At 62.6% G+C, this 57,671-nt stretch carries 51 protein-coding genes, 2 tRNA genes and 4 pseudogenes (1 of these 57 running past the window's edge); 18 read left to right on the plus strand and 39 right to left on the minus strand.

Going from position 1 to position 57,671, the window contains the following annotated elements:
* Positions 1–228 precede the first annotated feature (228 nt).
* From E3T50_RS08460 to E3T50_RS08470, 3 genes are all read right to left on the minus strand, one after another.
* Positions 229–621, minus strand: a complete 393-nt coding sequence (locus E3T50_RS08460; RefSeq protein ID WP_104082774.1) for a hypothetical protein — start codon at positions 619–621, stop codon at positions 229–231.
* Positions 618–2,540, minus strand: coding sequence for an ATP-binding protein (locus tag E3T50_RS08465; protein ID WP_158251184.1), 1,923 nt, complete (start codon positions 2,538–2,540; stop codon positions 618–620). The genes E3T50_RS08460 and E3T50_RS08465 overlap by 4 nt, the downstream gene beginning before the upstream one ends.
* Before the next feature lie 568 nt (positions 2,541–3,108).
* Positions 3,109–3,312 (minus strand): hypothetical protein, encoded by a 204-nt coding sequence (locus E3T50_RS08470; RefSeq protein WP_233193068.1) that lies wholly within the window; start codon positions 3,310–3,312, stop codon positions 3,109–3,111.
* Positions 3,313–4,006: 694 nt separating this feature from the next.
* Between E3T50_RS08470 and E3T50_RS16955 the strand changes: the two are divergent.
* The 5 genes and pseudogenes from E3T50_RS16955 (at position 4,007) to E3T50_RS08500 (ending at position 9,057) form a co-directional block, all read left to right on the plus strand.
* Positions 4,007–4,714: pseudogene (locus tag E3T50_RS16955) on the plus strand (S8 family peptidase).
* Entirely contained in the window at positions 4,711–5,550 is an 840-nt protein-coding gene (locus E3T50_RS08485) for a hypothetical protein (protein WP_104082778.1), read from the plus strand. Before E3T50_RS16955 ends, E3T50_RS08485 begins: the two are co-directional and overlap by 4 nt.
* A complete protein-coding gene (locus E3T50_RS08490; RefSeq protein ID WP_134551452.1) occupies positions 5,550–6,182 on the plus strand; it encodes a hypothetical protein in 633 nt (210 codons plus the stop codon). Before E3T50_RS08485 ends, E3T50_RS08490 begins: the two co-directional genes overlap by 1 nt.
* A 524-nt stretch (positions 6,183–6,706) precedes the next feature.
* Positions 6,707–7,279 (plus strand): annotated as a pseudogene (locus E3T50_RS08495) (recombinase family protein); the annotation flags it as partial.
* A gap of 278 nt (positions 7,280–7,557) precedes the next feature.
* Positions 7,558–9,057: a glycosyltransferase family 39 protein gene (locus E3T50_RS08500; RefSeq protein WP_134551454.1), complete on the plus strand. Its 1,500-nt coding sequence runs from the start codon at positions 7,558–7,560 to the stop codon at positions 9,055–9,057.
* On the opposite strand, the gene E3T50_RS08505 is transcribed toward E3T50_RS08500, so the two are convergent.
* The 4 genes from E3T50_RS08505 to E3T50_RS08520 form a co-directional block, all read right to left on the minus strand.
* Complete coding sequence (locus E3T50_RS08505; protein ID WP_166784249.1) at positions 9,040–10,176, minus strand: acyltransferase family protein; 1,137 nt, start codon at positions 10,174–10,176, stop codon at positions 9,040–9,042. The two genes, E3T50_RS08500 and E3T50_RS08505, sit on opposite strands and share 18 nt — an antisense overlap.
* 107 nt (positions 10,177–10,283) lie before the next feature.
* A complete protein-coding gene (locus E3T50_RS08510) occupies positions 10,284–13,058 on the minus strand; it encodes an ABC transporter permease family protein (protein ID WP_134551456.1) in 2,775 nt (924 codons plus the stop codon).
* Positions 13,055–13,741, minus strand: a complete 687-nt coding sequence (locus tag E3T50_RS08515; RefSeq protein ID WP_104134115.1) for an ABC transporter ATP-binding protein — start codon at positions 13,739–13,741, stop codon at positions 13,055–13,057. Before E3T50_RS08515 ends, E3T50_RS08510 begins: the two co-directional genes overlap by 4 nt.
* A 35-nt stretch (positions 13,742–13,776) precedes the next feature.
* The gene (locus E3T50_RS08520) at positions 13,777–14,379 is read right to left on the minus strand and encodes a PadR family transcriptional regulator (protein ID WP_134551457.1); all 603 of its coding nucleotides are present in this window, start codon (positions 14,377–14,379) and stop codon (positions 13,777–13,779) included.
* A 614-nt stretch (positions 14,380–14,993) separates the two neighbouring features.
* On the opposite strand from E3T50_RS08520, the gene E3T50_RS08525 reads away from it, so the two are divergent.
* The gene (locus E3T50_RS08525; RefSeq protein ID WP_134551458.1) at positions 14,994–16,424 is read left to right on the plus strand and encodes a hypothetical protein; all 1,431 of its coding nucleotides are present in this window, start codon (positions 14,994–14,996) and stop codon (positions 16,422–16,424) included.
* A gap of 87 nt (positions 16,425–16,511) precedes the next feature.
* On the opposite strand, the gene E3T50_RS08530 is transcribed toward E3T50_RS08525, so the two are convergent.
* The 5 genes and pseudogenes from E3T50_RS08530 to E3T50_RS16610 form a co-directional block, all read right to left on the minus strand.
* Positions 16,512–17,087: a recombinase family protein gene (locus E3T50_RS08530; RefSeq protein ID WP_134551459.1), complete on the minus strand. Its 576-nt coding sequence runs from the start codon at positions 17,085–17,087 to the stop codon at positions 16,512–16,514.
* Positions 17,088–17,163: 76 nt separating this feature from the next.
* Positions 17,164–17,547, minus strand: a pseudogene (locus E3T50_RS08535) (transposase); the annotation flags it as partial.
* 643 nt (positions 17,548–18,190) lie between these two features.
* Complete coding sequence (locus E3T50_RS08540) at positions 18,191–18,853, minus strand: phosphonatase-like hydrolase (protein WP_134551461.1); 663 nt, start codon at positions 18,851–18,853, stop codon at positions 18,191–18,193.
* 31 nt (positions 18,854–18,884) lie between these two features.
* Entirely contained in the window at positions 18,885–19,433 is a 549-nt protein-coding gene (locus E3T50_RS08545) for a GntR family transcriptional regulator (protein ID WP_241982087.1), read from the minus strand.
* A gap of 30 nt (positions 19,434–19,463) precedes the next feature.
* Positions 19,464–19,667, minus strand: a pseudogene (locus tag E3T50_RS16610) (winged helix-turn-helix domain-containing protein); the annotation flags it as partial.
* A gap of 146 nt (positions 19,668–19,813) precedes the next feature.
* Here E3T50_RS16610 and E3T50_RS08550 point away from each other — a divergent pair.
* From E3T50_RS08550 to E3T50_RS08575, 6 genes are read left to right on the plus strand one after another with little or no spacing between them, the layout of a single operon-like run.
* A complete protein-coding gene (locus E3T50_RS08550; protein WP_198416606.1) occupies positions 19,814–21,016 on the plus strand; it encodes a TIGR03364 family FAD-dependent oxidoreductase in 1,203 nt (400 codons plus the stop codon).
* Between the two features lie 53 nt (positions 21,017–21,069).
* The gene (locus E3T50_RS08555) at positions 21,070–22,164 is read left to right on the plus strand and encodes an extracellular solute-binding protein (protein ID WP_166784250.1); all 1,095 of its coding nucleotides are present in this window, start codon (positions 21,070–21,072) and stop codon (positions 22,162–22,164) included.
* Positions 22,164–23,081: an ABC transporter permease subunit gene (locus E3T50_RS08560; RefSeq protein WP_134551464.1), complete on the plus strand. Its 918-nt coding sequence runs from the start codon at positions 22,164–22,166 to the stop codon at positions 23,079–23,081. Before E3T50_RS08555 ends, E3T50_RS08560 begins: the two co-directional genes overlap by 1 nt.
* A gap of 8 nt (positions 23,082–23,089) precedes the next feature.
* Positions 23,090–23,935, plus strand: a complete 846-nt coding sequence (locus E3T50_RS08565; RefSeq protein WP_166784251.1) for an ABC transporter permease — start codon at positions 23,090–23,092, stop codon at positions 23,933–23,935.
* Positions 23,936–23,937: 2 nt separating this feature from the next.
* Positions 23,938–25,044 (plus strand): ABC transporter ATP-binding protein, encoded by a 1,107-nt coding sequence (locus E3T50_RS16615; RefSeq protein WP_134551466.1) that lies wholly within the window; start codon positions 23,938–23,940, stop codon positions 25,042–25,044.
* The gene (locus tag E3T50_RS08575) at positions 25,037–25,861 is read left to right on the plus strand and encodes an alkaline phosphatase family protein (protein WP_134551467.1); all 825 of its coding nucleotides are present in this window, start codon (positions 25,037–25,039) and stop codon (positions 25,859–25,861) included. Before E3T50_RS16615 ends, E3T50_RS08575 begins: the two co-directional genes overlap by 8 nt.
* 1,332 nt (positions 25,862–27,193) lie before the next feature.
* On the opposite strand, the gene E3T50_RS08580 is transcribed toward E3T50_RS08575, so the two are convergent.
* The 13 genes from E3T50_RS08580 to E3T50_RS08645 all read right to left on the minus strand — a co-directional run bounded on the left by E3T50_RS08580 (position 27,194) and on the right by E3T50_RS08645 (position 39,962).
* Positions 27,194–27,469: a hypothetical protein gene (locus E3T50_RS08580; RefSeq protein WP_134551468.1), complete on the minus strand. Its 276-nt coding sequence runs from the start codon at positions 27,467–27,469 to the stop codon at positions 27,194–27,196.
* A 614-nt stretch (positions 27,470–28,083) separates the two neighbouring features.
* Positions 28,084–28,506 (minus strand): hypothetical protein, encoded by a 423-nt coding sequence (locus tag E3T50_RS08585; RefSeq protein ID WP_134551469.1) that lies wholly within the window; start codon positions 28,504–28,506, stop codon positions 28,084–28,086.
* 174 nt (positions 28,507–28,680) lie between these two features.
* The gene (locus E3T50_RS08590) at positions 28,681–29,379 is read right to left on the minus strand and encodes a DUF6998 domain-containing protein (protein WP_198416605.1); all 699 of its coding nucleotides are present in this window, start codon (positions 29,377–29,379) and stop codon (positions 28,681–28,683) included.
* 557 nt (positions 29,380–29,936) lie between these two features.
* Positions 29,937–30,299 (minus strand): hypothetical protein, encoded by a 363-nt coding sequence (locus E3T50_RS08595; RefSeq protein WP_134551470.1) that lies wholly within the window; start codon positions 30,297–30,299, stop codon positions 29,937–29,939.
* A gap of 164 nt (positions 30,300–30,463) precedes the next feature.
* Entirely contained in the window at positions 30,464–31,126 is a 663-nt protein-coding gene (locus E3T50_RS08600; protein ID WP_134551471.1) for a hypothetical protein, read from the minus strand.
* Between the two features lie 425 nt (positions 31,127–31,551).
* Entirely contained in the window at positions 31,552–31,794 is a 243-nt protein-coding gene (locus E3T50_RS08605; RefSeq protein WP_134551472.1) for a glutaredoxin family protein, read from the minus strand.
* Positions 31,795–32,050: 256 nt separating this feature from the next.
* Positions 32,051–33,115 carry a hypothetical protein gene (locus E3T50_RS08610; RefSeq protein ID WP_166784252.1) on the minus strand — a complete coding sequence of 355 codons (1,065 nt, stop codon included), beginning with the start codon at positions 33,113–33,115 and terminating at the stop codon, positions 32,051–32,053.
* Positions 33,116–33,119: 4 nt separating this feature from the next.
* Positions 33,120–34,595, minus strand: coding sequence for an ATP/GTP-binding protein (locus E3T50_RS08620; protein ID WP_134551474.1), 1,476 nt, complete (start codon positions 34,593–34,595; stop codon positions 33,120–33,122).
* Complete coding sequence (locus E3T50_RS08625; protein WP_134551475.1) at positions 34,592–36,262, minus strand: hypothetical protein; 1,671 nt, start codon at positions 36,260–36,262, stop codon at positions 34,592–34,594. The genes E3T50_RS08620 and E3T50_RS08625 overlap by 4 nt, the downstream gene beginning before the upstream one ends.
* Positions 36,259–37,713 carry a hypothetical protein gene (locus E3T50_RS08630; RefSeq protein WP_134551476.1) on the minus strand — a complete coding sequence of 485 codons (1,455 nt, stop codon included), beginning with the start codon at positions 37,711–37,713 and terminating at the stop codon, positions 36,259–36,261. Before E3T50_RS08630 ends, E3T50_RS08625 begins: the two co-directional genes overlap by 4 nt.
* 11 nt (positions 37,714–37,724) lie before the next feature.
* Entirely contained in the window at positions 37,725–38,420 is a 696-nt protein-coding gene (locus tag E3T50_RS08635) for a hypothetical protein (RefSeq protein ID WP_134551477.1), read from the minus strand.
* Between the two features lie 8 nt (positions 38,421–38,428).
* Positions 38,429–38,758: a pilin gene (locus tag E3T50_RS08640; RefSeq protein WP_233200523.1), complete on the minus strand. Its 330-nt coding sequence runs from the start codon at positions 38,756–38,758 to the stop codon at positions 38,429–38,431.
* Positions 38,759–38,777: 19 nt separating this feature from the next.
* Complete coding sequence (locus tag E3T50_RS08645) at positions 38,778–39,962, minus strand: hypothetical protein (protein WP_241982216.1); 1,185 nt, start codon at positions 39,960–39,962, stop codon at positions 38,778–38,780.
* Between the two features lie 615 nt (positions 39,963–40,577).
* Here E3T50_RS08645 and E3T50_RS16205 point away from each other — a divergent pair.
* Positions 40,578–41,513, plus strand: a complete 936-nt coding sequence (locus E3T50_RS16205; RefSeq protein WP_166784253.1) for a DNA-processing protein DprA — start codon at positions 40,578–40,580, stop codon at positions 41,511–41,513.
* 27 nt (positions 41,514–41,540) lie between these two features.
* Here the strand turns inward: E3T50_RS16205 and E3T50_RS08655 are convergent, their stop codons facing one another.
* The 7 genes from E3T50_RS08655 to E3T50_RS08680 all read right to left on the minus strand — a co-directional run bounded on the left by E3T50_RS08655 (position 41,541) and on the right by E3T50_RS08680 (position 47,020).
* Positions 41,541–43,460, minus strand: coding sequence for a type IV secretory system conjugative DNA transfer family protein (locus E3T50_RS08655; RefSeq protein ID WP_134551479.1), 1,920 nt, complete (start codon positions 43,458–43,460; stop codon positions 41,541–41,543).
* Complete coding sequence (locus E3T50_RS08660; protein WP_134551480.1) at positions 43,457–44,197, minus strand: hypothetical protein; 741 nt, start codon at positions 44,195–44,197, stop codon at positions 43,457–43,459. The genes E3T50_RS08655 and E3T50_RS08660 overlap by 4 nt, the downstream gene beginning before the upstream one ends.
* Positions 44,198–44,382: 185 nt before the next feature.
* A complete protein-coding gene (locus E3T50_RS16210) occupies positions 44,383–44,643 on the minus strand; it encodes a hypothetical protein (RefSeq protein WP_166784254.1) in 261 nt (86 codons plus the stop codon).
* A 331-nt stretch (positions 44,644–44,974) separates the two neighbouring features.
* On the minus strand, positions 44,975–45,358 hold the full coding sequence (locus E3T50_RS08665) for a hypothetical protein (RefSeq protein ID WP_134551481.1): 384 nt from the start codon (positions 45,356–45,358) through the stop codon (positions 44,975–44,977).
* A gap of 60 nt (positions 45,359–45,418) precedes the next feature.
* Positions 45,419–45,781, minus strand: coding sequence for a single-stranded DNA-binding protein (locus E3T50_RS08670; RefSeq protein ID WP_134551482.1), 363 nt, complete (start codon positions 45,779–45,781; stop codon positions 45,419–45,421).
* A 437-nt stretch (positions 45,782–46,218) separates the two neighbouring features.
* Positions 46,219–46,647 carry a hypothetical protein gene (locus tag E3T50_RS08675; protein WP_166784255.1) on the minus strand — a complete coding sequence of 143 codons (429 nt, stop codon included), beginning with the start codon at positions 46,645–46,647 and terminating at the stop codon, positions 46,219–46,221.
* A gap of 163 nt (positions 46,648–46,810) precedes the next feature.
* Positions 46,811–47,020 (minus strand): helix-turn-helix transcriptional regulator, encoded by a 210-nt coding sequence (locus tag E3T50_RS08680; RefSeq protein WP_233200524.1) that lies wholly within the window; start codon positions 47,018–47,020, stop codon positions 46,811–46,813.
* A gap of 104 nt (positions 47,021–47,124) precedes the next feature.
* Between E3T50_RS08680 and E3T50_RS08685 the strand changes: the two genes are divergently transcribed.
* From E3T50_RS08685 to E3T50_RS08695, 3 genes are all read left to right on the plus strand, one after another.
* The gene (locus E3T50_RS08685) at positions 47,125–47,724 is read left to right on the plus strand and encodes a helix-turn-helix domain-containing protein (protein ID WP_134551484.1); all 600 of its coding nucleotides are present in this window, start codon (positions 47,125–47,127) and stop codon (positions 47,722–47,724) included.
* A 78-nt stretch (positions 47,725–47,802) separates the two neighbouring features.
* Positions 47,803–48,375 (plus strand): hypothetical protein, encoded by a 573-nt coding sequence (locus tag E3T50_RS08690; protein ID WP_134551485.1) that lies wholly within the window; start codon positions 47,803–47,805, stop codon positions 48,373–48,375.
* A 99-nt stretch (positions 48,376–48,474) separates the two neighbouring features.
* Positions 48,475–49,605, plus strand: coding sequence for a tyrosine-type recombinase/integrase (locus E3T50_RS08695; protein ID WP_134551486.1), 1,131 nt, complete (start codon positions 48,475–48,477; stop codon positions 49,603–49,605).
* Positions 49,606–49,645: 40 nt separating this feature from the next.
* Here the strand turns inward: E3T50_RS08695 and E3T50_RS08700 are convergent.
* From E3T50_RS08700 to serS, 5 genes are all read right to left on the minus strand, one after another.
* Positions 49,646–49,736: transfer RNA gene (locus E3T50_RS08700), tRNA-Ser, on the minus strand.
* A gap of 103 nt (positions 49,737–49,839) precedes the next feature.
* Positions 49,840–51,105, minus strand: a complete 1,266-nt coding sequence (locus tag E3T50_RS08705; protein WP_134551487.1) for an LCP family protein — start codon at positions 51,103–51,105, stop codon at positions 49,840–49,842.
* 112 nt (positions 51,106–51,217) lie between these two features.
* Positions 51,218–51,302 (minus strand) — tRNA-Ser (locus E3T50_RS08710).
* A 119-nt stretch (positions 51,303–51,421) separates the two neighbouring features.
* Positions 51,422–52,237: an HAD family hydrolase gene (locus tag E3T50_RS08715; RefSeq protein ID WP_134551488.1), complete on the minus strand. Its 816-nt coding sequence runs from the start codon at positions 52,235–52,237 to the stop codon at positions 51,422–51,424.
* Positions 52,234–53,514, minus strand: coding sequence for a serine--tRNA ligase (gene serS / locus E3T50_RS08720; protein WP_134551489.1), 1,281 nt, complete (start codon positions 53,512–53,514; stop codon positions 52,234–52,236). The genes E3T50_RS08715 and serS overlap by 4 nt, the downstream gene beginning before the upstream one ends.
* A gap of 63 nt (positions 53,515–53,577) precedes the next feature.
* On the opposite strand from serS, the gene E3T50_RS08725 reads away from it, so the two are divergent.
* Entirely contained in the window at positions 53,578–54,564 is a 987-nt protein-coding gene (locus E3T50_RS08725; RefSeq protein WP_134551490.1) for a diacylglycerol/lipid kinase family protein, read from the plus strand.
* A gap of 78 nt (positions 54,565–54,642) precedes the next feature.
* Here E3T50_RS08725 and E3T50_RS08730 read toward each other — a convergent pair whose 3' ends face one another.
* Both E3T50_RS08730 and pheA read right to left on the minus strand, forming a co-directional pair.
* Positions 54,643–55,113: a hypothetical protein gene (locus tag E3T50_RS08730; protein ID WP_134551491.1), complete on the minus strand. Its 471-nt coding sequence runs from the start codon at positions 55,111–55,113 to the stop codon at positions 54,643–54,645.
* Positions 55,110–56,066, minus strand: coding sequence for a prephenate dehydratase (pheA, locus tag E3T50_RS08735; protein WP_134551492.1), 957 nt, complete (start codon positions 56,064–56,066; stop codon positions 55,110–55,112). The genes E3T50_RS08730 and pheA overlap by 4 nt, the downstream gene beginning before the upstream one ends.
* A gap of 35 nt (positions 56,067–56,101) precedes the next feature.
* Between pheA and pgm the strand changes: the two genes are divergently transcribed.
* On the plus strand, positions 56,102–57,671 hold the 5' portion of the coding sequence (gene pgm / locus E3T50_RS08740; RefSeq protein ID WP_134458831.1) for a phosphoglucomutase (alpha-D-glucose-1,6-bisphosphate-dependent). It continues 47 nt past the right edge of the window; the window shows 1,570 of its 1,617 coding nt (coding positions 1–1,570); it begins with the start codon at positions 56,102–56,104; the stop codon falls past the right edge of the window.

Genomic DNA, 57,671 nt, shown 5'->3' on the forward strand with positions numbered 1-57,671 from the left:
CTCTAGCCGGCGCGCCTCACGCTCGCGCCTTCCGCATCCCGGACTAACCCGACATCACACCTTTGTGCGGGGTCGTTCGCTTGATGGATAGCCTGTCTAATAGACACGCGCTGATAATGTCGATTATGTCAAGTTCTTGATTTCCTCACAGTTGGGTCGAACCTGCCTGGTCGGCCGAGCTCTCCCTCACGGCGAAAGCATCTCTCAGCCCCAAAATCAAGCTGAGATTCACCTGTTGCTTTCTCGTCCTGACAGATACAGCTGGGCCAACGCGATCCAGTCTTCTGGTGTAACTTCAGGCGCCCAGATTGCGAGGTATTCGCGGGGCGTGAGCCCACTCGGCGTCATTTCGATACCGTCACGATAGGTGGCAAAAGGAGAACTGGATCGACTGACGCGGAACAAAACGTCGCGAAACCGATTCTTCCCCAGTGCGAACGTCGGGAATTCCGAGACGCTCGCGCAACGCCAGGCTCGCCAGGCTTTCCCGAACGCAAATTCAAAGTCCATGATCGATGGGTTGAACTCGACAACGCCCTCCGCTGCAAGAGCTCCAAAGAATCCATTGGCTACAAGAAGGAGTTGTTGGTTGCGGGTAGTGGCCGAAGCCCCCGGATTCACGCTGCCACATCCGCCACCGTCGCAACGGCCAAAAGAAGATCTCGCTCGGCACCGAGGGCCAAAAGAGCCTCCGCCACAGACGGGTGCCCGAAACATGGGACTAGTTTCCTCTTCACGTCAGACTCCTTCTCGCTGCGCTTCTTGTCAGAAGCGAGTGACCATTCGACCTCCGAATTGAGAGAGTGAAGCACTCTTGCGACGGTCTCCGGCACGTCGACATATCCCCAGTCGTGGCCTTCGACAGCTTCCCGGAATAGTTTCGGGAACATTGGGTTTGCACCCTTGAAAGCATCTTCGATCGCCTCAATAGTGAGGTAGTTTTCCATCTCTCGCCGGGTCAGAACAAACATGTGTGACGACAGGTGATCGTCGGTGTTGTAGCGCGCTAGGTACTTGGATATCTCGGGTTTCAGAGCCGACCCTTCAACCAAGCGATCGGAATCAAGAAGGTGAACCTCAGGCCTACTAAACGGCGACAGGCGGCTCTCCCAAAGAGCAGCGGCGCCGCAGCCGCCGATAGGTATGAAGCAAAGCTCACCGTCAGTTTCCATTTGGCGAAGATCTGGATATTCAGTGGGACGGGCGGCTTGTAGCGCATCGCTCAGTGCCAGTAGACCGCCGATATCGTTCTTGCCCTCAACGATGAAGAAGCAACGCACATTGTGATCCGCGAAAGTCCCCATCGCCTTGTTCAATTGCTGGAGAACGAACCGCTCGCTGGATGTGTCACTGGAACTCCACACGCGCTTCCCCTGCTGCTCCTCGACGAAACGCACGGCTGCGATCGGTATGTTCCTCACCAAGTTCGAGCTGTGCGTCGTCATCAAAACCTGCCTGTTTGCGAGCCCCGCAACTTCAATTAGAGCGGAAACAGTTTCGCGCTGAAGATCCGGGTGGAGAGCCGTCTCGGGCTCCTCCACTGCGATGATGACGCCCCGTCGCCACTCATCCGTTTCTTCATATCCTCGCTCAACTTCCGCCCGAAAGAAGCTCAAGAGAACCAGTCTGCGTGTCCCGCTGCCACGCTTCGCAAGGGGAACATCGTTCTCGTCGACAAATTGTAGGGACGAGAATGCCTTCTGCCATACGGGGTCTAGGTTGGCCGGAATCAGCTTGGCCGCAAGATTTGGTGCGAATTCCTCCAATTTCCCAACGACTTCCAGGAGAAGTTCTGAAATCTCAGCCTTAACATCGCTCGTAAGCTTCGTGAGTTCAGCCGTATGGCGATCGAGCACGGCCTTGACTATGAGCTTGGCTGGGTCTTGGGCAACCTCATCGGACTCCGCCCCCAGCCGGTCAGCTTGAAAGAGGTGGAACAGGGGAAAGACACTCTCCAGAGCGCTGGCAACGTGCTTCCCGTCCTCTGAGTTCAACGGGATGATCGTCGGTTGCAGCGACGAGAGCCCCTTGGCTTCCCAGGCGCGCCAGATCGCCTGCCTATAGTTCAGGTTCACGCGTCGATCCTCCAGCTCCGCGACAACATCAAGAGTCGAGGCGAGGGATTTGAGTTGCGCGTGCTTCAGGCCGATAAGCGTTGGGCCGCCATCGACGACCGGGTGTAGAGCATGCGCCAAAATCTCGGGGTTGGCTCGCCCCCTGGTCCAGGTCTTGCTAATCACCAAGTGGCCGTTAGCGTCGAGGAGTTTCTCATCCTGGAGGGTCGTCACCGCAGTCTGGTCGATGACCAGCTCAGGGGGAAGGTCAGCGAATGTGCACGTGATGCGAATCGTTCCATGCCCATGAACCGAATAGTCAGAGACGTCCGGCTTTCCCTTGTCCAGGAACAGCCTCATAGCTTCCAGGATGCTGCTCTTTCCAGCGTCATTCTTGCCGGCAAACACAGTCAACGTATCGATCGACACGTAACTCGATGTCAGATATCCGCGAAAACCCTCTAGCTCAATACCCACAATGCGCATTTGTCCCCCTCGACAACAACTTGACATTCAAGTGCCAAGGCTGAGCCTGCCGGATTTGGGCCGACTCCGCAAAAGCGGACTGGTCAAGGCGCAACATGAAGCAGCGCGGCGACCAGCGATGCTAATCACCTCCGAAATAGCACCGACATCAGGCATGAGAGTGAGACACGCGTGGGAGGCAACTCGTGCGTTCCATCGTTCGGATTGTCCTTCCGAATGGAATCTATCGCCTCTACGCACCCGGCATAGCCCTAACCAATCGCCAGCAGGGTCACGCCCACAAGAATGAATGTCAAGGATGTGTCGAGATTAATCTGGGAATTGATTGAGTGTTAGCGCTTAGTGGCGGCGTTCTGTGATCGCTGTTTGGCGCATCGACCCGGTTCTCTGCGTTGCGTCAAAGGGCAGTCAGGGTCTTGTATCTCGTGCGATACGAAACAGGTCAGTTATGAGACACCACAGTCGTGAGAACTGGGGCAGCCTGGTCGACCTGGAACAGGCATTTCTATGTGTGGAAGACTCGAGAGTAGAGGGGATCTCCATGGGTGCGGGCAGCCTTGAGAGCGCATCAGGTCAGTCCCGGTTCGGAGTATTCTTCGTGCGAGATCGCACGGAGGATGCGGATGGTGCCGTCCAGGCTAGTGCCTGCACGGGTGCTGGTCTTGGCAAGTTGGCGAGGGGCTTCCAGCACTGGGAGCGACGTCGTTGTGCTCCGGCTGACCCGGGTTACTCCGCCAGTGCGGGCAGTGAGGTAGCCCTCGGATTCAAGCACTTTGTACGCCTTAGCGACGGTGCCAGGAGCGACATCGAGATCCTCCGCGAGCTGACGAACCAAGGGACGGCGCCCCTCGGCGTGCCCACAAGCGCGCAGTGGAACCTTCTCAGTCGGAGCTGCTCGTCCCCGTCCCTTTGACGATTTGGAGTAGTTGGACCCGCTCGTCGGGCGTCAGGGTTTCGCCCACTGAATGACGAGATGGTCGGATCTGTAGAAGTCGGCATGGCTGTAAATGACAGACTGTCGCGCACGGTCGAGGGACTGATACCGGTAGGTGCTGAACCGCACGATTGAGTGGGTGCTCAAGTCCTCAAATACTCAGTACTCACCGACATCGAAAAAAGAGAGATGCCCATGCTGGGCGAGGACGGAACTCAAATAGCCGCTTAATCGTCGCCCACATGAAAATTCCGTTGACTATTTCCGGATGGAGTTGACGCCGCGAGTTATCTCCGCCAATCTGAGTTTCACACGACATCTGGTTCGTGAGCATCGGGGGGAAAATGATGTTTCGAAAATGGGCGGGTGGATCGTATCGCCTGCGAGACCAGCCATTTAATGAACCGCTGCCCGGGGTAATTGTTCCGCGCGTGAAGTCAACGCAACGCATGTTTTGACCTCTCTCCGAGGGGGTCCCCGCAGACGCCCCGCGTTCCTTTCGACGTCAATCATTGTCGTCACAGCCCTTCTGTTGATAGGTTGCTCATCGGCATCGATCACGCCGGCGGTTCGAGACACAGTCGCGATCGCTCTCGTCGATAGCGGCCTCAACGATGAAAACGTCGACTTTAGCTGTTTTCATGTTTTCGATACTGACGCCGACGACCAAGGGCACGGCACTTTAGTCGCATCGATCGCAGCAGGAATCGATGAGGATAGCTGTCCTGCGTGGGCCCATCGAGTCACTTGGATTAGTTACTCCGTCTTCACTGCAGGAACCGCGTCGGCGGAGGACGTTGCGGACGCTATAGAGCAAGCTATCCGGGACCAGGTGGACGTCATTAACGTCAGCATCGCGATCGGGACGGACACCCGGGCCTTACGTGACTCGGTGAAACGCGCCGTTGAATCGGGAATCGTGGTGGTCGCGGCTGCTGGAAACAACTAAGGGATGGGGGCGGGCTACCCCGCCCGATACCCGGGAGTTATTTCCGTCGGCTCATTAGATGCCGCGGGCCATCCATCAAGCTTCTCGGCTATTGACCATGTGAATTACTTCGCACCCGGTGAAGACATTCCCGCGGTCGACCGCACGGGGGCCCGGCAGCTTGTCACCGGGACGTCAGCGGCTGCAGCAATGACCTCGAATCAAATCTTGAAAAGCTTGCTCGGCGTAGCTAAACCCGATTCCACCCTGTCCGCACTGATCGCTCACCAATCAAAGGAAGACAATCAATGAAAAAGATCGCCATCGGAGTCGTAGCGGCGCTGCTGCTCTCTGGATTCGCTTACTCGCCCGCGTTCGCAGAGACCAGCTCTGCCCCGGTAGAAGCTTCAGGCAGCGGGATGGTTGACGAGGAAAAGCTTGAATCCGCTTTCAACGACGCAGGATTGACACTGGAAGACGTGGACGCCTCGCTCACTAAAATCTCAGTCGAGACGACATCGGATTTGGGATCTGGCGAACCTGTCACGGCGCTGACAACGTTGTCGTTTGAGGACAGTAGCGCTCTTTTTTCTCTAGGGAGCATCGACACCGACTACAACGCCAACTACTCCATCCAGATACAAGAGTTGAACGACGAAGCCACCTCGTTCACCATGACAGACCTGGCCACTGGTGAGACAGAATCATATGCCGATGACGTGGGCTATGCCGCCTTCGTGCCAGTACTGGTTCTGGGAATACCTATCGCTCTAGAGATCTTGAAAACACTCCTGGTGGCATCTGCAGTTGTCATCGTCGCTGGTGTTACGTGGATCGCAGCCACTAACGCAATCGATGCCCTCAATAAAAAGGGATCAAGCTACCAACATTTCCGCGCAATGATTCTAAACGGCAAACTCGTGCTTGCAAATGGTATGTCGCTTTCCGCGGCCATCACATGGGGCCGCGGGGGGAAAGACACGTGGTCTCGCAGCGAGGCCGGCGCGCTCGCAGTTGCGAAAGGAATCAAAAACGGCCTGGCCGTAGTCGGACCTGAGCGCGATTCGGGCGGTCGCGGAAAATTCGCACACTTCCACCCGAGCAACCGCACCCCCGCAATGCACGCCTTTTTCGGACTACCCAATTGATGGACAATCACGAAGCTGACGACCGTTCAGACCTCCTGGCACGGTGGAAGAAGACCAATCCTCAGCGATGGACAACGGACGCCGTTGAAGAACACTTGAAACAGGGTTTTTGTGCATATGAAATCCCGCTCGAGGCCATTACACGCACTGACTATTCGAACGATGGAGAAGTCCGCGAGGACTTGATCTACTCGCTCTACACGATCACTCATCCGGACGTCCTATCCCGCCTGTACAGCGCAGAAGAGAAGGAAATGAAAGATGTTGGTCCTGATACGTACGATGAAAGCTGGCGGGGACTCTTCCTTCAAGAAACTTCGGACAGTGACACTGACGATCTTGGAACGGCGCCTCTTGGAGACGCGTCTTGGCTGGCATACAACCTTCTAAACACTCAACATTTGGTGGGCCAACGCACCTCCATCGTGCTCGAGCAAGAAGACGGCCTCGTCACTGGTGCCAAGGTTTATGGGATGTCTGACCACCTAACGACGTACATGACCGCGCTGACCGGATACAGAGAGACTGGAACAGAAACTGACCAAAATTACTACTCGATGAAAACTGGCGACGTAAACGACGAAGCCTTCGTCTACTACCTCGACTGCCTCGCGCGACACAGCTTCATCTAGCCCGATACGAACAACACCTGTCAGGCTGCGGATGCTGACCAACGGGTGATGCGGCAGAATTATGCTAGCTGCCGCTATCACCCGTTGGTCAGCACCGTAGTCTGACTCGTCAGAGGAACCTGCCAAGAAGTCGCCCTTGATGTGCCTCGCCCGGAGGCCAAAAAGCGGCCTATTCGATCCTGCGATGTCCGCGATCGCATAGTGGCCACCGGCCGCAGCCAGTTAATCGAACACCCCCCTCACGACGGAAATATTTCTCGGCCCATAAGCACACTGTCGTGCCGGCGTAAACGCGACCGTGGCATCAACTGCGGTCGCGACAACTGCCCTGCCCTGGAAAACTCCGCCATTCCACGAAACGGCTGTCTCGAAACCCTAGGGATATAAGACGTCTCACGACCCCCCATTTTCGCCCTTGCAGATCGCCGGAATGTGGCGACACGGCGAGTCTTATAACTACGTCGCACAACCTCCTGTTGTAATTGCAGTCCACACCGTTAGTTACGAGACACCTCAGGAGAAATGTGACGAAGCTGATCGGCTACGCGCGCGTATCCACGCGCCAACAATCCACCGACCGGCAACAAGTGGATATCTTGGCCGCCGGCGTGCGGCGCGACGACCTGTACGTCGACCACGGGATCTCCGGCGCTCGAGCATCACGACCACACTTCGACCAGGCCCTCGATGCTCTCGAAGACGGTGACACTCTCGTCATCACGACCCTCGACCGGCTGGGCCGGTCAACGCAGAACATGCTCGCTTTTGCTGAAGAGCTTCGCGGCCGCGGTGCCGGCCTTCGCGTGCTGAACCTCGGCGGCGGCGACGTCGACACGGCGACACCGATGGGGTCCATGCTGTTCACGATCATGGCGGCGCTCGGGCAGATGGAACACGACATCAAACGAGAGCGTGTTGTCGACTCCATCAACAAACGCCGCGAAGCCGGCAAAGATCTTGGCGGCCGCCCGCGCCTCATCACCGACAGCCAAATCCGCAACGCCCGCCGACTCATCGACGGCGGAGAGACCGCAACAACAGTTGCCCGCGATCTCGGAATGTCTCGAGCAACTTTCTATCGCCGATCGCGGGCCTTGGACCTCGCCGGTGAGTTATCGGAGGCGTCCGAACGTGCCCCGTATCGCGTCCCTTCACCGGGCATTTTCTCAGACGGGTCTTACGGGACAATCGCTCTCTCGGCACTGTAGGGAACCGAATCTACGACGGTGATGCGACGGTGCCCCGGTCGCCGTCCCCCTTACGGACAGCGTTAGTGATGTTCGCTGACCGCCGATCGAGGTAGTTGTGGTCATGCGGATGTTTGAGGGTCTGGCTGAGAGGTCGAGCTAGGCTCGGGTATTGAGCCGGGGGATGTGTGCGCGCGATTCTAGAACCGTTCCATGTAGACGATGCGCGTGACCAGCCGCATCGGGGGAGACGTTCGGCCGGCCTGGTCGGCGTATTTGCCGCCCTCGTCTCTCTGCTCGCGTCGGCGGTGCCGTCGTATTGGAGCGACGAGGTCGCCACTCTCCGTGCGGCGCGGTTGAGCTGGGCGGAGTTGTTCGCCTTTCTTGGGCAGAAGGACGCGGTCCACACCGGGTACTACTCGGTCATGAAGGTGTGGGTGGGGGTGTTCGGGGAGTCGGAGTTTTCGACGAGGTCGCTGTCCGCCCTCGCGGTCGGCGCCGCGGCGGCCGGTATCGTCCTGTTGGTCGCCTCTGTCGAGGGCCCCCGTGTGGGCGTGGTGGCCTGGGTTCTCTTCGCGATCCTGCCTCGCACTACCTACATGGGTATCGAGGCGCGGTCTTTTGCGTTGAGTGCGGCGGTTGCCGTCTGGGCCACCCTCATTCTGCTGATCGCGGCCCGGCGACCGTCCTGGCCGTGGTGGACCTTCTACGCGCTGGCCGTCGTCACCGGAACGTACCTGTTCCTGTACTCGGTGCTGCTTCTGGCCGTGCACGCGGTCGTGCTTCTGCTGGATCATCGCACCCGCATGGTGATGACCAGGTGGGCAGTCGCAGCGCTCGTGGTGGTCGTCGCGTGTGTTCCGCTGCTGGTCGTCAGTGTGGGGCAGAAGGAGCAGATCGCGTGGCTCTCGGATCAGCCCGTGGTGAATGTGTGGACGATTCTGGTTGAGCCCGCCTTCGACAGTTCCTGGCTGGTCGCGGCGATCGCATGGGTCACGATCTTCGTCCTGGCGGTGCGCGGTCGCCGGGTCCTGGCCAGCCGAGACGGGGGCCTGCTGCGCTTGGCCGCCGTCTGGGTTGTTGTCCCGTTGGTGCTGCTCTTGGTCGCGGATGCGGTCATCGGTCCGCTCTACACGGCGAGGTATCTGTCGTTCACGGTCCCGGGGATGGCGATCCTTCTCGCGGTCGCGTTCACCCGCACACCCCGTACCGGGGTGACGTGGATCCTCGTCGGCGCGGTCGCGCTGGCCGGTCTTCCGACCTATCTTGCTCAGCGCGGGCCGGTCGGAAAGAACGGGGGCAGCGACCTGGCCCAGATCGCCGACTACATCGACACTCAGGCACTGCCCGGCGACGCCATCTACCTGCAGGACACCGGCAGTGTCACGCTCCGGCCACGGCAGGCCCTGTATGCGTATCCAGACCAGTTCGCGCACGTGCAGGACATCGCCTTCATTGCCCCGTTCACAACGACTGGGACCTTCTCCGATGTGACAGTCGCCTGGCCCGACATCCGCTCGCACCTGGCAGACGTGGACCGCATCTGGGTGGTTCAGGCCGGTACCTCGATGGTCGAAACCAACGACCTGCTGCTCCCTCTGGGATATGTCGAGCAGCAACCTCACCAGACCAACCGCTCAGTCATTGCCCTGTACGAGCTCCCGCCGATCTCAGACGGGGACGGCTGACACCGTTCGGGGATCTCCCGGGGGTCGCGTCGTGACCCGGTGGATCTTGTGGGAAAGAGCACGCTTCTCCACCAAGTGCCACGACAGTGCGGCGATGGCCGCGGTCGTCGCCGTCACGATGGCTATGTTCATCGACCAGGGCAGAATGCCGAACCAGTCGATGACGAGTTGCTGGACGAGGAACCCCCACAGGTAGAGGCCGTAGGAGAGGTCCCCGAATCGGGCGGCCCGGCGAACCCCCGGAGTCGACGCCCGTCCGGCCACAACGAGAACATACGGCAGCGCAAGCCAGGCCGCCGCGAGGGACACGGTGGGGGCGAGAAGCGTGATCGCGACCCACAGCGTCACGACCCCGATCGCCAGCCTGAGATTGAGCGATCTCGCCGGGGCGCGGCTCAGGAGAGCGCCGACGGCGAAGAACACCCACGTGGTCCCGGCCGGTCCCGCCCACGCCAGAGCGGGACTTGCGACGGGAACGAGGGCGAACGTGAGCGCGATCAGGCCGAAGACGAGGTAGCCCCAGGAGGACCGGGTGCGAAGAAGGAGGCCGATGACGGCCACGACTAGGTAGCAGACGAACTCGAGCCCGAGCGTCCAAAGCACCCCGTTTACCGCAGTCGACCGGTGCCCGGCATCGAAGACCCCGGGCAGCTCGTACTGGGCCGTCAGCACCAGGTTGAGCAGGTACTGGTAGACCATTTCGTCCCGGAAATACTGCGCCGGGGCCAACGAGCTGACAACCGGGCCGATCAGCACGACGGTGACCATGACCACGATCACGAGTGCGGGGAAGATCCGTAGAGTCCGGTTCACCAAGAACGGCACGAGGGCTGGATTGTGTGCCCAACTGGTCGCGATCAGGTAACCACTGATTGCGAAGAACGCGTACAGGCCCAGACTATGGATGGGAATCCCGAGGACCCGGGGGGCCGCGCCGAGGCCAGTCAGGGTGAAAGAATGGCCGACAATCACGGCCAGGGCGGACAACAGGCGCAGCGCGTCGAGGTTATTCGTGGGCCTGATAACCGCTCCCCACGATCGCCTGACGAGGCGCCCTGCCTCACCATCGAGTATGGCAGCGAGAATGGCTCGCCCCAGAAACGACTCCTGGCGATCCACCCGCACTGTCCATAGGGGGTTCCCCTACTGGTGTCGGCTCTCGAGGTCGTTTGCACGGAGCTTCACACCCGTCTATGCGGCAAGTCGTTGTCGTGGCAGCGGATCCGTCAGAGCACGGTGGGGCGCCGTCCGCCGCGCGAGTGGCTTCGTGTTGTGATGAATGCGCCCGTAGCGATGAACAGAGGAATACCTACGGCGGTGAGTGCAAGCTGCGCCCACGGCGGGGCGAAGGGCACGACAGCAGCAGCTTGGGAGGTCTCGAGAGAGAGGGCGGCGGCGGGCACAACACCGAAGACGACCCCGATGATCGAGCCGGTGCCGGCAAGGAGGATGCCGTGCCAAAAGGCGAACAGCCGTCGCAGCCGTGGTGGAGCGCCCATGGAGGTGAGAACATCATCGTCACGGCGCCCCTCGGCACGCGCCAGGCTGATCGCGATCGCGGAGGCACCCAAGGCAAGCACGCCGGCTGCAGCGACGAGGGCCCAGCCGGCAGCGCCAGCGAAGACCGGCGGGCCCGTCTCAATTTGGGCGACGAGCTGGCCGCTGCCAATGCCTTGAAGGGCCTGCTGGAGCGCATCTTTCTGATTGGTGGTGGGCGCGGACTGGAACTGCGCGAAGACGGCCGTGGGGCGGAAGGTGATCCCGAGCGATGTCGCGGTCGACGGTGTAATGAAGATGGGGAAGTCAACTGGATGCTTTGTCGATTGGACAACGGCGGGCACCTGGATGGTCTTGGTCACGTTCGATGTGTCGTTCGTGGACCAGTCGAACGTGGCGTGACCGTTTTGAACAAGGGATGAGTAGAGAGCCACGGCACCGCCGGACCGGAGCGAAGCCGCGGCTGCCGCGTTGACCGGCTGCCCGAGGATTGCGGAAAGATCGGATTCGGAGCCAACCCAGATCTTGTCGCCCGCGTAGCCGCCAACCGTTTCGAGGGCGGACGAGTAGCAGGTCGGGTCTTGAGTGCACGCCGTCGAGGCGAGCACCCGTGGCGTGGGCAGCGTGATGGTGGCCTCTGAACCGCTGTTGTTCAGGCGCAGGGGGCTCTCCGATGACGAGAGAGTGACGACGTTCGACGTCCCGAAGCTGGATCGCATGGCGTCTTTGACGGCTGGCGCAACGTTCTCCAGCACGTATGCAGAGGTGGTGGAGGAGCCGCCGTAGAGCGTGACCCGCGCAGAATCCACCGGAAGGCTGTAGCCGTATGTGGAAGTCGTGAGCTGTTGAGCACCGCCAAGCAGAGACATGGCGAACGCGGCGATGAACACGGTGGACATGATTGCTGACACGGTCGGGACGGAACGGGCGGTGTTGCGAGCAGCGTCGCGGGAGCCGAGGCGCGCTCCGGCGCCGAAACGGCTGACGAGACGAGCGCTCATCCGCAGGAGTAACGGCGCGATCAGAATCGCGCCGATCTGCATCGTAACGGGGCCGACAACGACCAAAGCGATTCCGGCTTGCAGAAGGGTGATGTTCTGCAGCCCGTGCACGGGTGTCGCGCCGGTCACGGTCATCACCCCGCCCACGATCGACACGACTGCGCCTACGGCGATCAGTACCCCGCCCAGCAGCGGGCGTCGGTGCGTGGGGATGACAGGGCGGCGAGCCCCGCGGAGAGCGCGTACGACGTCGGGCCGCGAGGCGGACCGTGCGGGAACGGCTGCGGCCGCCCAGCCGGCGAAGGTCGCAAGAACGACTATGCCGATGAGTGCAGCCAGGTCGACGTGGAAGCCAGGGAATCGGGTGGCCTGTCCTGCTGCGACGACACGGAGCGCGATCGCTGTGACGCCCAGGCCGGCTCCGACGCCGACAAGGCTGCCGATCAGGCCGAGTCCGACGCCGCCGAAAGTCATGACTCGGAAGATGGTTTTTCGGTCGGCTCCGACACTGGCCAAGACAGCTAACGCGACTTGCTGCTGGCTCGCGTTGACGGCGAAGGCCGCACCGGCCAGAAGGCACACCTCGAAGAGGGCGAAGCAGCCCAGCAGGGCGAGCATCGTGTAGATGAGGTAGTTCGGTGTAGCCGACGTGGCCCAGGGGGATGAGTCGGCTGTGGCTGGCGGATTCAGCACCAGGTCGCGAGAGTACACGACGCCGCCCTTTTGGTTGATCTCCTCCATGGTGGTCAGGTCGACGGTGCCGGTGGGGATATAAAACTCGGTTCCGCTGAGATCTACGGTCGGGGTGACGCCGTTGAACACGGAGGACATTCCATAGACGGCGTCCGCGTCAGTGGTGAGAGCAGCGCTCTGGAGGGTGCCGACGATGGTGAATGTTTTCGTTTCAGGCGCGGTGATGAGCAGCTGCCCGCCGATGTTCTCGCCAAGGCGAGTCAGGGCGCCCGGCGACACCATCACCTCCCTGTCGTTCTGGGGTGCGCGTCCATCGACGATGTCCCACTTACCCGTGAAGGCTGGGTTCCAAGGTTCACCTTGGACAGCGGGAATATAGCCGACTCCGTGGGCGGTCGTTGCCGTGACTGTTGTGTGCTGGATGGTCAGCAGTTTGTCGCCCGATGGGGCATACGTCGTTGGATCAAGCAGCGCAGCGCCCGCCTCGTAGCCCGTGGGTGTGCCGGTGTTGTCCGTGGATGACGCGGTTTGGCTTGGATCGGTCGGATCTTGGGTCAGGGTCTTGTCTGGCGGTGAGTAGGCGGTGATTTCGGCGACCGTCTGGCCGAGACGGAAGCGCACCTGTTCAGCGGGGGTGGCGTTATTGCTGGCCTCAAGGGTGGCGATGCCGGTCATCCCGAGGACGGGAATGGCGATTAGAGCGACAACGAGGACGCTCCGGCCGATGTTTTGCACGGCCATCCGCCGCGCCAGACGGAACGCGACGAGGACGCTGGCGCGGTTCCGGCCGGCGCCGGTTGCCACATTCATCGGATGGTCTCACCTAGGAGGTCGGACAGCGGCATCCGGGGGGCGTCCTCGAGCACCCGGCCGTCTTTGAGGAACACAATCCGGTCTGCCCAGGCCGCGTGGCGGGCATCGTGGGTGACCAAGATCCCGCCGGCTCCCGCGTCGATTCGTTCACGAAGCATCCGCAAAACCGATTCCCCGGTCGTGCTGTCCAGCGCGCCCGTGGGCTCGTCCGCCAGGATCAGGGAGCGTCCGCCGACGACGGCGCGGGCGATCGCGACGCGTTGCTGCTGCCCACCCGACAGGTCGGCCGGGTAGCGGTCTGCCCGATCGCCCAAACCGACAACTTGGAGGGCGTCCAGGGCGGGGCGGTGCGCGCGGCGCGAGGAAACACCGTCCAACTCGAGGGGCAGGCTGACGTTTTCCAACGCGGTCAGGGACGGGATGAGGTTGAAATCCTGGAAGATAAATCCCAGGCTACGGCGTCGCAGCGCTGCCAACCTCTTGGGGGCGAGAGTACTCAACCATTCGCCTTCCACAATGACTTCACCGCTGGTTGGTTGCGTGAGCCCACCGGCAACGGTGAGGAGGGTCGACTTTCCCGATCCGGACGCGCCCATGACGGCCACCAGTTCTCCACGACCCACGGTGAGGTCGATGCCGCTAAGAGCGGTCACGGCTGTTTCCCCGGTGCCGTACTGCATAGAAACGCCATCAAGTCGCAGCAAGTCTTCACCGTTCACAGTTTCACCGCCTTTGCCGGCCGGCCACGCCGTATCGGCTCGTCACTCAACGGCACCGGCTTCGCGACGCCCTGCACTGCGGCCCGCTCTAGACGAGCCTCCGAGTGATCGAGCCATCGAATTTCTGCCTCGGCCGCGAAAATCAAGGAGTCAACGACGAGAAGCCAAGCCATGTCCTCCGACGATTCCGGGTTGTTCGTAGTGCGCTTGGTTCGGGTGAGGTCCTGCAACGTGCGCAGAGTCGACGCGCGCTGCGTCTGGATAATCGCGGCTATATCGACACCTGGCAGCGTGACGGCGATCGCCAATTTGATAGCAAGCTCGTCGCGGGCCGCGCCGGATCGCACAACGGGCGAGCCGAGCCAGTGCTGAACCTCCACATGTCCCTCTGGAGTGATCCGGTAATGCACCTGCTCGTGGTCCTCGGCGCCCGTCCGCTCGATGAAGCCGTCGCGCTCGAGACGTTCGATAGTGGTGTAGATCTGGCCGACATTGACCGGCCACGTCGAGCCGGTGCGTCGGTCGAATTCGACGCGCAGCTGATAGGCGTAGCAGGGTCCCTGGTCGAGGATCGCGAGAAGACTTAGGCGGATGGACATGTCAACCTCCAGTGATTACTGGGTAAATATTTACACAGTAACTACGTGAGCGCTAGACATTGACGCGGTGAATATTTTTCCTGTGGCGTCAGGGGCTCCGGATCGATTCAGGACGCGCGTGCTGTCAGCCGCGGACTCGCCGTTGGAGACACGTGACGGTAAGGGCTGCCGGGAAATTCCGAACCCGCCGCAGAGTTCTCCCAGGCTCGATCCGGAGCCTCAACCATTCCGAATCCAAACCCGGTGTGTACCAACGGACCCGCATCGTCGGCCAGGCGCTGGTTTCAACCCACTAATCGGCCAGAGTTACGCGAACACTGCCAACCCTGTCGCACTGCACAGCCTCACTGTCCCGTAGGGGGTTCGGCTAGCGGGCACTCAAACCCATGCTCGACCTGTGTCATTTATACGTTCGATTAGGCGACCGAGTGCTCTCACCCTCTAGGAGAGACAGAAACTGTCACGTATCCAGTCATCCAATCTCCCTATCGCAAGGGATGCAGGAACAATCCAATGTGACGCAGTCATAGGCGATAAGCGAACACGTCCGTGCTTACAAAGACGATGGTTCTGCCACAATCAGGGCATGAGCCAACTCGACGTAAATCCTCTCTATGCGCTTCTCTGAAGCCTTCGGCATCACACGAGGGGAAGCGGACGACTGGTTCGATCCGCATCTCACGATCGACACAAGGCTGTTCATTGACCCACTGCTCCTCCTCGAGGCTGGCGGCGACTGGCCGCAAGCGCACGACGAGCTAATCGCACATTTCGTTCGCTGCTACGAACTCGTCGCACGGGCCATCGGTCCCGACTCGGTTTCGGCGGTCACGGCAAGGCGTCTCCTTACCTTTCCGGAGCCAGGCGAGATTGGTCTGGGCTTCACTGCGGAGGGCACGAACGGTTCTGGAGGCGGTTCCCAGTTCGCCAGAAGAATGGCGGATGGCATCGCTGTGGCGATCGCGGCTGGCCTGACTGAGCCTGAGCACATTGAAGAGATTGGAATCCTCAACGAAGGTATCGGTGCCGATCGCATTTCCGACGCCACCGCGAATGTACTGAAGGCGCGCTTCATCGTGTACACCCAGCAAGCCGCCAACCTTCACGGAGTGCAACTTGACCCACACGAGGTCCGTAACGCGCGCGTCGTCCCTGGCATGGGTCGGTGGGTGAATGAAGTAGTTCTATTGCCGACCAATCCAGTTACTGGAAAGCCTGTCATTCTGGTTCCACGACGGATACTGAACGAGCTGCCAACTCTCAACGCCGATGATTGGTTTGACTCCAATCTCAACAGCGATATTCGGGGCCAGCTCAACCTCACGGTAGGAGCCCGCGTACGGAAATCCGACATCGTGGCCTGGGCTCGTCGTCATCCTGAGCGAGTCCGTGCTTGGGCGCGAGATCAGACCTCGCGCGAGGACCTATTCGGCTATGACTTCGGGGCCGATCCGCGGGGAGTTGTTCAGTGGGACGGGGAGCCCGTCGACTGGGCGAAGGATCATCCCCTCGAGATCGCGCCCGTCAATTCTCAGGGTCAGCTGCGAGAACTCATATTCAGAATCGTGGAGCAGTATCGGCATTTCATCGAGGACCAGCGCGGTTGGAGCTTGCTTCACAACGAAGATCACACCGTGAAGAACGAGCTCGCGGCTCAGCTGGTGTTTCTCGGGATGGCACAGCACTATCTGCGTCTTTTTAATGTCGAAATGGACCGCGAGGTTGAACTCGGGCGTGGCCCGGTCGATTTCAAAGCATCGTCGGGCACTTCTATCCGAGCACTCATCGAAGTGAAGAAAGAAGACAATGGGAAGTTTTGGAATGGTCTGGAAGCGCAACTTCCGAGCTATTTGATCTCCGATGACTGCGACGAAGGATGGTATGTCGTCCTTCGATTCCGTTCGAACCGTCCGTCCGATATTCGCCTTCGCGAATTGCCAACGGTTGTTAAGGCCGCCGCGAACCGCGTCGGCAAGGTGCTTCATTACGCCGTGGTTGACGCCAGACGGAAAGAGTCGGCTTCCAATTTAGAACCGGAAGCATAGCCATGCTCGGCCAGTGCCTGTGGTCTCTCTGAGCTTGCTCGTCTTTTAACTTTCGCCTCACCCCCAGCTGAAGGGATGGAGTTTGCCTCAACGAAAAGCTCTTCCGACCTCGGCGCGGAGGTATGCGTAGACAGTTTCGCGGCTGATCCCAAACTCTCGTGCGAGAGCCGCCTTCGGAACGCCGGCAGCGGCCTTGTCACACAGCTCCGCAGCTCGCGCCTCGTCGAGGGATTGAGTACGGCCTCGATAGACCCCGCGAGTCTTTGCCAGAGCAATACCCTCACGTTGACGTTCACGGATCAGTGATCGCTCGAATTCCGCAAAGGCCCCCATTACGCTTAAAAGCAAGTTCGCCATCGCGTTGTCGTCGCCGGTGAAAGTAAGTTGCTCTTTCACGAACTCGACTCGGACCTTTTTCGCCGTGAGCCGACGCACGATCGAGCGGAGGTCATCCAGATTGCGGGCGAGGCGGTCCATGGAGTGCACGAGAACGGTGTCGCCGTCTCGGACGAACTTGATCATCTCCTCGAGCTCCGGCCGGTTCAGGTCCTTCCCCGACGCCTTGTCCTCGAACATCCGGTCGACTTCGACGCCATCAAGCTGGCGGACGGTGTTCTGATCGAGAGTGCTGACGCGCACATATCCAACGCGCTGACCTGCCACGGTGCTCTCCTGTTTGTGTGTCAGGTTGAACTCTTAGACCCAACCATGCGAGGTGTCAACTAAGCAAAAATTGACCCTAGCCTGACAGTATAAGGTACCGCCATCTGACGTCCAGTTGAGGTACACCCCAGCTAGGCACCCTGCTCCCCGACACTGTTTGGCCCCAGATTTCCTGCTTGACTGGGGCCGGGGATTTGGACCGCAGCACCATGTGCAGGCCGCGTTGGTAGGTTTTCAACTCGTCAAACACCGTCTCAATCTCCCACCGTTCGGAGTACACGGTCGCGAGTTCCTCGGCCGAGGCCTCAGCCGGATCCAGGATCGTGGTCAGTAGCCGGTAGGGATCAGGATTGTCGCGTCCGTCGTCGATCGTGTAGTCCACGACCCGAACCGTCACCGGTGTCGTCGACTGCCGCCGCGTGCCGGAGGTCGGGATGATCGTCGCTAGCCAGGACCCGTCAGCGAGGGCCTCCTGGTACCGATGGCGGAGGTTCGTCTTGACCCGACCTGTAGCCCGTCGGCAAGAATGATTGTCATTCTTTTTGCAGCGATAACTGCGTTTCCCTCACAAGGTCGTCCAATCGAGATGTCAATGTACGTGTGTCTCCACTTGAGGCCAGGACGATCTTGCCGGATCGGATCGGATCGCATCGCATCGGCGCGTGGGGCAGTGATCCCTATTCGATATTGATTCCACAACGTGCGGTCCAACGCTGCGTCCATCGAAACGGTCCTCGGCGTCTCGTCGGTCTAGTTCAGGCCGAAAACAGGGCGAGCAACATGACGGCCTCACGCAGGGTAGAGACCGGCCGTGAGGTGGGCCTTGCCCTGTCTTCTAGCACACTGGTCGGGCCGTCAGCGAGGATTGCGCGGGAACGAACGACTCGGTTTGAATGACGTGCAGCTTCATCAGATTGTGGCAAGCGGCGGCCAAGTGTCACTCGTGGGCGGCTCGCTTCAACCCGCGCAGAAGCACGAATCTTCCTTAGCGTGTGTGGACCTGACCGAACACGGGCTTCGCGATTGCTTAGCATCGCGCGTAAACCGCTTCCTTATTCATCTTCAGTTTCCGAGTGAATTGAGTCGTTCTACTCGGAGTGTGATCAACGGAGCTCGGCCATGGTGGCGAGACTCGGCAACAGGTGAGTGTGCTCCTCCTCGCCGAGTCGCGTGACATCATGCGCCCCCGTCAGTACGCCCACGACGTAACCGGCGCCGGCATTCGTTCCAGCGCGCAGGTCGTTGACGGTGTCGCCGGCAACAAGCACCCGTCGGACATCGGTTACCCCGGTGGCCTCCATTGTGCGGAAGATCATGTATGGAGCTGGACGCGATTCGGCGACGTCGTCGGCGGTCACCAGCGCATCCACTGCATCGAGTTCCCATCTCGCGGAACGCATGAGAGATTCGGCGATGTCTCGTGTATAGCCGGTCTGGAGGGCGACCTTCACACCGCGGGATCGCAGTTCAGCGACAGACTCACGCACACCGGGGAAAAGCGTCGGAGGTTCGGACTCGTATCGGGCGGCCAGCGCCACCAGGAAATGGGCGTATAGGGCGTCTGCATCTACGCCGTCAATGCCAAGTTCGTCGAGCACGCCGACGATTGCGGTGCGCTTCGACGTTCCGTTCCAGCGTGAAATTACGGAATCGTCAATCGCACGGCCAATTGCAGATTCGAGTTGCTCGCGCATCACTCGATAAACGATTCCGCCCTCATTAATGGTGGTGCCGGCCATGTCGAGAGACGCAAGTTGAAATGTCATGTGAAGCTTTCTGGTTGGGGTGCAGACGGATTTAAGCGTTGGCCACTGTATGGGTGGTGCGGGCGACGATTGGGGTCGGACGATTCTCATTTCTTGAGTTATAGATCAGGAGGGACGCATGATCGGACCGGTAGCGATCGTCGGAGGTCTCCAGAATCAGCCCTCGACGCGAACGCGTGACGCGGCGCACGCGCAAAAGAGGGGCGCCGGTCTCCACGCCCAGAAGTTCTGCATCGAGCGGCGCCGCGGGAACGGCATCCACGACGTGGGTGCCCTCGTCAAGTTCCGCGCCGTTATCGATGAGGTACTCGTAGATCGAGCCACTGTCTGTGTCGAAGGTGAGTAGCGCTTTACCGATTGAGTCATGGAAGGCCGAGCGTTCAATCATGGTCGGGATGCCGTCGATCAGCCGCAAGCGCACGATCTCGACGACAAATTCGCCGTCGGCCAGTCCCATTCGCGCCACGAGCGCAGGGGCGGCGCGGCGGCGCGCGATCTCAAAGGTCCGTTGACCGGGCACCTTCCCTTGTGCACGCACCCAGGACGAGAACGAAAAGAAATCGTCGATGGACTGGGCCAATGGTTGAGCTCGTACCCGCGGTGGACGACCCTGTGTGGTTTCGATCAAACCTTCGCTTCGAAGAGTTGCCAGAGCCTGCCGAATCGGACCGCGCGAGACCCCAAACCGGGACTGCAGGTCCGATTCGGAGGGTAGGTCATCGCCGACCGCAAGCGAACCGGATTCAATCTGTCCACGTAGCTGTGCGGCAATACGGCCATGTTTTGCGAAAAGAGCGATGGAGTCTGCCGTCATTCGATCAGTATATACAAGTGGGTTGGGGTCCAGCCGCCTATGTCCCCGATTTCATCAAGTGTTTTGCAAGTGAACTGCAAATGAACAGTTCTTGGCCATTTTCCATTTCTCCTACTTGTATGCCCAAGTTGTGGTGTGCTTTCTTCATGAGCAACGAAATGGCAGCAAGCGGCACCACTCAATCCCTGACCGGCGCCGTCTACGACCTAGTAATTGTCGGCGCAGGTATTGTCGGCTTGGCGCATGCGTGGCATGCGGTCAAGGCCGGTTTGCGAGTACACATCGTCGAGAGAGACGGATTCGCCGTCGGAGCATCGATTCGCAACTTCGGCCACATCGGCACCACGGCACAGTCCGGGCGCGCCCTGGAATTCGCGCTCGCTGCACGCGAGGATTGGTTGCAGGTTGCGCAAGCCGCCGGGACCCCGGTAACCCAAGCGGGCACCGTGGTGATTGCGCGCACTGTTGCGGAGCTTGCTGTGCTCGAGGAATTTCGGGAAGAGCGCGGCGATCAGGCGGTATTGCTAACTGCCGACGAGACCGCGCAGCTCCTTGGATTCGACGCGCCCGGCGCCGTCGGAGGAGCTCATCTCGCCCTCGACCTGCGGGTGGATCCGCCCCACGCCATTCCGGCGCTTGCTTCGTACCTGCAGACGCTCGGCGTCACGTTCAGTTACGCCACCAACGTTGGCTCGATTCAGGAGGGGATACTTCAGACCTCCCGCGGTCCCATGCGGGCTGCTGCCATCGTGATTGCGGTTGGGCACGACCTCGATCGACTATTCCCGCAGTTGGCTGCCAGGTGGCAGATTGACCGGTGCAGGTTGCGGATGCTCGAAATCGACACTCCGCGTGGTATCCGGATCGGCCCCGCCATCCTCACGGGCCTGGGGCTGCTCCGCTACGACGGCCTTGCTGCGCAGCCGAGCGCCGCGGCGGTGCGGTCGGACTTCGAGCGGCTGCGACCGCAACTACTCGAGCAGCAGGTCAACCTGATGTTTACCCAGCGTCCGGATGGTCGACTCATTGTTGGCGATACCCACCACCTCTCGGCAACCGAGACGCCGTTCGAAGACGAGGCGAGCGACGAACTGCTGCTTGAAGAGACGCGACACCTGTTCGGGGTCGACAGCGTGACCGTGCGGCGACGTTGGCGAGGAGTGTACGCGGCCGGTCGCAGTGACGTCTTCGTGCAGGAGCAGCCGATCCCGGGTGTCTGGGTGGCGACCGTGGCGAGTGGCATTGGCATGACCACGGCCTTCGGCTTCGCCGCCAACACCATTTCCCAACTCATCAGCACACCGCTGCAGCAGCCGATTGACGCAGCCAGATTGCCCAGCCGACCGTGAACCTCGCTCGATACCCAACGAACAAGAACGGGAACCCCACCATGATTCGTCGAATGCTTACCATCGCGACCGCTTCGGCGCTTGTGCTCATAACGGCGGGCTGCAGCTCACCGTCAGGCGTGGCCAGCGGAACGGATGCCGATTGGACCACTCCGCCAGACGCTTCGAAGATCGCCGAGCAGGCTGGTGCCATCACCACTTACGGCCTTCCCGACTCGTGGGCCAATTATGGAGAGCTCCTCGCCACGTTCTGCGAGCAGCACGGCGCGGACTGCACGCACGCTGACACCGATATGGCCTCGAGCGAGGCCATCCAACGCTACAACGCGGAGAAAGGCAATCCGGTCGGATTCTTCAACGACATTGGCGGGCTCTGGGGGCCGGTCGCTGAAGATATCGGCGTGACATCGGGCTACCTGCCGAAGTTGGTCAGTGAGCTGGAACCTGGTCAGTATGCCGAGACTGGCGGCTGGGTCAACAGTTTCACTGGCGTAATGGGCTACCTCGTCAACCCCGCCGTAGCCCCGGTTCCAAAGACTTGGGATGACCTGCTCAGCGACGACTATGCGGGTGGCAAGATCGCGTCCAGCGCTCTCATGGGACCTAACGGCGGTTCTGAGCAGGCGGCGATCCTCTCGATCGCTCTTGCCCGCGGCGGTGATGTCGGAAACCTCGACGCCGCATGGGACTACCTCAGCGAGCTCTACGCCACAGACAACATCTCGTCCGCCCCATCGAGCCTCGACTCGCTCATCCGCGGTGAGTACGCCATCTATCTGCAATACGACTTCAATGCCATCGCGGCAATCGAGGAAGCCGCCGCGCAGGGGGTGGAACTCGTCTACGTTGTGCCGGAGGATGGCTCCATCTACATGCCATCGTCGTTGCTCGCCAACGGCTACAACACCGAGCACATGGACTTCATCAAGGGCTTCATGGATTTCATGATCAGCGATGAAGGTCAGTTGCTGTTCGCCGACTTCGGCGCACGTCCGATTCGGTACGTCAATGGCGACCTCGAGATTCCGGAGGAACGCAAGTCACGCTGGCTGCCGGACGAGATGTTCACGAACACCCAGGTAATCGACCTGGGTGACATCGATCCCGAGGTCCTGATCAGTGAGTACAACAAGAAGGCCAAGGCCTAGTGAGCCTAACGCGCTCCAGGAACGCCGATAGCGGTCGGGCCCCTGCCCGGCCGCTATCGGCGGAGTCCCTCCGTGCGGGCCGGCGTTCGCGAGTTGTCGCGGCCCTGCCGGCGATTCCCCTCATCCTGTTTGGGATCGCGTGCCTCGTACTCCCCCTGCTCGCGCTCGTAAAGAGCTCGCTGGAACTGCGCGCTGGCGGGATCGGATTCGACAACTTCGTTGCCGTGCTCAGCTCCAGCGTCGACCGGCAGGCGATCCTCGGGTCGCTTCAGTTCGCCGCCATACAGGCGCTGTTGTGCGCTGTCATTGGCACCCCGCTCGCACTAGCCATGCTCCGGCTCGGGCAGCGTGGACGGCGTTGGTGGCTGCCGCTCATGAATGTCGCCAGCAGTTTCGGCGGACCAGGCCTGGCCTTTGCCTTTCTACTCCTTATCGGCACCAGCGGGGCAATCACCATGCTGTGGGCGCAGCTTTTCGGCGGCAATCCGTTCCCATCGCTCGGTTCGATGTTCGGCCTGAACCTCCTCTCCCTCTACATTCACCTGCCCCTGTACGTCATTCTCTCTATGCCGTCCTTTGGGATGCTCCGTGCCGAGTGGTGGGAAGCCGCGCAGGTGTCACGGTCATCGCGCTTTCGCTATTGGCGACGTGTCGGTTTCCCGGTGATCGCGCCGTTCATCGCGGCCCATACCCTGCAGATCTTTACCTGGTCCATGGGGTCCTACGCCTTGCCCTACGTCGTCACCGCATCACCCCAATCCGTGGCACTGATCACAGTGGAAATCGGACGCGACCTGCAAAGTGCCGTGTTCGGCTTGGAGCGGGCGGCAACGTTCGCCGTTCTTTTAATGGTGCTGGCAATTGGAACTATGTGGCTTTACCGCACCATCCAGAAGCAAGGAGCGAAAATCCTATGAGCCGCGCGATGACTGAAACGGGCAAGTCGCAGCGCATTCTGCTCGGAGCTGTGGCCGTCTTCTTCGGTCTGCCCCTCGTCGTTCTCCTGCTCTTTAGCCTTGCAGACGGATGGGTGGGCACGATCCTGCCGACCGACTTTACCCTCGCCAGGTGGATCACGTCCCTGTCGAGTACGGAAGTGCTCGCGGCGGCGGGCCGCTCGTTGCTCCTCACCGTCTGTGTTGTGGTCATCGACCTGGTGCTCGTCATTCCGGCTGCCTACGTGGCGGTCGTCACCTCTCCGCGGGTTCGCCCCATCATCCATGCACTCGCCGTCGTGCCGTTCGCCCTGCCGTGGCTTGTCATTGCTGCCGGAATGCAATTCACCACCGCGGAAATCGCGCCAAACCTCTTCGGCAGTTTCGGGTTGCTCACCGCCACGATCGCAGCGGCCACCTTCCCCTACCTGTATTGGGCGGTCGAGAATGCATTACTAACCAATCGCGCGAAGGAACTCTCGGAGGCGGCAGCGGTGAACGGGGCCGGCGCACTCCAGACCACAGTTCGCGTGATCATCCCGTCGATCAGAACGGGCATCATGTCAGGAACTCTGCTGGTGGCAGCCTCCGCATTTGGCGAATTCGCCATCACGATGACGCTCGCGGGCGCAGCCTACGAGACCCTGCCACTCTGGGCTCTGCGCATGTTCTCTGGCCGCAACCCGGGGGCTGGAGGAGAACTGGCCGCCATCACGTTCACGACGTTCATTGCGATGTTCGTGCTGTCGCTGCTGATCACTCGCATCGACACGCCACGATCAATCACTAATGCGGCCGGGGCATTCGACCTCGTGCCCGCAACGAAAGGAAAGTAGCTGTGGGAACAGTTTCACTTGATCACGTGACAAAGTCGTATGCCGGCAACGTCGTATTGAATGACGTATCGCTCAACATCGAAGACGGGGAATTCGTGTCGCTGCTCGGCCCTTCCGGCTGCGGCAAGACCACCCTGCTGCGGGCGGTCGCCGGGCTGCACGGCATCGAGAGTGGTCGCATCCTCATCGATGGCGCCGATGTGACGGCACTAACCCCTCAACAACGCCCAATTGGAATGGTCTTCCAGCAGTACTCCCTGTTTCCCAATATGAGTGTGCGACAGAATATTGCCTTTCCTCTCACCGTCATGCGTATTCCGCGCGCGCAGATCGAGTCCCGAGTTGACGAGATGGTCGAACTTATCGACCTCAAGAAGCATGAGCACAAGCGGCCGAATCAGCTGTCGGGCGGCCAGCAGCAGCGTGTCGCGCTCGCCCGTGCGCTTGCCCCGCAACCTCGGGTACTGCTGCTCGACGAACCTCTGAGTGCCCTCGACGCACTCGTGCGCACCCGGCTTCGCGACCAATTGCGGGCCATCCAGCGCGCGGTCGGGATCACGACCATTTTCGTGACTCATGACCAGTCGGAGGCACTCGCCATTTCGGACAAGGTTGTGCTGATGCGGCAGGGCGAGATCGAGCAAGTCGACACGCCAGAGGGGATTTACTTGAAGCCGCGCACGAAGCATGCAGCGAAGTTCATCGGCTCGCGCTCGGTCGTGAAGGTCGAGGCGAACGCGGGACTGCTCGAATGGCACGGACTATTTGAGATCGATTCGCCAGTGGTGGATGGCACCAGGGTAGAGTGCACTTTTCGCAGTGAGGACGTCTTCGTCCAGTTGCCGGGGAAAGACGCAAGCGGGGTGGCGGCGCGCGTCGACGTGATGATCTTCCTCGGGGCGACGAGCACGCTTCAGCTGACGCTCTGCGGGCAAGCGGACTCACTCGAAGTTCGCCAGGTCGTGGCACAGGTGCCCGCGAAGGTAGCACGCAGACTCGTTGAGGGTGACACGGTTATCGTTCTGGTGAGACCTGAGGACATCACAGTTTTCGTGGACGGCACTCTAATGGACAGGGCGGCGCCACTTCTGGCGGTCAGCCGTGTCTGAGACGCCGACACAATCTCCTCACAGGCTGCTCCTCGTTGGCATCGACGGTGTGCGGCTCGACATGCTTACGCGCATTCCCACTCCGGCTCTCGATCGCGTCATTGCGAGCGGTTTCCTTGCCACGCCGCTGGTGGACCCACGCAACATCACGGTCTCCGGACCAATGTGGGCCACCGTCTTGAGTGGCCTATGGAGCGACGAACACGGTGTGGTGTGCAATGAGAGGCCGCCCGGCGACGGCATCCATGCGCCAGATTTCCTGTCGCGCATCCTCCGGCGGCGGCCCACCTCGGAGCTCTTCGCCGCTGTGTCCTGGGCTCCTCTGGCGAGCCGGGTCGGATGCGGCCCACTCGTTAATCCTGAAACGGTCGAATGTTTCGTGGCCGAGTGCGGCCCTGAGACGGTCGAAGATTACATCCGTGCGGATGCGGCGGTCGCGGAATATTCCGTCCGTCGCCTCGCCGACGAGCCAGTCCGCGCCGCGTTCGTCTACTTTGGTGAGGCCGACGAGGCCTGCCATGAGTTCGGGGTGGGCGGTGAGTATGAGACTGCGATCCGTCGCTGCGATGCACATCTCGGCAAGCTCCTCAATGCCATTGACGCACGACTGGACAGCGACGAGTGGATTGTGATTGTCACGACTGACCATGGCCATGTCGATGCAGGCGGGCACGGCGGCGACAGCCTCGTCGAGCGGCAGGTCTGGATCGCGTGTTCGGAGCCAAATTTGGAGTACGAGCTGCGCGATTCCGCAGAGATCGCGTCCGTCTCAGTTCGGGTCACCACCGGTTCTCGGGCAGCTTTGCCAACGTGGTAATCGGCTGTGGTCTGCTCCAACAGTTCTCGCCTGACGTCAAGTGTCCCGTCCCAGATGGTGCGCCGACCCTCATCAACCTCGTCGGGCGTGAAGTGCTGCGCCGTGGCGGAGGCGTGCTCTATGCACGGTGGCGAACGTGTCGGCACCCCAAAAGGTACCGCGTCGCTCAGGATACTGTGCTGAAGTATTCTGGTTAAGGCGTCGTGCATAGGGTCGCAGGCCAGCTTCGTTGGGTGCTTGATCCAGTGCCATGCGCACCGATCACAGGTCGGCCGGAAATAAGCCTCGATCCACCGGCCGACCTGTAGAGGGCGGCGGATCGCGGCTTAGTCACATCCGCACCGTGGCGATCGTCGCTTTCCCATTGGCCCTGATGACGATCCTCACCGGCATGCTGCGCCGCGGGGGTCTATGGGTCGACGGACCGCAATGGGATGGTCATCCTCGTAAGGTGGAGCCCTCTCGCCGATATCCTCGCCGCGTGCGTCATCGTTATCCTGACCTACGTGGTGATCGGGATCGTAGCCGCTGTCGCATTTTTGGCCTCAGTACCGCTGGGACTGATTATCATGGGCTCCGCGGTGCTGTGGCTAGTCGCAGGTGCGGTCATCTTCGCGAGTGGGACCCGGACGTTAAGCCCCATTTGTAAGACGACGCCAAAAGGCTTCGGGCGATGGCACATCACTACGCTTGCGCAGCGGCCGGGCACCCGACTTGGTGCCCTGCTCTTAACAAGACGGCTAATAGCAGCAGCCCCGCCCGGTCACGTTCTGGCGGCTTCCGCTGGCAACGGCGAAATCAGTCCACCCACGTTCGGGCGCGATATTGCCGAAGAAGATCTCGCACTCGGTGCCCTTGATCGGTCGCGGAACCGGAACATTGCGCTTCCCCGCCATCTACGGGCGATCAACGCGGACAGGGACGGCAGGCAGCTCGAGGGGCTCGACAGGTCTCTATTACCGTTATGCGAAGCTGATTTACTGGCAGCTGTCGCAGTTCAGTTCGTCCATCGAGTCAACCGGGCACGATCAAACTCCGCCGCCGCCGCCGCCGATTCGAGTCCAGGCCGCGTCGCCCTCGGCTCGGCGAGACGCCCGATACGAACTCACATGCGCATCGCCGCCGGCGCGGACAAGGTCATCACGCGAGGTCCTCCGTGTCCGGCGCCAATGGATCCCACCCCAGACGAGGACCACCGCGACGACCAGGAACGTGACTGCCAACACAATCAAGTAGTCCATGGCGCAATCGTAAGTGCCCCACCTGCCAGCGCACAAGGGGCTGGGGTTTCATCCCCCTCGCGGCCGAGCCCGTGAGGGGTCGGCCCTGCGGTTAGGGCGTGGCGGTTGATGTGGCGGTTACGTCGTCTTGGTCGCCTTCCCAGAAGTGGCCTAGTCCGGCGTCGATCATGCTGCGAATCAGCGCGGCTGCGTTGATGCCGTGTGCAGCTCGGTCGGGAAAAGACAGTGTGATGGTGATGCTCTGGGTAGGGGCAGCGTGGTCGACGTCGCCGTTCTGCGCGTCGGTGGCGTACTGGTAATAACGTCCTCGTTGCCAACTCTCCGGAAGAGCGCGGCGACCCTCGCGAACGAGATCGAGTAGAGCCATTTATGCCGATCATGGTCAGACACGACCCAGATCGTCGCTGGTCCATGCTCCGATTGAGGATAGAACTCGAGAACGAAGGAGTGAATGAACAAGCTGACCAGCTCCTGAACGGTTAACTCGGTCTGGCGCTTCGAATCCATGTCGTAGTACTCCCAGTACGCCCACCGGTCATAGATCCCGGGAACACGACCCGTCAGAGGATGCATCCCGAAGGACAGTCGTTCGCGTGGCAGCAGTGACGACGTTTTCGCGGACTCGATCAGGCGCCGGATGGTGAACATGCCGACCATGAGGTCACGCTCGACGAGGAACCCAGTCCTTGTTGTCCACCGCTTCAGTTCAGCCCGTCGTTCCAGCGCGATAGCTACCTTAAGCAGCTCTTCTCGCCACGGCACGGAATCTGAGATCACGCTCGAAGTCTGGCATACTGACCTCCTTCGCGAGGACTACGAACGCGCCCCCGCTATCCCAGACGTGAGGCGCATTACTTCAGCCCGCAATCGGTCGTTTCTGGGCGTCGCGGCCGGGCCAGCGTCCAAGGCATCGGACCCCTTGCGGAATCACCTGCTTCCAGGATCAGGAACACCAGTCGCCGTGGCTCATACGGTGACCGGTCAGTCGTTTTCGTCCACTGGCATCTTTCCGACCACCCGGCGCCACTCAGCGTCCCGCTGAGCTTGCTCAGTCGCCATCGTCTGAAGGAACTGCTCTGTTTTCTTCTCCGAGAAGCCGGCAACCTCTATTTCAAACTCGCCGCGCTTGAGGATGACTCGCTTGCCATTGTGCCGTTGCACGAACGTCTTGATCATCAATGAGATGGCCACCAGCCCTCCGCCCGCACCGAGAAACTTCACGGCCTCGATTGCCAGGTCTGTACCCGCGGAGAACTCCATGATGGTGCCGTGTTCGATGCCGTTGTCATCGAGGAGGGACAGAATCTCGTCCCTATACTCCGGTGGGAAGCGAAGGTTGAACATACCGTCACCGGAGTGACCAAGAGTAACGAGGAGTGGGATCGATTCGGCATCGGCTGTCATCTTGAAAGTTTGACACTACGACGTCGGAAATTTTGGAAGTCAGGGAAATAGCCGTGGTGAGGCTGGCCGTGCGCATGGCTGGATCGCCATCGGCCGGTCGAACTTCCCGCTAACTGCACTGCCCCTCGTGAGCATCCTCCGGACTTCCGTCACAGTTGAGGCCCACGAGTAGGTTCACACCGATGCCAGCATCTCCCGCCATGCTTCGTCGACCTGATCCGTGAGATCGATACCGTGCCGGCGAGCCTGGCCGACACGGATCGCGATTCCATTGGTGTGCTCGCGGTGGACTCCGAATTCCTGAACCTCAGCAGCAGTCCACTCAAAGGCGCCCTGCACCCGATCATTCAGAGTGTCGATGAGCACGAAAATGCACGCGTCGAATCCAAATGAGCGGATCACGGAAAAGACAGCCGACGGGCTCGTCTCAGGACGAATGTTACGAACCTTGACCTGGATGCGTCGGCCGTCTGATGCGATCAGATCGTAGGCCTTCTCAGAATTCGGTGCCAGCACACCTCCGTACACAATCCCTGCCGCATACTCCGCCAGGTCACCGACGGGAGCGTTGTTCGTCCGAACAAGACCGCGCTTGCGCAGTTCCTCGAGTATTGAGGCATATGTGCCAAGCAGCTGTCCGACGGTCCAGCCCTCCCCGATGAAGGCCGGTCGCGATTCTGCCTCGACGGCCCCTGCGTTGCCGAAGTGTTTGCGGACGAGGTCAGCCTGATCGGGGGTCAGGCTCCAACGCTGCCACCGTTCTACCTCTGAGCGGATTCCGTTTGCGCGAAGCCACCCACGCACCTGACGCGGATCCACTCTGAGGTCCTCGGCGAGAGCTGTGGGCGTAATCGTGTCGTCATCGAGCAGCATGGCGTCGAGCCTAGCGAACTGTAGCGGCGCCGAACGTTGTCAGAAGTCGTGCTCAGTGGGTATCTAACTGACCGAAACGATGGGTTCTGGGATCAGAATAGGGCCGAGCGCGCCCACCTGAGACTGCCGTCGAACCCCGCATCTATTCCGCAGATTCAGCGACAACCAACGAAAACAGATGACAGCAAAAAGCACCCTTGATCAAGGAAGATCGAAGATGCCGGTAGTCCGCAGAAACCCCTGATAGAGCCATACTCTTAATCGAAAGGTAACCGGATCGGCGCCGGTCGCGGTTACCACCCCATTCACTTGAAACGCTGGGAGTGACCCAAGGTAGCTTCTCCTGACTCCGGCACGTCCTGCCTGGAACCTCGCTGGTGCGCCCTGCTAGATTCTCAGTCGTCGTTGGTCGGCGTCGAACCGTGAACATTCGCGAATCCGGACCGGTCTCGGTCCAGGTTTCGACAAACTCCACCAGATGAATTCATAGCGTCAGATCTCCGCGCGTCGGCTGGCATGACTAGCGTCGAATTCGATGAATTCGCAGGCACCCTCACCTAGAGGCGGTGCGCCCTGACCGAGGGCGTGCAGTCCAAGATTTCTGCGAGCCGGGCGTCATCGTCGCTGTCACCAAGGAGCAGGGGCACGAATCGGGTCAGGGTGGCGAAGCCGCTGGACTGATCTGGGTACACGCCGAGCGACACGAGGTGTGTGCTCCCGTTCGAGGTGGTCAGCTCCACGCAGGGGTAGTGCTCTTCGGGCGCGATTCCCTCTCGCACAGCGTCTGCGAAGGTGTTGCTGTCGAGCTGTTCCTCGATCGAGACGACCTGGTCGAGGTTAATCCAGACGTCGTCGGCGCCGATGATCGGCCGGGAGCGGTCGTGTCCGTAGGTGGTGACGGCAAGTTTGAGAAAACGCATGATGGCCCTTTCGCGACGGGTAGGCCTTGACGCTAATTCGCGGGAAGCGGCGGCCGCCGGCGATCAGGGCGATCTGTGGATAAGGTCGCGCTGTGCGGGGAGTGTGAGGGGGATGTTCCCCCTCACCGGGTGAGACCGCCGCCTGGCGGCGGCCTCACCGGGCGTTAGTGGCTGGTGTTGTCGAGGGCGGCGAGGGCGATTTCTAGTGCACGGTCGTAGCTGATTCCTGCGGGTCGGACTGAGCCGGGCACGAATCGTTGCGACTTGGGCAGTCGAAGGGTCCCTGCGTATCCGTCGGGCGCGTCCTGCAGGGGCCCATAGCCGGGGTGCAGGAGCAGCCACTGACTGAAGGGCTGGTCGGCGTCGTTGAGGACGGCGGCTCGAAACTTGGCGGTGGGATTCTGGCACAGGGCCCAGAAGCGGTCGGCTTGGCCTCGGGCCGTGAGGCGTTCGCTCACCGGGCGGCGCGTCACCCCGGGGGTCGGCATCCGCTTCATGGTTGCGGCGTGCACGTAGGGGCGTAGGCGGGAATCGACGCGTGCAGGAATGTCGTTCAGGGCTGCTTCGGCGGCGCGTTCAGCTCGTCGTGCGGCGCGGTGCGCGGCGCTATCGTCTGCGTGGATTCGGGCCCATTCGGTGGCTTCGATGACGCAGCAAATGAGGTTCCAGTCGTAGCTGTAGAACCGGAGGAGGGCGTCTCGGTCGCGCTGAGTTCTGGGGCTGTCGGTGGTCGTGTATCGGGCGAAGAATGCGTTGGCTGCTTTACGGTCGGCTGCTATGTCATCGCTGGTGCGTTCGGGACGGGTGGTGATGGGGAACTGGGGCATGATTCTCTCCGCTCAACTGATTTTTTTGCCTGGCTGGCAAGAGAATCGATAGAGAGCGGGAGTGCCGAAGTGCACGGCTGGTCGGGGGAAATAAGGGAGCCTGCGACCGCGCCCGAGCAGGTGGGCACGTAGGCACGGAAGCGAACTACGATGACCGGCCAGACAGACAAAAAAACGAAAAAGACGGCCGCGCAGCGGTCCGAGCACCCGCAGGGTCTCCCCGGTGCTTACGGGGTTGCGTCTGGTGTTAGCCGGTGTCGCCGAGGTGCGACCGCTGATTCACGAGGTTGAGCACGCCGAGGTTGACGAGCTCCCGCGCCGAGCGGTGCTCACCCTGCTGGTCGCTCTCTGCGGCGCGCTCCTGGTCGCTTCACCGCCAGACGCGTGGCCCTGTTGCCGCGGGCCTCGTCGATCGGCCCGCGGGGTTAGTGGCCGATTTTGGCGATGAGGTCGGGGCGGAAGCCGGCCCAGTGGTTGTGGTCGTCGATGACGACGATGGGAGCGCTGCTGTATCCGAGTTCGTCTTGCACGTAGGTGAGGGCGGCGGGTGTTTCGGTGAGGTCGACGACGGTGTAGCTGATGCCCTGCTTGTCGAGGTTGAGTTTGGTCATCCTGCAGGGCTGGCAGTTCGGTTTCGTGTAGACAATGATGCCGACTGTTTCGTTCATCGCGGGGCTCCTTTCACTCACACTGTCGGAGTGGTGCTGTTCGGTAGCGGAGGTTCGCTGTGCCCGGGAGGAAGCGACCACAAGTGCGGGACCGGATGGTGGGGCCAGTGGGTGAGGAAATAAGCGACCGGAGGGAACGCCGAGCCCAGTTGTTCCACCGGTCGGCACTTCGTGCGCACGTTGGTCAGCGCCCGCCCGGGCCAGCAGGCTCCTCGAACGAAGAGACACCGCCCCTGACGCGAGTAGAGCTGCGCGGTTAGCCAACGGTCATCGGATCAGCCGTGAACGCGACGTCGAGATGCAGGTGATTGCAGGTGTCGTCGAACGGGGTGAAGTGCAACAGCGCCAAGTTGATGCCGGCCTCCCGCCGGCAGTCTGCCTGCCCGATCCGTGCCCCGGGCGGCATGATTGGGTCGAGGAGTCCGATTAGGCGGAGGGACTGGCCGTCGGCGCCGGTGAGGCTGCGGCCGCCGAGGGAATAGAAGTCGACGGCTCCGCCTCCGCCGTTGATCCAGTGTGAGGACTGGGTGCCGGCGCCGAGGAGTTGCCCGGTGCATTTGCGGTTGATGTCGCTGACGCCGACCTGGTGAAACTGGTTGACGGCCAGGACCATCACCTGCAGGATGCGGGTGTCGATCCCGCAGTCCGGGACAGTTTGCCCGGTGGCGATCCACCGGATCTCCTTCAGGTGGTCCGGGACGAGGCCGCGCAGCTGCCCGTTGTCGGCGGCGGTGACGAGCTGCTGCGCCAGCCCGACCGCATCCCCTCCACCGACACCACAGGCGCCGCCGGCACTGGCGGTGAGCGCGGTGACGACGTCGGTCGCCGGCGCGAAGAACGGTGCGTAGTGTTCCGGGTCGGCGTTGATTTGCACGGCGGATGCTGCCGCCGACGGCGTCATTGTCTCCCACCCCGATAGCGCCACTAGGCGTTGGAAGAACAGCCGTGCCGCGGTGGCGGGGTCCATCCGCTCCGCGAGGGATCCCCAGGTGGCCCGTTGTTGGAACAGGCCGCGGCTGTCGGGCCCGGCGGTGTTGCCGTGGTCGAGGTTGACCAGGCTCGACTCCCCAATCGCCGTCATCACCCCGAGAGTTTGCGCCTGCGCAGTGAGGCCGAGCTGGGCGGCGGCGTTGATGATGTCGGCGGCGTTGGCGAGCTGGTCGCCGCTATACCCGACGACAGCCGCGTGCTCGGAGGCATCCGCTCTGTTGACGGCGGTCAGGCCGCAGGTGGTGCCGGTGCCGGAGGAGAGGGCGACGGTGCCGCCGACGGTCAGGAGCAGGCCGGTGAGGCTGGCGGCGAGGAGTTTGACCAGGCCCATGATGTTAGAAGATGGTGCCGACGGATAGGCCCTCGTCGGTGTTGGTCAGCTGCCGCTCCCACTCGGAGCGGATGTGCTCCACGTGCGTTTCCGGGTGCGACCCGAACTTGAAGATGTAGTGCCCATCTGCCAGCGTCTCGATGGTGCGCGCCGTCTCCGGTGCGAAGCCGAACGTTTGCTGGCACCAGAGGGCGTCTTCGGGGCGGGACTGCCGGTAGACGACCACGGTTTGTGCTTCCTGGATGATTGCCATGCCGGGTGAGTCCTTGGGGATGTCGGTGCCTTTGTGCATGACGAACACGTTCGAGATACCTAGGCCCCGGGAGAGTTTTTGGTTGGCTTTGATCAGCTGCGCCGACGGCCCGCCGATCATGTGCCAACCCTCTTCATAAACGACGGTCGTCGCGGAGGTGCGTTCGCTGCGCAGCCGGCCCAGCATCCACATGTTCCCAATCGCCATGATTACCGGTACCGCCGGGCCGTCATCGGGCAGCTGGGAAATATCAAACGATGTCAGCTTGCCGCTCAGGTCCACCGCTGCGGACGTTTCGCCGTCGAGGAGGCCCGCGTATTCGTCGAGCAGCCCGTTCAACGTCCACTTCACGGATAGGCCGGCCTTGTGCAGGTCGTCGCGGGCGGTGACCGACAGGGTGCGGTAGTCGTCATCGTCGACGACCAGGCCAAGGTTCGGCAGCACGTCGGCGAGCACCGGCACCCGCCCGTGGGCCTGGCCGACGGTGCGGCGCAGCGCCGCACGGAGGGCCTCCTCTTCCCATTCATTGAGGGGCTGATCGCCGCGGGCGATGCGAGTGACGATGTTCAGCAGCCGTGTCTGTCCTTTGACGCCGGTGCCGCGGGCGATCATCGGATCGAGCAGGTTCAAGGTGGTGCCGGTGCCGTCCGTGGTGAACCGGATCGGTTCAAACCCGTAATGCCGCACCACGTTGGAGTACTCGCCCTCCCCGTTCTGATCCTTCTTGTCAAACACCACCCCACGCCGCCCCTGCAGCAGGAGCGGGCGGACGACGTAGTTGCATTTAGTGTGCGAGCTTTTGCCCGCGCCGACGTCGCCCATCACGATCACGTTCGGACTCGACACCTCCCGCGGCTCAGAGTTGTAGGCCGTGACGGGGTCGTGGGAGATCGTCGTCCGCGACAACACGTCCCGCCCGTTCACGACACCGCGGGTGCCGGTCGGCGGCCCGATCAGTGCGGTGTTGAGGATCTCCGCTTGCCGCGTCGTCGTGGGTGCGCCAGCCAGCACCGGAGCGTAGAAGCCGCGACGCGCGGCCGCCGCTTGCGTGCGCAACGCCGTGCCCGGCAGCGCCCACGGCACAATCTCTGCCGCACCGTGGCTACCAGCCGTGTCGATCCCCCCGGCCTCGTCAGCGGGAATCTCAGCGGGCGGCGCAAAGCGGCGCAGCACCGGCAGCGCCCACAATCTCGAGCGGGATACGCTGGTGTCGTTGGGTGTGGTCATGTGAGGGCCTCCTTGTCGGATTTGCCGGCCAGGCGGCTGTAGACGCGGGCGGAGAACGACGGCGCCGACGCGACCAGGCCGCGTCCAATCGGCCACGTCGTGCCCGACGCGGCGGCCTGATACGAATCGAGCCAGTCCAGACTTTCAATGCCCAGGCCAGTGGAGCAGGTCTCCTCGAGCTGCCGCGACGCCCGCGCCAGCTCTTCCCGGGAGCGGACGGAGATGGTCACGAACCCGATCCAGACGGCGCCGTGGTGCTGCGACCCGGACACGAGATCTTGCCGGCGACGTCGGGCGGCCGTCATGTGCACGTCGGTATCGTCCGTGTCCAGCTGCCCGGCCTCCCTGCGGGAGAGGGCTTCGGCGGTGTCACGGACCAGGTCTTGCCGAGCGGCGACTTTCGCCTCCGACGCCGGAACCAGGTGAAGGTGAAAGCTGACTGACCGGATGAACTGGATGTCCTTCCCGATCAGCAGATCCAACACCCACAGCTGCGTGCGGGCCGCGGTCGCGAGCGCTTCGGCGCGGATCGCGGCAGTGCGATGCCACCACCGCACCGGCAGGCCGGTGAGCGGGTCGATGCTGTCAACGATGTGCGCGGAGAACTCCTCCTCGGCGGGTTCGCCGACCCGGTTCGGGTGCACGTCAGCGACGAAGTCGATCGGCCGCGACGGATTTTGCTGATGCCGCAGTACCGCCGCCACCTGCCGCGCCGTCAGCACCTCCACCCGGCCGATTTTTGACTCCGTCAAACCACGTTTGGTTGAGGCGATTTCCTGCCGCATCAACGCCCGCCATCCATCTCGGCCGTCGCCGTATTTGCGAGCGGCGTCGAAGAATACGGGGGTGAGGGGCCAGTTCACGGTGACGAAGTGGCGTTGCACCATCGCGTCATTCCCAGTCAGCCGCAGTACCTCCTCGTAGGAGGCGACCGCGTCGACCGGCGCCGCCGGGTCGAGGTTGTTGAGCACCCAGAATTCTTGCAACGCGGTATCGGCCGGCAGCACCCGGGTGGTGATCTGCACGTCTTGGACGAGGACGGAGGGGACGGCGCGGGCGGCGAGGAACGCGCCCCAGCCGTGGGCGGCGCGCGCCATGACGCTGGCCGATTCGATCCCCCGGAGCTGACCACTGACGGTGAACGTTACAGACAGGTAGCTTTGCTCCCCGACCGGGGCGTGCCAGGCGATGCCGGGCTCGCCCCTGCCGTATTGCAGCCAGCCGAGCCCGTCCGACCCGTCCGGATTGGCCCGCATCGCCACCACCGCCTTGGCCGCCTCCACGGCAGTCTCCCGGGCTACCATGTCCTTGGTGGTGCGGGCGTCGGTGAGGGCTTGCTGGAGCTGGTCCCACGCGCCGACCTCGTAGGGCACGAACCGGGTCGTGCCGGCCCGGGTGCGCTTTTTCCACCGGGCTCGCTTGCGCCGCCGGTCGACGATTGACCCGCGGTGTGTTTTCGCTGTGACGAGAAACGTCACCCCGCAACTGACTGCTGCCGCTGCGAGGGCGGGCCAGCCGATCAGTGGGGTGAACACCATCCCGAACACGAGCGACCCCGCGAGGAAGATAATGCGGGCGCGGGAGTGCGTGCCGCCGAAGAAGGAGCGGTGCCCGCTCTCCCCGCCTAGATAGCGGATGACCGTACGATTGCGTAGGTCCGTCATCATGGGTGATCTCCTCCCAGGGTTGGGGTGTCATCCATTGACTCCGTCGCCTGCTCTCCGGCGGTCTGGACCATGTCCATGCCTTTCCCGACGGCCTCGATGCTCTTGTGCGCGGCGGCGATCCCCGCCGCCGCGATCAGCGTCGGGACGCCGACGACCGCGCCCGCGCCGGTCGCTGATTCCGCCGTCCCAGCGGCGGCGAGCCCGGTCTCAGCCGCGGCCGCGCCTGCGCCGGCTCCGGCAGCCGCACTGGCGCCCGCGGCTCCCGCGGTGGCGGTCGCTGCCCGGCTGGCACCGAGCGTCACGCCATCACCGGCTGCACCGGTGCCGGCTGGCGCAGCGGCGCGGTTGCCGATGACCTCCGACAGGCTCCCCGGAGCTGTCGAGGATTCCGAGACGCGCTCGGTCGTGGAATCCGTGGACTCCTTTGTCGTTGTCGAGGTGGCCCGTTCTGCGGTGGAGGGTTGGCCGTAGCGTTCGGTGGCTTCGGTCATGTTCTGGGCGCCGATGTGCTTCCCGACGTCCACGGACGGACCGGTGGTGCCGCCGAAAGCCATGGGAATGATCGGCGCGAACTTCATCAGTAGCAGCGGCGAGAGCGCGGCCATCAGCAGACCGATGATGGCCACCATCAGCGACACCATCGATTGCAGACCGAAGTTGTTGCCAAACGCGCTGATCTGATTTGCCGTCATCGAAAAGGCCAGGCCCAGCAACAGGAACAGCAGCGGGTGAGCCGCGAGAATCCCAATCCAGAGCGCGGCGATCTTCAAGCCGAAGGAGCGCTTGTTCTTATCGATGATCCACACCAGCCCGAGCGGTAGCAGTACCCCGGTGAAGTAAAGCGTCACCAGCTGCACCAACAACATGAGCAGCACCAGGAAGAGTGCAAGGATCATGCAGATCATCAGGATGACGCCCATGACGATTCCGCCGGTGATGCCGACTGGGTCGGCCTGCTCAATCATGGAGCTGAACTGCACGGTGACGGTCGTCGCCGTGCCAGTCAGGCCGGCGGCGACGAAGACGTCCGTCAGGGAGTGGAAGAAGTTGATCAGCATGATCCCGAACATTGGGCCGAACATGGCCCCGACTAGAAATGTTCCAAAGTACAGTCCGACAGACTCGACCAGGTCGCGGCCCGCTTGGGCGCCGCGCGCCGTTCGCACGGCCTGCGGGATCAGCAGCAGCACGGCGACGAAGATCGCCGTAGCAAAGCTAATCTTGTAGGCGCTGATGAACCAGTCCGCCGTCAGATCCGGAAGCGTCGCACTGGTCAACGCCGGCATGATGTCCCGACTCATCCCCTCCGCCGTATCGCGGAGCATCTTGAAGGTATTTCCCCACGGGTCCGACCAATACGACACCACACCCGCTGCACCATTGATGGCATTACCGATGCCGCCCACGAGATCCCCGAAAAATCCTGGGTCATCGCCGGGCTTGGTCGCCATGCCCAGCATTGTCAGCACCCGCTCGTAAAGGGTGCACCGATGGAGAACAAGTCCTCTGTCGTGCGAGTCCCTTCAGACTTCGCAAATTTCCACTCGCCGTTTTCCCAGCGGACGGTCACGGTAATTGATCCTTTCAACGTCGGGCTCATGGCCCCCTGTTGGACGAGCCCCGTGCCGATCGTGGCGACGACTTCATCGTTCGACGCCGATTCGATGTGCCACACGCCGGGAATGGTCGACAGATAGTATTCCGTCGTGTCCGGCACGAGCCCGCCCGAGACGTTGGGATTGTTTGCAAAAAACTTTCGCAAATCCTTGGTCGGAATATCTGCAGCGAGAGCGCTAGTCGCGACAGTGTCTGCATCGTCCGACGACGGGTAGGGGTACTGGTGTAGCCACCGTACGAAGGCCGCGGCGTACTCCACTGCCCCTGTGCTTGTGTGCGGTGCAGCTTGTTGCGCAGCGAGGACCATGGCTGCGTCTCGCGTTTCACCGCCGAGGCATCCGGTCGGCTCCGTGTCGACCGGTGCGGTGCTCGGCGACGGCGTGCTGCTCGCTCTCGGCGTTGTCGGCTCGGGTGTGGGTGTGACAGTGCCAGCTTGGCTGCCGAAGTAGACGGCGCCGGCGATGATGAGTGCGCCGATGAGGATGGCGGTGCTAACGATCCAGGGCCAGGTGCGGCGGGTGGGTGGTGCGGTCGCGTGCACGAGCGCTCCTATCCGAAGACGGCGAGGATGGCGCCGACGATCACGGCGAGGGCGGCGAGCACCCCGAGGGAGATACCAGCCCACATGGCTTGGTTGCGGGCGGTTTTGTATTCGTTGGGGTTGCCACCGCTGGAGGCGCTGGCCATTTTGATGATGCCGATGATTAGGAACACGATCGCCAGGATGATGCCGATCCCCCATACCCCGGCGAGGAGCTTCTGCCAGAGCAGGGTGAATTCCGCCCCGAAGATGGTGAAGTCCGGCAGGATGCCGTCGAGCGGATTGTCGATCGTTCGCACCACGGTGCCCACGAGGGTCTGCAGGGATTCTGTGAGCATGACGGTTCGCCTTTCGCTGCTATCGGACGGTGGCTTGCAGGGTACGCACGACGCCCGCCGCCGCTGCGGTGAACGCCCGTCGCGTCTGCGGGGCGAGATGCCCGAGGGTGATCTGCCCGCGCTCGGCAATGTGCGGGTCATACGGGATAGTGAACACCTGCTCGACACCCGCGTCAGCGATAATCTGATCGACCCGGTCGACGACCTGCCGGTTCTCCGGCCGCCCATCCGTCAGCCGCAGGATCGTCGCGTGCTCGGCCAAGCTCGCCGCCTTCCCGCCGGCCGACCGCAGTACATCGAGCAGCGCGACCGCCTCCAACACCGCATCCCCGGCGTTGAACACCGGAATCACCAACGCGTCGGCGGTATCGACGGCGCCCTGGAACGCTGAGGAGGAGGGCTGGTTGCCGCTGTCCATAATGCGGATGCCGAAGTACTGATCGACGACCGCCGCGACCGCAGTCACATCGTCATGGGTCAGGCGCGGCCGGCGACGCACGGTGCCGATCACGGACGCGAACGAGGTTTGAGGCGCGGTGTAGCCGGCGAGCTGCCCGGCGCTGGTGATGGTGTCGACGTCGCGGACGAGTTCTCCCATGCCGCGGGCTGGGTTTCCCTCCGCCCGGAACGACAATGCGCCGGGGTCGTCGGATACCTCGAGGATGCACACCGATCCGCCGCGGGCGGCGGCAAGGACTCCACCGGCGATGATCGCCGACGGCGTCTTCCCGACGCCGCCCTTCTGGTTGGCGACCAACACGCTCACCGCGCGAGTCCATGTTGCCTGCCGGATCGTTTCCTCATCCCGCCGCAAGGCTTCCGTCTGTTCGCGCTCGGCCAGCTCTGCCGGTCCGGGCGTCATCGGCAGCCCGAGGCGGGAGAGCACACCGCGCAGGCCGCGCTGCGCACCCTGCGCCTGCGGCGCGGTGGAGAGCAGTCCGAGGTCGTGATCGGAACCGCCAAACAGATCGGCCAGAGCCGGCTCAGACGGGATTCCTACCGGCCGCTGCGGCATCGCGCTGGCCGGTGCACCACTCTCGTCGACAGCTTGGCGTTCCGGAAGCGGGACAACCGGACGTTCGGGAGTGGGGGCATCCGCTTCGATGTAGCCCTGGGCACGTGACGCACCGCGAAACACGGTACTCGCGGGTGGGTCAGTGTGCTGGTTCGTGGTCTGTGATGTTGCCTGATTCTGACTGGACACAAGCAAATCTCCCTCTCTAGGACTCCATACGGTGCTCGACAATCACCACAACGACACAAGACACGGAATCGGTCAGCAGGTTGGCCGAGCGTCGGCGGATTGTGGCAACAGCCGGGCATATTCCTGCCAGCCATGCTGTCGTATCCGTTCGAGCGGACCGGGTGTGCACCGTCACGATTCCCTTTCTGTGCGGCGTCGTTGCCGTCTAAGTCGAGAGTAATGCTCACCTCCGACATTGAATGCGACACACCGCCAAGAAGACACGAAATGCCCTCAAAAAGTCCCGGCCACAACAGCGGTCCCGTGACCGAGCAGTCGCCCACGCCTTGGCAAGTGCTCGCCAGTTCGCAAGCGCAAGGACCTGTGCGGAAGCGGCTACGCCGCTGCGAACCTCAAATAATGAGCCGCGTTCGCGACCTGTTTTCACGGGCTTGTTTGACCTTTCCGGCCGGTCATCGTAGCTCGCTTCGCGCCTGCGTTCCCAGATTCTCAGACGCGGTCGCACGCTCCCTTATTTCGCCTGAGATTCTGGGCACTACAGCTCTCCCGCTCGCTATCGATTTCTCTCGCCGGAAGGCAAACAAAATATTCGGTCCAGGAGAGGGAGCCACCATCATGACCATCGCTGCGGTTATCGACACCATCAGCACCGACACCACCGTAAGCAGTCCCATCAGCCACGACACCATCGCCCGCACCGCCTGGGCCACCATCGCCGAACCGGGCGACCCCCACGTTTGCGCACTCATCGCAGGGTATGGGGCCGAAGCAGCCCTGAACGCCCTCCTCAGCCTCGACCCCGATACAGCCAGTGGCAGAGACGGGACCATCGCGCAGCTGCGATCGACCAGCCTGCCTCGGTACTCGGTCAACCGGGTCGTCGACGCGATCCGTCTCACCGTCGCAGGCGGGTACGAGCTGCTCACGCCATCACATTCGAACTGGCCGGCATCCGTTGCCGACCTCGGAGAGGCAGGACCGTTTGCTCTCTGGGTGCGCGGGGACGCTTTGCTTCTGAGCGCGCCGAGCGTGGCGTTGACGGGCACGCAGTTCGCGACCCCGTACGGCAGGCACCTTTGCGTGGACCTGGCCTCCGGTCTAATCGAGCGCGGCTGGGCGATTGCCTCCGGCGCCGCTCGCGGCATCGACACCGCCGCCCTCGCCACCGGTCGGGCATTCGCCGGCCGCAACGTGGTTGTTCTCCCCACGGGCATGGACGACACTTGCCCTGCGGAAAACGCGGAGCTGGTCGACGCAGTCGCGACGCGCGGTGTCATCGTGAGTGAAATCCCACCGGGACGCACGCCCTCGGCGTGGCAGTTCCAAGGCGGCAACCGACTCCTCGCTGCGCTCGCAACCAAGACCGTCATCGTCGAAGCGGAATACGAGTCCGGGGACCTGCACACCGCGGTGACCGCCATGGAACTGGGCCGGCCGTGCGGTGCCGTGCGCGGGTTGGCTGCGACCGTGGCCAATGCGGGATGCGACCGGCTCATCCGTCAGTACGGCGCCCAACTTGTCGCCACCATTGACGACGCCGACCGACTCTGACCCTGGCGAGAGCGCCGCCCGCATCGGTCAGGCGGCGCTCCCGGATTCATCCGTCTCGACGACGTCGAGCCGCACGACCTCCGCGTCACGACCACGCTCGACGTCAGCCGGCGCCGGCGCCGGCACCGGTGTAAGCGGCGCGGATGGTGGTGTCTGCAGTTGCCGGTTGGGCAGTGCTCGGAACGGAGCGATCGCGCCGCCCTGCACGATCCAGAACGCTCCGTCCGCCGCTTCCCGCACATCTTGCGGTGGGATGACGTAGGTGTGTTGGGCGCGGGCGCTGCCGAGTTCCTCGCCGGTGGCGCGGCCGGCGGATTCCATCCGCATCACCGTCCCGGCATACTTCACCACATCTTCCGGGTCTTTGGATCGGCCAAAGATCAGCGCAGCGCCACTCGTGAGTGCACGGCGACGGCGGACCTCATCGTTAGATAGGCCCGCCGGGCTCTGCGTCGCGAGGACTAAGCCGACGCCGGCGCTGCGCGCCGTCTCAAACAGGCTCCCCGCAGTATCACCCGGGTCCTGCGACCCTGTCACCAGCTGGGGGAATTCGTCAACGATGACGACCACCGGGGACTTGTCGCGACGCTCCAACCGGGTGGCGAGAAAGTTCCGCAAGTCCAGCAGGAGCAGATCACCCAGCCGCGCCTGAGCATCGTCGACCGGCGACAGCGGAATGACCGTCACGTCAGCTTTCGGCGCGTTGTAGGACCAGCCGTCCTGGCCGATCCAGCGTTGCATCGGCCGCAGCGCCACCAGTAGGCTCTGCAACGCCCGTGCTCCCGCGGTCGACCCGTCTCGCTCCACGCGCTTGTTGATCAGCGGCAGGTCGTCGGTGTCGTCGACGAACCGGGCTGGGTAGGTCAACCGCTCGCGCAGGTCATCGATGCTGCTCAGCGGAGACCTGCCTTGCACCATTTGCAGCACCCCACGAATCTCATCGAGATAATGCTGGTTCGCGCCGTCAGGTACGGGCATCAGCCGCATCAGCTTCGCCGTGATCTGGTCGCCGGTGCCGTTAAAAAGGTTCCACGTACCGCCGGTTGTCGCGGTGCGACCATAGGTCTGCGCCACGGCGACCAGGTTCTCGGCGTCAGCCGGGTCGCCTTTCGCGTCTATGACGAACACGGGCCACCCGTATTCCAATGCACACAGTACGAGTCCGTTGATCAGGACGGTTTTGCCGCTGCCGGACTCCGCGATGATCAGTGCCCGCACCGACGATGCCGTCGGCGGCAGTACCAGGTATTTTCCGGTTGCATCGACCCAGTCGCGCACGCGGCGCATGTCATAGAAGCGGTCAGCGAGGGTTCGAATCGTCACCCGGCTCGTCACCCCGAATGCCTGCCGCTGATCTCCCACGGCCAGCGGCACGGTGACCGCTTGGCGGGTGGTGCCGACGATGCGGCCTGTCTCGGCCTCGAGGCGCACGCCGATGCGGCGGGCCACGCTGCTGTCGGCGGCACGCTTGCGTGCGGTCTCAATCTTCTCCTGCCGCACCACGTTCGATACTCGCCGGGACCGAACCTGCTCGGCGATTTTCCGCCGCCGCAACGACCACGCGGCCGGCAGCAACAGCACCCCGGCAAAGAAATTCGCCACCACCCACGGACCAAACATCGACCAGAGCTGCGCCCACCACTCAGCGTCGTCAAAGAACTCGGTCGCGGCCCCCGAGCGGATCCAGTCCGCCAGCAGGATTGCCTCCCAAGTGAGGAGCGCGGCTACGAGGAGGATGCCGACCGTATTAACCGTCCACTGCCACCGCCACACCACCCAGAACCGGGTCTTCGTCGCGATAACGTCGCCGGCAAGCCGGCTCACCACGACCGGCACGACCAGCGGCAACGCAATCAAGACCATGACGACCGCGAACGCGGCGCCGAGCAGCCGCGCGATCGTGTCGCTGGTGGCGTCCGTCTCTACCGGAACGGCCGTCTCGCTCATGCGCGGACCTGCGTCGACTCGCCCCACCCGCTGCTGCTCTCGAGCTCCACCACGTGGGCGGCTCGTCCGTGTGCGGTCGCGTAGGCGCCGGCGCCCAGCTCGGCGCCGGTCCAGTACCCGCGTGCGTCGAGGGAGTGTTGGGAAACGAAACGGGGTCGGTCGGTGCGGACCAGGTGCTTGTCCGCCTCCCGTGTTACCGCCCGATCAGCGTCCGCCGTGCAGAAATACACCACCCGATCAATCCCCTCATGCGCCAAGCGATACGCGTGGCTCTGACAAATCGACTGATACCGCTGCCACGTCTTCGGCGTCAACTCCACCTCCACCAACTCGACAACCCCGTCACGCTCGGCCACCCCATCAGCCTGATGCTCGCGCACGCTGTTCGGTTTGCGGTCCCGCCGCCACGTGAACCCCTGCGCCAGATAGCGCGCCGACACCGTCGCAACCGCTACCTCATGCCGCGTCGTCTGCCGAAACAGATTCGGCGCCGGCTTCCCAATCGCCAGATACGTGGCCCACACTATCGACCCGTCCCGATACGCAACCCGGCCCCGGCCCAGCAATCCAGTCCCGATCATCCGCGCAGCCCACTGCTGCGCCCGGCGCAACGACACCGGCTCACCAACACCAGACAGGGCGCCCAACGCCCACCGCACGGCGTCCATATCCGCCAACCGAACAACGTCCAACCATGCCAGAAGTGCCTCGTCGCGCTCCGTCACCTGCACCATCACCCAGCTCCAAACTGACAACGTTTCAGCTTTCCACCACGATTCTGCACCCAGCCACCGACACAGCCCCGCATGCCACACCGCACATCGTCCACTTCAACTCATCGACCTCACCGCTTCTGCTCGTCGTTTTTCTTATCCGATTGCTTCCTACTCTCTGCCGTCAGCTCCCACATTTTCTGCCGGCTTTACCTAGCTTTTCTCGTCACTTTTTTCACTTCTTCTCTGTCTTCTCTTCTTGTTCTCCCTATTTTTTTCTTTTCAGTTTTTTCTTTTTTGTTTTTGTACTTCTGTTTTTTTCTTCTACCTTTTTCTTCTCTTTCCCTGTCCCACCACCACCCCTTTACTTCCCAACCTCCTACACACTGAGGAACGATGGGTGTGAGAGGTTGGGAAGCGAGCGCAGCGAGGGGGCGGCGGTGGGACAGGGAAAGAGACCCCCTACCCATTCGTTTACCTATTCGCTGCCAGTGAATAGGTGGACGAATACCCGCGCAGGCTTGTGGCGCTCTTCGTGCGTCAAATTCGTGACGGACGACGTGGTGCCTGCGACCGATCTTTGGCCCCTCTGCTGCGCATCTAGCAGTCGCCCGCACTGGACCTGCTCCGCCGGGCGAAGCCGAAATGGGGGCCCGGATATTGATGGCGTCCTGTGACGCTGGACCCGCGGAAGCGTCGACGCGAGCGGCCAAATCTTGTCGGCTCTATGTCGTTTCAGCCGTCGAGGCATGAACAACTCGATGTGCGATCACGGGCCGTTCCGTCACCGGAATCAGCTCGTTACGACAAGCGCCGGAATCGTTCCACGCTGTCGAACCAGCGGACGACGCTGTTGGCGTTGTGGGCTTGCATGAGGGCATCTTCGACGATGCCGGCGAATTGGGCGGCATCGCGAAGGCCGAGTTCAGCCCGAGCGACTCCGGGCGCGCAGCCGGCGCCGCAGCCGTCTTCGCCGTTGCACTCGACGCCGTCGACGACGGTGCTGTGCCAGTTGGCGAGCTGGTCGTACACCTGGCCGAGGGAGCGCTGGGTGGCGGTCAGACACCCGAGCAGCAGGTACGAGTCGTAGGGCCGTTCGATCGCACGAGTCGCGTGCGCCAGGCTGCGTGCGATGTCGGCCAGCTCGTTCGCCCGGCTGATCAATTCGCTGTCGTGGTCGTTCATGGTGGTGCTCCTTTCATGAGGTATTCAGGGTGGGCCGCGCGTGCGGCCCACCCTGAATAGCTATTCGGTGTCAGGCTTGGAGTTGCGGCGAACGGTGGCGACGGCGCGGTTGAGGTCGGGTCCGACGTTGTCGGCGTCGATGACGCGGCCGTATTGGCGTGTCTGCTCGTCGCCCCAGCTGTCAGTGTGTTCGCGGCCGACGACGATGACGGGGTCGCCCTTATGCAAGGTGGCGGCGACGTTTTGGCCGAGCTCGAACTTAGCTTCCACGAAATGCGTGGTTGCGGCGTCGTGGGCGAGCCATTTGCCGCCGCGGTACTCGCCTGTGTTCTCGATGACTCGCAGCTTGGTGATCTGAATGCTGCCGGCTGTGACGACCTCGGGGTCCAGAGCCAGGTTGCCGATGATGGTGCGTGTGGACATGAGTGCTTCTCCTTCGATGGGTGGTGCGTTGAATTGCGGTGGGGAGTCGTTGGCTTTGGGTTCTTCGACCAACTATTTTTTGTGCCGTCCGGCGAGAAGAATCGATAGCGAGCGGGAGCGCTGGGAGTGCCCCGAATTTCAGGCGAGATAAGGGAGCCAGCGACCGCGTCTGAGAATCTGGGAACGGGAGGCGCGTAGCGAGCTACGGTGATCGGCCGGACAGGTCACAAATTGCGTTTCACGCGGTGGGGATGCGCGCCGATTGCGGCCGCGATCAAGGGGCCTTTGCCCGACGTTGCTGGCAAGTTATCCACAGGTGTTTTTCGCGCGCGCGTACTGTTAATTTTTTGTTTGTCCTGTTAGTACTGTTAGGGGGGCCGATCAGTGGCCCCCTATAGGGCCAGATCTGGCCCCCTATCGGTACGCTAAACGGCCCCCTACGGAGGCCGCTCACCGGCCCCCAAACCTCCGCGTCGAAGCATCGGAATGACGTTGGTCTCGTACCGTCGGTGACCGCCCGGTCTCGTGCTGTCGACGAGCAGATTGAACTCGGCATTGTGGCCACGGTGGCCAGCACTGACTCGCTCGATAGCGCCGCTGGCGACGAGTTCCGCGATCGCCCGCTTGACCGAGTGATACGCCGACTCTGATCCGTTGTCCGGAGCCAGATAGCCCAGGGCGATCGCCGAGGATTCTCGGGATGCGAAGTACCGTCGCGGCGGTTGATTACCGGGGTTGTCGTTGTCGTCCCAGGTTTCCAAGGCCATGTGCACGAGCAGCCGGGTTGCCGCGTGCCCCAGGCCCAGGCGTGCAGCTGCGAGAACCGCGCCCTTAGCCGCATATAGGCCCACAGTGCTCTCACCCACCGGATCGGGTGCGAGGCGTTGCGAGATGGCAAAATTTCAGTATTCTGGACATAGATCAGATCCTTTGCGGGTGTTCGATCCTTGCCCCGGGGTGCAACCCGGGGCTTTATCTTTGGCCTGCCGCGAGCCGACGATTTGGTCGCCTGCAACAGGAGGCGCGGCCTCACCGCGTCACGAGGGCGCGTTTGCCCGTCTGCGTCTGTGCGCTCGCCTCGACCCAGGCGATCACTTCGGCCCGCTTGTACAAGACTTTCTTCGGCGTCGGCTTGTAGAAGCGCGGTCCCCGACCCAAGTAGCGCAGGTGGGCCAGCCCGCCGACGGTCAGTCCGGTGAGTTCGGCGACGACGACGGGGAGGATGAATTCTTCGGTCATGATTACGTCCCTTCGGTGACACGAGACACTCATTGCTTCGTGTTGCGATCACAATAAAACGCTTTTCGCTGTTTGACAAGGACCAATAGCTGTACGGTGTCGGCATGACAGGTTTTGTGAGGCAGTCCGGAATTGGCGAGCGGATTCAAGCCATCCGGAAACGGCACGGCATCCGCTCCGCCAAGGACCTCGCCGACCTCATGCCCGGCGGCAATGTCACCGAGGCGATCCTGCAAAACCTTGAAGCCGGCCGCAAGCAGGACCTCTCGGTCAGCCAACTCCTGAACATCTCCCACGCGCTGCGCGTTCCACCGGTTTTTCTCCTTGCACCAATCGGGCGCCCGCATGACGCGCTCGACCTGGTAAACCTCAGCAATACCTTCGAGGGAATGACCGTCGCTGAATTCGATGCCTGGATCTCCGGGGAAACGAATGGCACCTACCGGTGGCGTGACCTCACCGAGCGCACGGAACGCTCGCAGCTCGAGGCCATGCGCCAGCTCATTGCCAGCCTGCGCGAGCGCCGCCGTCTCACCACCAACGCGGCCATCGAAGCGGAACTCACGCCGCCGGGTGAGGTCAACACGGACCCCGCGATCTGGGATACCACGCAGGAACGACTTGCCGAGGCAAACCGGCGCATCGAACAACTCAGCAGCTATCTCACCGACGCGGGCTGGGACCTCGAAGGATGGGTCAAGTAGACCGCTGAGCCCGGGCCGAATAACTATCGTCCGCGTGTGAGCGGTCGAGGTATCGCCCTTGAGTTGCACTCTGTGCGCGTGATGAATTTCCTGGCGCAGGCTGGGATCGGCGACCGCATTCAAGCGATTCGCAAGCAGCACGCCATCCGTTCGGCTAGCGCCCGCGCCGATCTCATCCTAGGCGACAATGTCACCGAATCGATCGTGCAGAATATCGAGGCTGGCGGCAAGGACGACCTTCTCGTCAGCCAACTGCTCAACATCGCCAAGGCCCTACGCGTCTCGCCAATCTTCCTCCTCGCCCCCGTCGCCACACCCTCGGCCCGGTTCGACATCGCCAACCTCAGCTCGAGCTTCGATAACATGACCGTGGTCCAGTTCGATGCCTGGATCTTGAGCGCGGTCGACGGCGCTTACCACTGGGCCACCAACGACGAACACTCCGAACGCGCCCAGCTCTTGGCGACGCCGGAGCTCCACACGCAGCTCCGCGAGCGAAGTCGTTTGGCTGTAAAAGTCGAGGGCGAGCGATTCGTAGAGTCCGCTGACAAAATCGCTGCGACTACTGCATTCGACACCACCGAAGTGCGCCTCCCTAAATTCAGCCGGCGTATCAAACAACTCACTAGATATCTGGCCGCGGCTGGCTGAGAAACAGAGGGATGGTCTTACTGACTTCGCCCAGCCCAATGTCGGTGGGCGAGAGGAGAGTGGATCCAGCACAATCACTGACGATCCCGAGGTGAGATCATGGGCAGCATCTACTCGTATCTAACGAAGGCCGGTAAGCGCTACCGAGTCGTCTATCGCAAGCCGGACCACGATCAAGCACAGAAACGCGGCTTTACGACGAAACGGGATGCCGCGCTCTTTCTCTCAACGGTCGAAGTCACCAAGGCGAACGGCGATTTCATCGAGGCCTCAGCTGGTCGATTGACCATTGCGACATTGGGTGCTCAATGGCTCCACCACCAGTCACATCTCAAGCCCTCCAGCCTGCGCCCGGTTGAAATCGCGTGGCGCCTCTACGTGAAGCCAGCTTGGGGCACCCGAACTGTGGGCGAAATTCGTCACAGTGACGTTCAGTCGTGGGTGACTGAACTTACCGCGGTAAAGGGCGCGACGACTGTCCTCCGCGCCTACGGCGTCCTCGCTTCGACCCTCGACGTTGCCGTCAAGGACAAGCGAATCACCTCGAATCCGGCGCGCGGCGTGAACCTGCCTCGCAAGATTGCCAAGGAGCACACCTACCTGTCACACAGACAGGTCGCAGCGCTGGCGACCGCCTCCGGCGACCGTGCAACTCTCGTTCTCATAATGGCGTATTGCGGCCTCCGCTGGGGCGAAGCCATCGGGCTTCAGGTCAAGGACATCGACTTTCTCAAGCGCAGAATCAACGTCAATCGCAACGCTGTTGAGGTCGGTTCGCAGATAGAGGTCGGAACTCCGAAGTCCTACAAAGTGCGCTCGGTGCCCTTCCCCGCGTTCCTACTCCCCGGACTGAGTGACGAATGTCGAGACAAGCCGGCAACGGCACTCGTCTTCGCCGATCGATTCGGAAACCACCTCAAACGCACCCGGGTAAGCCTGGGCACGCGGAGCTGGTTTCTGACGGCACTTACGACGGCAGGCCTACCACGGATGACAATTCACGACCTCCGCCACACGGCCGCAAGTCTCGCAGTGAGCGTCGGCGCAAACGTCAAAGCGGTGCAACGGATGCTCGGTCATGCCTCCGCAGCGATGACCCTCGACACCTACGCGGACCTCTTCGATGACGACCTGGACGCCGTTGCAGACCGTTTGAATCAGGCCGCTATTTTTTCAAATGTTGCCAAAATGTTGCCAAAACAGAATTTTGGGGCAAAGGAAAACCCCTGACTCCCAGTGTTCATATGGGATTCAGGGGTTCAAATGGCTGCGGAGACGGTGGGATTTGAACCCACGGTACCCCGTAAAGGGTACTCCACCTTAGCAGGGTGGTGCACTAAGCCGAACTATGCGACGTCTCCTCGGTGCCTGCTTGCGCAAACACACTCCCTTATCTTAGCCGTACCGGGGGCATCCGCTCTGACCATGAAAACCACGGCCGGAGAAAAGGATACCGGCGCCCGGCTACCCTTGCTCGCGCAGGGTTCGACCGGCCGTGCAGGTGTAATCGCCGGCCGTTTGACCGGTCACCGAATCCGACAGGACAACTCCGGGAGCCTCCGTGGCGGGCGCCTCGGTAGCCACCGGAACGTCGGTCGCGGCCGGAACGGGAGCGGCTTCAACCGGAGCATTCGGGTCGGCGACAGTGCCACGGCCGGTGGTTCCGCTCAGAGTCAGCGGTTCATCGGCAGCGACCGCCGCGAACAGGTCGTCGAATGCCGGCTGAATGGCTTTGACACCGCCCGTCACGTTGCCGGTGGGCACCTGGGCGAAGACGACCTGGTTGAGATTGATATCCTTCAGCGCGACGGCGATCGATGCGAGGGTCGTCACGCTGTTGAGGCTCTCCGATAGGCGCATGTTGGCTGTCACTGCCTTGGCCAGGGCGTATACCTTGGTCGGGTCGGAGAGGGTGTCGGCGCTCTGGATCGTGCGCACGAGCGACGACATGAACAACTGCTGGTTGTTGATGCGGGTCAGGTCGCTGCCGTCGCCGAGGCCGTGGCGGGTGCGCAGAAATTGCAACGCCTCATAGCCCTCGAGCAGGTGCTCGCCCGGGTCGAGGAAGGTTCCGGTGTATTCGTCTTCGATGCGCTCCGCGACGCAGACCGGCACGCCGCCGACGGCGGAGGACATGGACATGACGCCGCTGAACTGCGCCTCGGCTGCAAATGGAATGGAGAGTCCGGTGAGCTTCTCAACGGTCAGCACGGTGCAGGCGAGCCCGCCGTAGCTGAGCGTGGTGTTGATCTTCTGGCTGCTCATCGCGTTGAACGAGCCGCCTTCGGGGTTGGGGCAGGAGGGGATGGAGACGAACATGTCACGGGGGAAGCTGATGACCGAGGCGTTGCTGTGGTCTTCCGAGATGTGCAGCAGCATCGTCACATCGTTGAGGTCGCCGGTGGAGTCCTTCGGGCCGAACGCTGCGTCCTGGCCGACTCGACTGTCGCTTCCGACGATGAGCATGTTGACGCCGCCGTCTATGGCGCCGATCGACGGGACCGGGCCGTCGCTCTCATTGGCGAGGTGCACGCCGGGCTGCACGCTCACGGCGACGTCGTAGGTCGCGATGGCGGCCACGGAGAATCCGCTGACCAGAACGACGGCCACGCTGCCCGCAATGAACTTCGCCACGGTCACGGCAGCGTTCGACTTTTTGAGCCGGCCATGACGCGCAACGGTTTTGAGGTTCTTGGAGCCGGCCCGGCGGGGGCGAAGCTGGTCGCTCACTCATGTCCTCTCATCGGGTGGTCGGCCTGATCGGCCTGCGGCGCCAATGGTTGTGCGCCGGTCTTGTTCGGTTCAGTGAAGCTGCCGTGCGGTGGAGCGTGAAATCGTGCTGCGGAGGGCGTGGGATTCGAACCCACGAGACATTTCTGCCCACCAGTTTTCAAGACTGGCTCCATCGGCCGCTCGGACAGCCCTCCCGGTTGCCCATTTTCCGTGCAAAATACTGCGCGGGATGAATTAGGCGAACTGGCCCGATTCTAGCCGATGACAGACCTCACACACTGACAGAGCGGCCTGACAACCGGCTGGATACCGGTCAGAGCGTGCGCAGTACCGTGGCGAGGCCGTCGATTGAGACATTGCCGGTGATCTCCGAACCGGCGGCGAGGACGTCGTGGGGCGACTCGCCCATGGCGACACCGCGACCGAATTCACCGGCCCACTGCAGCATGTCGATGTCATTGCGACCATCACCGACGGCCATGACCCGGTCGCGGGGAACACCAAGCGACACGCGCACCCGCTCCATCGCCGTTGCCTTGTTGACGCCATCGGGGGCGATATCGAGCCAGGCGGTCCACCCGATGGCGTAGCTCACCCCGTTCAGCCCCATCCGTTCGACGACGTGGAGGAAATCCTCCATGTCGTGGTCGGGCGAGATGACAACTACCCGGGTCGCCTGGTGTTTGAGGAGCTCATCGAAATCGACCCGTTCGCTGTCCATACCGATCGTGGCATCGGGAATCGGCTCGGTGTAGCGGTAGAAGCCGTGCTCGTCTTCAACCGCGAACCTGGCCGAGCCGAGGTGCGCGCGAATCGAGGTGAGCACGTCGCTCGGGTCAAAGGTTTCGACCCATTCCCGCCGGTATCCCATGGGCGCGGAGGCGTCACGGTGCATGGTGATGGCACCGTTGGAGCAGACCACGTAACGCGGTGAGATGCCGAGCCGGTCGAGCACTGGCAGGGCAGCGGCCGCGGAACGCCCGGTGGCCAACATGACCTCGTGTCCAGCAGCGGCGAGGCGGGCGACCTCGTCGATCACGGCCTGGCTGATCGAGCCGTCTACGTGCATCGTGGTGCCGTCGATGTCGAGGGCGACGAGCCACGGCGTGGTCGTGAGCACTGTGGTCATTTCGATCCCTTCACGCGGAGCGGCGTCAGCACCTCGAGGCCGCCGAGGTAGGGCCGCAGCGCCTCGGGAACGAGCACTGACCCATCCGCTTGCTGGTGTGTTTCGAGAATGGCCACGATCCAGCGGGTGGTCGCGAGCGTGCCGTTCAGGGTGGCGACCGGCGTGGTTTTGCCCGATTCGGTGCGATAGCGGATATCCAACCGGCGCGCCTGATAGGTGGTGCAGTTACTCGTGCTGGTCAACTCGCGGTAGGCGTTCTGGGTGGGAACCCAGGCCTCGATGTCGAACTTGCGGGCGGCGCTCGACCCGAGGTCGCCGGCGGCCACATCGATCACCCGGTAGCTGAGGCCCAGGGACTGCAGCATGCCTTCCTGCAGGGCTACGAGGCGCTCGTGCTCGGCATCGGCATTTTCGGGCAGCACGTAGGTGAACATTTCGAGCTTGTTGAACTGGTGCACGCGAATGATGCCGCGGGTGTCTTTTCCGCCCGAGCCAGCCTCACGGCGGTAGCAGGTGGACCAGCCGGCGTAACGCAGGGGTTCCTCGGACAGGTCGAGGATCTCATCTTTGTGGTACCCGGCGAGCGCGACCTCGCTCGTGCCGGTGAGGTAGAGGTCATCGGCGGGCAGGTAGTAGACCTCGTCGTTGTGTTCACCGAGAAAACCGGTGCCGTCCATGATTTCGGGGCGCACCAGGGTGGGGGTGATGAGCGGCACGAAGCCGGCTTCGAGCGCACGGTCCAGCGCCATGTTCATGAGAGCGATCTCGAGGCGGGCACCGATGCCCTTCAGGAAGTAGAAGCGGGTACCGGAGACCTTGGCGCCGCGCGCCATATCGATGGCACCGAGCAGTTCGCCGAGTTCGAGGTGGTCGCGCGGCTCGAAGTCGAACACCGGGGCCTCGCCGTGGGTGCGCAAGGTCGCGAAGTTTTCTTCGGCGCCGCACGGAACACCGTCGAGGATCGGGTTCGCGATGGTCTTGACGATCGCGGTGAAGCGGGCATCTGCCTCGCCGGCGATGACTCCAGCAGCTTTCACCTCGACGGCGAGGCTTTGCGCCTCGGCAACGAGGGCTTTCTTCTCGGCGCCGGGCGCGGCAGCCACGCGCTTGCCGAACAGGTTCTGTGCAGCCCGCAGGTCTTCGAACGCGGTGATCGTCGACCGCCGTTCCGCATCTGCGGCCAGCGCGGCATCCACCGCTTCCACGGAGTCGCCACGGGCCTCCTGCGAACGCTTGAAGAGGTCAGGGTTTTCGCGTAACAGCACCGGATCAATCACCCGGCCAGTCTACAAGCGACTGCCGTCGGGCAATCGCGGGGGCAACCCAGTAGCGTAGGCCTCGTGAGCGCCTCCGAAAACCTCGCCCAGCACGCCGCCGTCGTCTACAATCCTGTCAAGGTCGACCTTGCCAGGTTGCGGGCGAGCGTGGCCGCAGCGGAGCGGGCCGCCGGCTGGGGTGCGACGCAATGGTTTGAAACGTCCGTCGACGATGTCGGTCAGGCAGCCACCAAACGGGCCCTCAATGCCGGCGCCGCCATGGTGCTCTCGGCCGGCGGTGACGGCACGGTGCGGGCCGTAGCCGAGGCGTTGCGCGAGTCGGGAGTGCCCATGGCTATCGTGCCCTCGGGCACCGGCAACCTGCTCGCCCGCAACCTGCTCCTGCCGCTCGGCAGCATTGACACCGCAGCATCAATCGCGTTCAGCGGTGTCGACAAGCCCATCGACCTTGGCGTCGCCAGCGTGACCACCGAGGCCGGCGCGATGGAGGAACACGTTTTTCTGGTCATGGCCGGGCTCGGCCTCGACGCGCAGATGATCGCCCACACACGCGACGACCTGAAGAAGCAGGTGGGCTGGCTCGCCTACGTCGACGGGGTGGCGCGGGCGCTGCCGAAAGCGCGGCCATTTCGCATCCGTTACAGCGTTGCCGGGCGGGTCGACCGGCCGGCGCAGGTGAGCGCCATTCTCGTCGCCAACTGTGGGCTGCTGCCAGGCAACCTGCAGTTTCTGCCCGATGCGCGCCTCGACGACGGCATTCTCGACATTGCCGTGCTGCAGCCCAAGGGCGTGCTCGGCTGGCTGACCATCTGGCGGCGGGTGACCTGGGAGAACGGGGTGCTGCGCCGCTCAGCGGTGGGTCGCCGCATGATTCAGGCGACGGAATCATCGAATGAACGGGTGATGACGACCCTGCGGGGGCCCGACATTCGCATCGCGCTCGAGCACCCCCAAGATTTCGAACTCGACGGCGACGAGTTCGGTCTGGTGCGCAAGGTGAGGCTGCACGCCGACGCGGGCGCGCTCATCGTGCGCGTGCCGGCCGAGTAGCGTGTCGTTTCTGTTGGGAGGGGTCGTGAATCGACCTGCCACCGCCGGTTCAGGTCGTTTTGCGGCCCCGCACGCGCCCTACTGGTGGGTCGACCGGGAGCGCCAGCGCAGGGCGTGGAAAAATAGAAGTCCGACGACAGTGGCCAGGCCGGTTGCGATCAGTGCGGGCGAGAGAGTGTAGATCACCTGCTGCATCACCATGTCGACGGGCACCTCGGCGCTCGAGGATCCAGGGAAGCCCGAGCTGAAATACGTGCCAAGAATCATGCGGACCTGCAGGATCAGCCCGCCGATGATGAGGGCTGGCCCAATAATCCACAGGGCAATGATGAACGGATTACGTGGCTCGAATTGGTCGGGAGGCTCGTCGGCGTCGGGTGTGAGCACCGAACCGACATCGGTTGGTCCATCAAAGTCTGCCGGCTGATTGTTTGCGGCGGGCGACAGAAACGCCGATAAGTCCGGCGCAGCGGCATCCGCAAAGTTACCGGGCTCATAGCCACGCTGATAACGGGCATCGTGCTCCGGGTCAAAGCGCGGCTCGATCATTCGGTGGGCTCCCCTGCTATCAGGCCGCGCAGCCAGTCGCGCGCCTCGATGAAGATGCCATCGTCGTAGCGCGAGGTGAACTCGATTCGGCGTTTGTCCGCCCGCGGGTAGGAGCCGAGAAAGATCACTTTCGGGCTGAAGCGGCGCAGTCCGAGCAGGGCGTCGGCGACGCGCTCGTCAAGAATGTGACCGTCGGCGTCGACGACGAAGCGGTAGCGGCCGAGGGAATCACCGATCGGCCGGGACTGAATCAGGCTGAGGTTCACGCCACGGGTGGCGAACTGCTCGAGCATGTCGAGCAGGGCGCCGGAGCGGTCGCTCGGCAGCTCGATGATGAGGCTGGTCTTGTCGGCGCCGGTCGGCGCAATGAGCTCGGCGGTGCGGGCGACAAGCACGAACCGGGTAACCGCGTTCGGGTTGTCACCGATTTCAGACGCCAGAACGACGAGGTCGTGGTGCTTGTCGATACCGGGCGGGGCGATCGCGGCATCCGCTTGATCAGTTTCTAACAAGGCAGACGCGGCGGCTACGTTGCTCGACGCGGGAATGTGCCCGTGGCTCGGCAGGGTGCGTTCGAGCCAGTTGCGGCACTGCCCATAGGCGACCGGATGCGCGTTGATGACGCGCACGTCGTCCAACGTTGTGCCGGGGCGGGCTACGAGCACGAAGTTCACCGGTACCAGGTATTCGCCGATGATGCGCAGGTTCGGCACGCTTGCGAGGGCATCTTGCGTGGCCGTGACACCACCGTCGACCGAGTTCTCGATGGCGATCATTGCCGCCATGCTGCGGCCGCTCGCGACATCGGCGAAGGCCTCACCCACATTGTTGACCGGACGCCAGATCTGCCCGCGAGCGCCTGGCACCTGGGCGAGCGCCGCTTCGGTGAAGGTGCCGGCCGGGCCGAGATAGCTGTAAGTCTGGGTCGGGGTCGGATTCGGCGCGTCGGGCATGGCTCTCAGCCTACTGGGGATGCCAGACTGTGCTCATGAGCGAACGTGCGGGCACCCGAGCCCTGGAATCTGACCTGATCGACGTTGATGAACTGGTCAAGGCCTATTACGACCTGAAACCGGATGTCCGGGTGCCGGCCCAACGCGTCGTCTTCGGCACGTCCGGGCACCGCGGCAGTTCGCTGAACACTGCGTTCAATGAGGATCACATCAGTGCGACGACTCAGGCGATCGTCGAGTACCGCGCCGGGCAGGGCATCACGGGCCCGCTCTTCATCGGCACCGACCCGCACGCCCTGAGCGGCCCGGCATACACGACCGCCCTCGAGGTGCTCGTCGCCAACGGCGTGCGCGTGCTCGTCGACGAGTTCGATGACTACGTGCCCACCCCGTCGCTGTCCCACGCAATTCTGGCCTACAACCGGGCCGGGCACGGCGACCTGGCCGACGGCATCGTCGTCACGCCGAGCCACAACCCGCCAATGGACGGTGGCTTCAAGTACAACCCGCCGCACGGCGGTCCGGCCGACAGCGATGCCACCTCGTGGATTGCCAACCGGGCCAACGACCTCATTGCCGGGGGCCTGGCCGGCGTGCGACGGAGCGAGCCGAGCGCCGTTGAAACCTATGATTTTCGCGGCAACTACGTGAACGACCTCGAGAACATCATCGACATGCAGGCCATCCGCACCAGCGGGATTCGCATCGGGGCCGACCCGCTCGGCGGCGCGAGCGTTGGCTACTGGGGCGCCATCCGCGACCGCTATGAAATCGACCTCGTCGTGGTCAATCCGAAAGTCGACCCCACCTGGCGATTCATGACCCTGGACTGGGACGAGAAGATCCGCATGGATCCGTCGAGTGCCTCGGTAATGGCATCCGTCGTTGCCCACAAGGATGAGTACGACATCCTCACCGGCAACGACGCCGACGCCGACCGGCACGGCATCGTCACGCCCGACGGCGGCCTCATGAACCCGAACCACTTTCTGGCCGTCGCCATCGACTACCTGTACAGTCACCGCGAAGGATGGAAGCCCGACGCTGCGGTCGGTAAGACCCTCGTCTCGTCGACGATGATCGACCGGGTGACCGGCTTTCTCGGCCGCGACCTCTGGGAGGTGCCCGTTGGCTTCAAATGGTTCGTCCCCGGCCTCATCGACGGGTCCGTCGCTTTCGGCGGTGAAGAGAGCGCCGGCGCCAGTTTCGTGCGCTTCGACGGCACCGTCTGGACCACCGACAAGGACGGTATCCTGCTCGCCCTGCTCGCCTCCGAGATTCTCGCGGTGACCGGCAAGACCCCGAGCCAGCGCTATGCGGAACTAGCCGCGCACTTCGGCGCTCCGTCATACGCCCGAGTGGATGCCGCAGCCACGCCCGCGCAGAAGGCTGCACTGGCCAAGCTCGACGGCTCGATGATCACAGCCACCGAACTTGCCGGCGAGAAGATCACCGGCGCGTTCAGCGTTGCCCCCGGCAATGGGGCAGCGATCGGCGGCGTCAAGGTGACCACCGAGAACGCCTGGTTCGCGGCCCGGCCCAGCGGCACCGAGGACGTCTATAAGATTTACGCCGAGTCCTTTCTCGGCGACGAACATCTGGCTC

The sequence above is a fragment of the Cryobacterium gelidum genome, assembly GCF_004403985.1.
In the GTDB taxonomy this organism is placed as follows: Bacteria; Actinomycetota; Actinomycetes; order Actinomycetales; family Microbacteriaceae; genus Cryobacterium; species Cryobacterium gelidum.

Bases quoted from the DNA above. Each gene is read 5' to 3' on its own strand.
- E3T50_RS08465 (WP_158251184.1), bottom strand. From the start codon at position 2,540: ATGCGCATTGTGGGTATTGAGCTAGAGGGTTTTCGCGGATATCTGACA.
- E3T50_RS08485 (WP_104082778.1), top strand. From the start codon at position 4,711: ATGAAAAAGATCGCCATCGGAGTCGTAGCGGCGCTGCTGCTCTCTGGA.
- E3T50_RS08490 (WP_134551452.1), top strand. From the start codon at position 5,550: ATGGACAATCACGAAGCTGACGACCGTTCAGACCTCCTGGCACGGTGG.
- E3T50_RS08510 (WP_134551456.1), bottom strand. From the start codon at position 13,058: ATGAATGTGGCAACCGGCGCCGGCCGGAACCGCGCCAGCGTCCTCGTC.
- E3T50_RS08515 (WP_104134115.1), bottom strand. From the start codon at position 13,741: ATGCAGTACGGCACCGGGGAAACAGCCGTGACCGCTCTTAGCGGCATC.
- E3T50_RS08520 (WP_134551457.1), bottom strand. From the start codon at position 14,379: ATGTCCATCCGCCTAAGTCTTCTCGCGATCCTCGACCAGGGACCCTGC.
- E3T50_RS08525 (WP_134551458.1), top strand. From the start codon at position 14,994: ATGCGCTTCTCTGAAGCCTTCGGCATCACACGAGGGGAAGCGGACGAC.
- E3T50_RS08540 (WP_134551461.1), bottom strand. From the start codon at position 18,853: ATGACATTTCAACTTGCGTCTCTCGACATGGCCGGCACCACCATTAAT.
- E3T50_RS08550 (WP_198416606.1), top strand. From the start codon at position 19,814: ATGAGCAACGAAATGGCAGCAAGCGGCACCACTCAATCCCTGACCGGC.
- E3T50_RS08555 (WP_166784250.1), top strand. From the start codon at position 21,070: ATGCTTACCATCGCGACCGCTTCGGCGCTTGTGCTCATAACGGCGGGC.
- E3T50_RS08565 (WP_166784251.1), top strand. From the start codon at position 23,090: ATGACTGAAACGGGCAAGTCGCAGCGCATTCTGCTCGGAGCTGTGGCC.
- E3T50_RS08580 (WP_134551468.1), bottom strand. From the start codon at position 27,469: ATGGCTCTACTCGATCTCGTTCGCGAGGGTCGCCGCGCTCTTCCGGAG.
- E3T50_RS08585 (WP_134551469.1), bottom strand. From the start codon at position 28,506: ATGACAGCCGATGCCGAATCGATCCCACTCCTCGTTACTCTTGGTCAC.
- E3T50_RS08590 (WP_198416605.1), bottom strand. From the start codon at position 29,379: ATGCTGCTCGATGACGACACGATTACGCCCACAGCTCTCGCCGAGGAC.
- E3T50_RS08595 (WP_134551470.1), bottom strand. From the start codon at position 30,299: ATGCGTTTTCTCAAACTTGCCGTCACCACCTACGGACACGACCGCTCC.
- E3T50_RS08600 (WP_134551471.1), bottom strand. From the start codon at position 31,126: ATGCCCCAGTTCCCCATCACCACCCGTCCCGAACGCACCAGCGATGAC.
- E3T50_RS08605 (WP_134551472.1), bottom strand. From the start codon at position 31,794: ATGAACGAAACAGTCGGCATCATTGTCTACACGAAACCGAACTGCCAG.
- E3T50_RS08610 (WP_166784252.1), bottom strand. From the start codon at position 33,115: ATGGGCCTGGTCAAACTCCTCGCCGCCAGCCTCACCGGCCTGCTCCTG.
- E3T50_RS08620 (WP_134551474.1), bottom strand. From the start codon at position 34,595: ATGACCACACCCAACGACACCAGCGTATCCCGCTCGAGATTGTGGGCG.
- E3T50_RS08625 (WP_134551475.1), bottom strand. From the start codon at position 36,262: ATGATGACGGACCTACGCAATCGTACGGTCATCCGCTATCTAGGCGGG.
- E3T50_RS08630 (WP_134551476.1), bottom strand. From the start codon at position 37,713: ATGGCGACCAAGCCCGGCGATGACCCAGGATTTTTCGGGGATCTCGTG.
- E3T50_RS08640 (WP_233200523.1), bottom strand. From the start codon at position 38,758: ATGCTCACAGAATCCCTGCAGACCCTCGTGGGCACCGTGGTGCGAACG.
- E3T50_RS16205 (WP_166784253.1), top strand. From the start codon at position 40,578: ATGACCATCGCTGCGGTTATCGACACCATCAGCACCGACACCACCGTA.
- E3T50_RS08655 (WP_134551479.1), bottom strand. From the start codon at position 43,460: ATGAGCGAGACGGCCGTTCCGGTAGAGACGGACGCCACCAGCGACACG.
- E3T50_RS16210 (WP_166784254.1), bottom strand. From the start codon at position 44,643: ATGGGTAGGGGGTCTCTTTCCCTGTCCCACCGCCGCCCCCTCGCTGCG.
- E3T50_RS08665 (WP_134551481.1), bottom strand. From the start codon at position 45,358: ATGAACGACCACGACAGCGAATTGATCAGCCGGGCGAACGAGCTGGCC.
- E3T50_RS08670 (WP_134551482.1), bottom strand. From the start codon at position 45,781: ATGTCCACACGCACCATCATCGGCAACCTGGCTCTGGACCCCGAGGTC.
- E3T50_RS08680 (WP_233200524.1), bottom strand. From the start codon at position 47,020: ATGACCGAAGAATTCATCCTCCCCGTCGTCGTCGCCGAACTCACCGGA.
- E3T50_RS08685 (WP_134551484.1), top strand. From the start codon at position 47,125: ATGACAGGTTTTGTGAGGCAGTCCGGAATTGGCGAGCGGATTCAAGCC.
- E3T50_RS08695 (WP_134551486.1), top strand. From the start codon at position 48,475: ATGGGCAGCATCTACTCGTATCTAACGAAGGCCGGTAAGCGCTACCGA.
- E3T50_RS08715 (WP_134551488.1), bottom strand. From the start codon at position 52,237: ATGACCACAGTGCTCACGACCACGCCGTGGCTCGTCGCCCTCGACATC.
- E3T50_RS08730 (WP_134551491.1), bottom strand. From the start codon at position 55,113: ATGATCGAGCCGCGCTTTGACCCGGAGCACGATGCCCGTTATCAGCGT.
- pheA (WP_134551492.1), bottom strand. From the start codon at position 56,066: ATGCCCGACGCGCCGAATCCGACCCCGACCCAGACTTACAGCTATCTC.